Below are 57671 nucleotides of genomic sequence, written 5' to 3' on the forward strand. Positions count from 1 at the left end.
GGTCAAGGTCACTGTCTGAAAGATCCTGTTCTCGCCCTGATTGAGTCACAGAAGACTACTTCGTCCCCAGGTCTCACGAGAGTCTGACAGAGAGGGGATGATCTGGTCGGCAGTCTTGGCCCGAAGGCACCTCACGTGGTGTCCCTGATATTCATGACCGGCTCACCAGAGTGAGCTGGACGGCGCGGTCCATCAGCGACAGGGCTCCGATGGCCGTCAGCAGGCGGTCATCCGCATAGTTCAGGCTGGCCGACCGCAGGTCGCGGAAATGCCGTTCCAGCGGGATGGGGGAGGTCTTCAGGTAGCCGGTCGACATGCCGACAAGCTGGACGAGCCGGTGGACCGCGTTGAAGGTCAACTCCGCCGCCGTCACCTTCAGCGTGTTCAGGTGGATCTGGACGGCGGGCGCGTCGAGGCTCTCGCCCGTCCGTCGCCGCTCCAGCACTTCGGCGCGGACGACATGCAGGTACGCGCTGACCAGTTCAAGGTCGATACGTACCCGCGCGAGCCGTTCCCGGACCAGGTCGGAGCCCAGGTCGAGACTGGACGGGCGCTTGGACGAACTGGCGAGGCGTACGACGTCGCTCAGCCCCGCCCGTGCGGCGCCCAGCCAGCAGGCCGCCCAGCCGAGGTGACCGGCGGGGATGACACTGTCGACGGCCACGCGGCGGAACCCGCCGGGCTCCCCGACGATCTGGTGCGCGGACACGGCGCCGGACAGGTCCAGCGCCACGCTGCTGGTGGCGCGCATGCCGAGTGAGTCCCACCCGCCTTTGGCCTGTCTGGTGAGCTGGTCGCGGCCGGCGTAAACGAGTGTGACCGCCTGCTCGGCGGCCTCCTCAGCGGCGCGCATGGTGATCAGATAGCCGTCGGCATGCTCACCGCCCGTCACCACGGGTGCGGCCCGCCTCAGCTCGATGTGGTCGTCCGAGGCGCGCAACGGAGCGACGGCGGTCAGGAGGTGCCCTCCTTTGGCGGGCTCCGTGGTCACCGACGCGATGTAAACCTCGCCCCGTGCTATGCGGGGCAGCAGGTCCGCCCGCAGTTCCGGAGAGGCATGCCGGACCAGCGCGTCGACCTGCTGGCAGTGCATGGCCCAGATCATCGCTGTGGACAGGCAGCCCGAGGCGAGCGTCATGGCGACGTCCACGAGATCGCCCAGGTCGCCGTTCATGCCGCCGTACTCGGCCGGGACCAGCAGGCCCATGAGGCCGTTTTCGCGCAGCGCCTTCACTCCCGTCTCCGGGAACGTGGCTGTGGCGTCCACCTGAGCGGCCTGCTCGGCCAAGGCCGGCATCGCCTGCGCGGCCACGTCAACGGGGTTCATTGTGCTGTCTCCAGACGGGCCAGCTCGGCCCTGTCGAGTTTTCCTGACACGGTTCGCGGCAACCGATCCACCACGCGGCAGACGCCCGGCACTCTGGCCGGGTCCAGGTGTTCGCCGAGCCGGCGGAGCACCTCGGTCGCGGTGACCGAGGCCACCACGAAGAGAACGGCGTCGTGGCCATCGGCGGGAGGCACGACCGCGGCCTCGCTGACGCCGCTGACCTCGCGGGCCGCGGCCTCGATCTCCACGGCGCTCATCCGTACCCCGTGTCTCTTGAAGATCTGATCGCGGCGGCCGTGGAAGTACAGGTATCCCTCATCGTCCAGATGTCCGAGATCGCCGGTCCGTAGCGCTCGCTCTCCGGTCACCGGGTCCGTGGCGAAGACTTTCGCGCTGAGGGCGGGATCACGCCAGTAGCCCGCCATGACGTGCGGACCGCACACGACGATCTCTCCCGGCTCGCCCGGGGGCACCTCCACGCCTGTTGCGTCGACGACGCGCACACGGGTGCCACGCAGCGGCCGACCGAGAGCGCCGGGACGGTCGAGGTCACCGTCGGCGTCCATGATGGCCACGCGTTTGCATTCGGTGATGCCGAACATGAGCTGTACCTTGGCTCCGGAGAACCGATCCCTGAGCGCTTTGACGGTCATCGGAGGAAGCGTTTCGCCGGTGTTGGTGAACAGCCGGACGCGGGTGGGCGACCGATCTCGCGCGCCGAGCCGCAGGAGCATCGCCGCCAGGTGCGGGACGACGGGAACGACGGTGGCCCCGCGGCGCCGTATCGAGGAGAGCAGAGTCAGGTCCGAGCCCGGGGGCGCGAGCACCAGCTCGGCGCCCGCGTTGACGCAGAGGAAGACCTGGTAGAGGCCATAGTCGAAAGAAAACGGAAGACGACAGAAGACGACGTCGTCGGCCCGGTAGCCCAGCCGCTCTGCGATGGCCAGCATGGCGAAGACCACCTGTGCGTGCGGGCAGACGACCGCCTTCGCCAGGGCGGTGCTGCCCGAGGTGTAGAGGAGCAGGGCCGTGTCGTCAGGCTGAGGAGGGTCTAGGAGCTCGTCATGGTCGTATTCCCATTCCGCCTGGCACGTGTCGAGATCTCGCATGGTAAGGATCAACACCGGCTCGGAGTCCTCGACGTAGTGCGCCCACTGTCGGGACCCGGGAGCACCGCCGACCGGCACGAACACCGCGCCCAGCCGGGAACACGCGAACAGCACGGCGACCACCCGCCGGTCCGGCACCGCCGCGACCAGCACGCGGTCGCCTGCCAGCGCGCCGCGCCGTCGCAGCCACCGAGCGCAGGCGCGGCTGTGAGCCAGCAATTCGGCGTAAGTCCAGGCGCCTTCCTCATCACGTACGGCGACGGCGTCGGGCGTGCGCCGGCCTGTCAGATCCAGCAGCTCGTGGACGAGCCGCGGTCTGGAGTCGTTGATCATGCGTGGCCTCCGACCTCGCATTGTCCGGGTGGCCGCTGGAGGACCACAACCGCCCCGGCTACCCCCAGAATCAAGGACACGGACGCGTCTTGTAGCCGCCCGATCCGGGTCCTAGCTTGAGGGACGGCCGCGAATGCGCTTGCCACGTCCGTCCGGAGATCTAGGGGAATCACCATGCAGGAACAGGCCGGCACCCGAGCAGAGGATGGAGTCCCGAGAGCCTCACCTGAGCGCGTGGAGCTTCTGGTCAGCTCGTTGCTGCCGGCCGACTCGCCACGACTGTCGGGCGAGGACGCGCAGCATGCCAGGTTGCTCGCCGACTCCGGTGCTGAGCTCCCGCCGATCGTGGTTCACCGTGAGACGCTTCGCGTGATCGACGGGATGCACCGCGTCCGCGCGGCACGGCTGCGGGGCGACGTCAAGATCAGCGCGATCCTGTTCGACGGCAGCGAGGAGGCCGCGTTCGTCACCGCGGTCAAGGCCAACACCACGCACGGCCTGCCCTTGTCGTACGACGACCGCGAGGCGGCCACTGCGAGGATCGTCACCGCCTACCCGGACTGGTCCGACCGGGCCATAGCCGAGGTGACCGGCCTTTCGGCGAAGACGGTCGGTAGCATCCGCAGGAGGATGGACGCGGACGGCCTCGGGGCCAACGCCAGCAGGATGGGCAGGGACGGGCGGGTGCGCCCGCTCAACGGAGCAGAGGGACGCAGGCGCGCCAGAGAGCTGTTCGAACTGCGGCCGAGCGCGTCGCTGCGCGAGGTCGCCAGAGAGGCGGGGATCGCGCCCGGGACGGCCGGGGACGTGCGCAACAGGATGCTCAGGGGAGAGGATCCGGTCACCCCGCGTCAGCGCACCGTGGCCCGCCCGCATGAGCCGGCGCACGCCGATGTGCGGCCGGCCAGGGAGCACGCCACCGCACGCGTGTCTCCTCCCAGGGACATAGCCGTGCTGATGCGCAACCTGCGGCGCGATCCGTCCATACGCTTCACGGAGTCGGGACGACGCTTGTTGCACTGGCTCGACTCGCGGGTCATGGGGCCGGAGGGGTGGGAGTCGGTTGCCAGGGACATGCCGCCGCACTGCGCGTACATCGTGTCCGATCTCGCACGTACGATCGCCGAGGAGTGGCTGGAGTTCGCCGAGGACGTACGGAGATACGTGGAGACCACTGCCTGACCACGACGATCAGAAAGGCACCTGTGCTCATCGCTATTGACGGCATCTACTCGGCGGGCAAGTCGACGCTGATCGGCGAACTCGTCGGACGGCTCCAGAAAGTCCTCGACAGACCGGTCGCGATCAGCGACTGGAACTCGTCGGGGCTGGTGGGCGAGCTCATCCCCAAATGGAAGCGGGAAGGCGAACTCGGACCGCACTCGCTGCTCTTCGCGGAGGCACTCGATCTGGCCCACCGCTGGGAGAGCTCGATCCGCCCGAATCTCGACAGTGGCGCTGTCATCGTGGCCGATCGCTACGTGCTGTCAGGTATGGCCCGGTCCGTCATCCGGGGCGTGGCCCCGTCGCTGGCGCAGCGCGCCTTCGATTTCGTGCCCCGCGAGACCCTGACCGTCCTGGTCGAATGCGCAGCGGAGCTCACGCTGAGGCGCAGGCTGGCGTTGGGCAAAGTCATCGGCGGCTACCACAGCGGGCGCGACTACCGGCGGTCGGAGAGCACAGAGGCGGATTTCATCGGCTATCAGGCTGAAATGCGCGAGCTCTACCGATCCATGGCCGCCGCTCGGGGCGGTTTCCTGACGGTGAACACGGAAGAGCGTTCTCCTGAGGAGTGCGTGGACGACATCGTCAGCGCCATCTCTTCGGAGATGCCCCTGCACACCACCTGAACCATGCGGGTTCTGGTCACCGGCGCCAGTGGCTTCATCGGTGCTGCGGTGGTTCGCCGACTGGCTGCCGAGCACGCGGTGACGGCTCTCATCCACACGAACAACGTGCCCTCCATCCCAGGTGTCGCCACGGTCCGGGCCGACCTCAGCGATGTCGCGGCCATTGCCGAAGCGGTCCGCGAGACGGAGGCGATCGTCCACTTGGCCGGTCGTTCCCAGGTGCGGGAGAGCTTCGAGCGCCCGCGGCTGTACTGGGACATCAACGTCCGCGGTACCAAAACCCTGCTGGAGGCGGCGCTTCAGGAGATCCGGCCCGGTGGACGGCGGGTGAGGTGGATCCAGGCGTCCACCGCCGCCGTGTACGGTGTGTCGTCAGGGCAGCCGATCGGCGAGATCGCACCCACCCTGCCGTCGAGCCCGTACGGTGAGAGCAAGCTCGAAGCCGAACGCGCTGTGGAGCGCGCCGTGCGGGCCGGCCTCGGAGCCGTCGTGCTGCGCATGTTCAACGTTTCCGGCGCCGTTGCGAACGTGGGTGACGCGGACCCGACGAGGATCATCCCCCGTGCCCTGGCTGTCGCCGCCGGACACGAGCCCGAGCTTCGGATCAACGGTGACGGGAGCTCGATCCGCGACTTCGTCCACGTCGAGGACGTGGCACGTGCGTACGAGCTTGCGCTGAGGACGTGTCAGCCTGACCGCTGCCTGATCTACAACGTCGGCGGTGTGGCGGCGAGCGTGAACGAGGTCGTCGAGACCGTGAGGCGGGTCTCAGGACGTAGCCTGGCCGTGTCGAACGACCTGTCGCGATCGGAGGTGCCGGTGTCGGTCGCCGACACGCGGCGGCTGCGGCGGCTGGGCTGGACGCCCGAGCGCTCGACCCTCGAAGAGATCGTCGCGGACGCCTGGGAGGCGCTCAAGAGCGGCCGATGTACTCCAGACGGTAGTCCGCCGGCTTGATGAAGACCCCGCCGCGTCGCAGGTAGTCCTGGTTCGCGGCGATGATCGTGTCGGCGTAGTTCCAGGCGAACAGCACGCAGTAGTCCGGCTGGTCGGCCAGCAGATGCCCGGGCGGCACGATGGGGATCCGTGTTCCCGGCAGAACCTTGCCCTGCTTGTAGGGGGTGGAGTCGCAGATGTAGCGGAGGGGGATGCCCGCCGCGCCCGTCATGATCGATGCCTTCGCCGGAGCGCCATATCCGGCCAGGCGGCGCGATCCTTCGGCGATCGAGCGCAACTCCTGTCTGATGGTGGTGAGGAAGCGAGTCATCCGTCTGCCGAACTGCTGGTAGAAGGCGGGAGCTCGCATTCCGGCCGCGTCCTCGGCGGCCAGCATCTCGGGCACGCTGCGGTGTACGCGAGGGGTGCCGGCTCTGGCCACGACGCGCAGGCTGCCGCCGTGGAAACGCACATGCTCGACGTGCACGGTCACCAGTCCGGCGGCCTCGATGAGCCGGTTCAGGGCGGTCAAGGAATAGTAGAAGAGATGCTCGTGGTAGATGGTGTCGAACAGGCCCCGGAGCACGAGGTCCTTGACGTACGGCACTTCGATGACCACGGCGCCGTCGCTCCCGTCGAGCAGCGTGCGCACGCCGGACAGCACGTCCGCGACAGCGGGGATGTGCGCCAGCACGTTGTTGGCGTGCACGACGGAGATCTCGCCGTGGTCACGCCGGATCCGTCCGGCCAGCCGGCTGGTGAAGAAGGCTTCCAAGGTGGGCACCCCTTGGGCGCGGGCGAACTCGGCGACGTTGCGCGCGGGATCAATCCCCAGCACCCGGTGCCCTTCTGACGCGTACTCCTTCAGCAGGTAGCCGTCGTTGGAGCCGATCTCCACGATCAGGCCCTCCCGCGTCGGGCGCAGTTCCTTCTCCACGAACCGGCGAAGCTCTGTGCCATGGGTGAGGACCGGCTGTGAAGCCGAGGAGAAGTACGCGTACTCGGTGAACAGCTGCTCGGGCGGCACGCTGGTGGCGAGCTGGGCCAGGCAGCAGTCGTCGCAGTACAGGACGTGCAGCGGGTACCTGCCCGACGGGGCCAGGTGGCTGGGGAGGAACTCGTTGGCCAGGGGGAGGCGGCCAAGACACAGCACCGACGTCATGCCGCTCCCCCCGCACACTCGGCAACGTGCCACGGCGACGTCGTCGCCGCACGGGCAGGATTCCGGGGTCGGCCGTGCGGGCGTGGTGGCCAGCCGGGTTCGATCCTTCGTCACGTGGTCCAGCCTTTCCTCGGTGTGGTCTGGGCGCAGCGCCGCTCGATGTCGTCGATCGTGTCCGTCGAGGGGGGCATGGCCAGCCAGGACCGTCGCACCTTCGCCAGGCGTTCCGCGGTGTCGGCGTCGTCAAGCAGGGCTGAGACGTGCTCGGCGACGGACTCCGGCGTGACCTCCGAGGGCAGGAGCATGCGGCCAAGGCCGCATTCCTCGATGAGTTCGGCGTTGCGGTACTGCTCGGCGCCCTGTGGGATGACCAGCGTCGGCACGGAGTGCTCTATCGCGGCGCGCATCGTGTTGCTCCCGCCGTGGTGGATCAGCACGGATGTGGCCGGCAGTTCGGCGTTAAGTGGCACGTAGCGCACGACCCGCACGTTGTCCCCCATTGAGGTGGCGGCGGTGCCGCCGGAGGGGGACGACCAGTCGAACCAGCCCTGCGGTCCGAGTGTCATCACCACCCGCATGCCCATGCGCCCGAGCCTGGCCGCGGACTCATGGAGCAGGGAGATCGCCCCGTTGGAGACAGTGCCAAAGGTGATGAGCACCTGCGGGTGGGCGTCTCGGCCGCCGTCTGGCGGCTGGGAGCCGCCCTCGCCGTGATAGGCCCGAATACCGGCGGGCAGGGTGGTGGTGATCGCCTTGCCTTCGGGAGTCTGCAGCGCAGGGGGGCAGACTTCGATGTACGGCTCGACGATGTCGGAGAGCGTGATGCCCGGCCCGGCGTGCTCACGGAAGAGGGGCGCGGCGCGCTGCCACACCTGTGTGATCGAGTCGGCGTAGTACGGCCCGATGCTCAGAAAGAAGTGCGGCAGCCCGCGCAGTCTGGCGACCAGGGGCCCGGCCAGTTCCAGGGACTCGCTGATGATCGCGTCCGGACGGAAATCGTTCACGACCGTGTGGAGTTCCTTCCACCTCAGCCGGAGCGCGACGTCGCCGAACATCCGGGCGCCCACCCGCCAGTCGCGGATGTCCTCAGAGATCTCTGCGGAGTGAGAGCGCAGGATCTCCTTGCGCATGCGCAGGCGGCCGGGGCCTGACGGCAGCAGACGGAAGCCTGCGGCCTCCACACCTGGAGCGATCTCCGGTGCGGAGCTGAAAGCGACCTCGTGTCCGCGTTCCCGCGCCGCGAAGGCGAGGGGGACCACGTTGTAGAAGTGTGAATAGCCAGAAATACAGGTGAAGAGGAAGCGCATCCGTCCGGTCTTCTCCTCTGCGGGCGCTGGTTCAGGTCGCGCCGACGTACAGCGGCTCACCCGTCGTGTTCACGGCGCCCGTCGGCGCCTGCGGGCGCTCGACGATCGCGCCTTCCGCGCACACCCCCTCCACGCTGCCCAGGGTTTTCCAGACCTGGAATCCGAGCAGCGCCTTGATGCTGTCGGGAAGCGTGTCGAGCACATGAGGCGCGACGGACAGGGCGAAGTTCTCTTGCTGCCGCAGGAACGGGCGGCAGAAGTATGTCAGGACAGCCAGGCGGGTCGCGTCGGTCGTGTTGATGCCCGTCCCGTGCATGATGCGGCCATCGAAGATCAGTGCGCTGCCCGCCGGGCCGCAGATCGGAATGCCGCCCTTTCTGATGAGCCGGGCACGGACCATCATGGCGTTGGGGTCGTCGTCCTCCTGCGGAAGATGTGTTCCGGGGACGACAGTCGTGGCGCCGTTCTTCTCGGTGAAATCGTCGAGCATCCAGATGACGCTGGCGGTCAGGGAGTAAGGAGGCCAGGGGCGGGTCACGTACCCCTGGTCGGAGTGGAACGGCAGCGGATCGTCGTGGGGGGAGACGAAGTTCGCCTGGATCGCGGACAGGAGGAAATCCGGCCCGAGCACCTGGCTCACGAGTTGCAGGACGTCGGCCTGCATGAGCGGCTGCTGGAATATCTCGCCCTTGTTCATCAGTGCCCAGACCCGGCGGTTCGCGCGCTCCGCGCGACCGGCACCGCCGAGGTAGACGGCTCCGTCGTCGGTGCCGGCATCGAGTTTCCGTTCTCCGATCGCCTGCTCGGTGATACGGGCACGCATCTCGGCGCGGATGCCGGAGGGCAGCGCGTCCGTCAGGACGCAGAAACCGTGCCGATCAAGGTTGCGAGCCGCCTGCGACGGGTCAGCGGTGGGACAGGGAAGCACCTCGGGCACGATCGGTCCTCGAATTCTGATGGGACGTGGTCGACAGACGCCGTACTCCGCTCGGCCGCGGCAGGAGAATTCCGGGTCTTGTCGGTGATATCAGCCGATTGGCCGTGCCTACCACTGCGGGCGTAATGGACAGGTGTCCAACTGAGGAGGTTCCTCAGTTGGACATCGTCATTCCGTGGCAACGTGCTGCCGCATGTACGGTGCACCAACCGACAGAGGGGGCGAGCCTTGGAGATCCCTGTCCTGGATTTGCAGAAAGCGCAGACCTCATGGGCCGACGTGCTCGATTCCTGGGAGTCCGCAGTCTTGACCACGGGGTGCTTCCAGCTCGTCAACCATGGGATCCCGCCGGAGGTGCTCGAAACATGTCTGGCTGCGGCCAGGGATTTTCACGGGCGCGACTCCGCTTTCAAGCAGCGATACGCGATGTCGCGTTCGTTGAACAACAGGGGATACGTTCCTGCTGATTTCCGGCCCACTGGGACGGAGTCGCGTCGTGTCGTGCGGGACTATGCGTCGCTGGATTTGGGGACCGCCCTCGCGGATGCCGGCGGATCCATCGAGTCGATCCTGCTGGGCCCCAACGTGTGGCCGGACATTTCTGGATTCCGGCAGGCTGTCGAGTCCTATTACCAGGCCGTCCATGCATGTGCGCTGGCCACGTCGCGAATGTTGTCACGCGTGTGCGGACTCGACGCCGACCACTTGGCCAAGCGGTCGGAGCAAGGTATCTCGCTGCTGCGGCTGCTTCATTATCCAAGCCCGGCCTGGGATCCCGCCGACCCGCCGAACGGGCATACCGACTACGAATGGTTCACCCTGATCTGGCAGTCCTCGGCCGGGCTGGAGGTCCTTGGGCGCGACGGGCGCGTCCACCTCGTTCCGGAGGAGCCCGGTGCGCTCGTCGTCATACTCGGCGACCTGCTCGAGGTCCTGACCGGCGGATGGCTGGAATCGACGCTGCACTGGGTGCGGCCCCGGCAGCCGGACCGTCATTCGCTGACGTACTTCTTCGGACCCGACTTCCACGAGGTCGTCGCGCCCGTCGCGCCGCGCCTCGGCCCCCAGCCAGAGCGGTATCCCCTGCTGCCCGCCGGCGAGCACCTCACCGCGTTACGGGTGCGGCACTTCGCCCACCTCCGCGCCGCCGTGCGGGACGGATCGCTCGACCTGCCCTTCGAGCTCCCGGCGGCCAACCCGCTCAAGGCAGTCAAGCAGGACAGACTCGAAGCCGTCGAACGGGGAAGAGCATGACGACGGTCGCCGCCTTCGTGGCCCATCCCGACGACGAGACGCTCGGCTGTGGGGCGACGCTGGCCAAGCTCGCGGCCACGCATGACGTCCACGTGGTCGTCCTCGGGGATGGGATCACAGCACGACACGAAGCCAGGAGTGACAGGAAGGCTGTCGAGGAGCTGTACGAGGACGCGCGTGCGGCTGCCGCCGTGCTGGGGGTCGCTTCCGTGACCTTCGAGCGTCTGCCGGACCTGCGCTTCGACACGCTGCCGCTCCTCGACATCGTCTGGAAGGTGGAGCGCGTGATCCGGGAGCTCAGCCCCGAGGTCATTTACACCCACCATCCCGGTGACCTCAACCGTGACCACCAGTTGACCTGCCGGGCCGTACTCACCGCCACGCGGCCCCAAACGGGCTGCCCGGTGCGCGAGATCTATTCCTTCGAGGTGCCCTCGTCCACCGACTGGACGTTCGGCGCGGTCGCTCCGAGCTTCCGCCCCACCATCTTCGTCGACGTGGCCGACACGATCGCCAAGAAAGTGGCCGCGATGGAGAGCTACCGGTCGGAGCGCAGGGACTTCCCGCATCCGCGATCGGGGGAGGCGCTGCGCGCGCTCGCGAAGCATCGCGGCAGCACAGCAGGGCTCTTGTACGCCGAGGCCTTCGAACTGGTCCGCTCGATCCGGCGGGACCCGCTCGACTGAGCCCCGCCCCCGGATCCGCGTGACCTCGCGGGGCGGCAAGAGATGGAGGAGTGATGTTTGCTCAGGTCGGGCGACTCGCACGATGCGCCGGACTCGATGACGGGGCGCTGCTGCAGACCCTGGACCGGCACGCCATGGCGCTGTCGAATCGGGAGCGGGTGATACTGGAAGCGGTTGTAGAGATAGCCGGATCCGCGGCCAACCGCAGCGGAGACGCGCCCGGCCTGGCCACGGACTTGGTGGAGTTGGCCTGCGCCGTCATCGCCGACCCTGCGGTGGGCGCCCTTCGCGACGGCGGTACGAAGATCGGCACGCCCCTGCGTCGCGTGCTCAGTGCCAAAACCGTGCACACGCTGCGCGAACTCGGGCTCTACGAGGACGCCGAGGGCGTGCAGCCGGTCTGGCCGCACGCCGGCATGCTCATTCTCAACCCGGTGCTCGGCTGCAGTTACGGCTGTGCCTACTGCTTTCGCGCGCAGGAGCAGCACGAGAGCGTGGACTGGTTCCTGGCCGGGCGCCCGACCCAGGTGGTCGATGAAGAGGAGATCATCGAACGGCTGGCGCGGCATCCCGCATTCGTCCCCGGCGGCACGCAGCTCGGGCTGCACACCGCCACGACGGAACCCTTTCTCCCTCAGGTCAGGGAGAGCACGTTCCGGCTGCTCGAATTACTGGAGGAGCGGGCTTGGGGAAACGATGTGATGATCATCACAAAGTATTTCCTGCGCGAACAGGACATCGCTCGGCTTGCCTCGTTCACCGCGTTCCAGATCCTGCTTTTCCTGACCCATAACGCGGCTCCTGCCGAGATGGAGACGATGAGCGCCGCGCCCGGATTCACCGAGAAGAAGAGGCGCTCCGCCGAGCTCCTGGCCGGTCATCCCCGCCTGGCCGCCGCCCATTACTACCGCCCCATCGTGCCCGGCTGGAACGACAGCGACGAGCAGATCGCCGACGCCCTCACCTTCGGTGAGCCCCTCGGCGTGACGGTGATCGGCGGGCTGAAGGAAGTGCCGAACCTGGCGGAGATCAGCCGCAAACGCGGACTCAGCTTGCCGGTCGTCGAGCCGGACAGTGACGACGAGAAACACTTCCCGCCCGAGCTCGTCGACCGCATCGTCGGCATCCACGCACGGCTGGGGCTGACCAGCACGCTCGTGGGCGACCAGTCGTGCGGGCTGACCACCATGCTGACACGGCTGAAAGGCTCGGCGGTGCCCAACGTCGAGGCGACCAGGATGTACGACGCCGCGACCGGCAGACGGCCCAAGTGCATGGGGCTGTGCCCGCCCGAGCAACTGTCGGCATGCGGCCGGCCGCCCGTTCCCGACCGGGAGAGCGTGGAGTCGTCGCTCACCCGGCTGGGGATTTCCGCGCATTTCCGTATCACCGGCGACGGAATATATCTACGCTCCGAAAGCCGCCCCGAGAAATGGCGGACCGAGTCGCTCGCAGCTCAGCTGCGTTTCGCAGTTTTCTGGGAGCCCGGGGAAAAGCGGGCGGCCGAGTCGTCGTGACGCGCTCACGAAATGGGTTCACCACGCTGTGGACGAGACGCCTCCAGTCAGAAAGGGTGTGAGATGGACGGTATCGCGCGCGTGCAACTTGCGGGCGCCGAGAGCGGAGCGGTGAATCCGGACCCCGACCAGGTCGCGTTCGCCGTCGGGTCCCTGCTACGCGACGGGGCCGTGATCGTCGCCGGGGCGGTGGATCCCGAGCGGCTCGACCGGCTCGCCACCACGATGTCGGACGATCTCGAGGTGCTCCTGCGCAGGCCGGAGCGTGCGGAGAACTTCTCGGCCGGGCACCTGCAGCAGGACCCGCCACCGCGTGCGGACCTCTTGTGGCCCGAGGTTCTGACCAACCCGTTCGTCCTGCGTGTCTGCCAGACGGCGATGGGGCAGCCGCTCAAACTGACCGGCTACACGAACAACACCAATCTCCCCGGCTCCGTTGCTCAGGCTGTCCACGTGGACGAAGGACAGCGCTGGCCAGGGCTCTCCGAGGCCCATCCGCCGGCCCGCCTCACCGTCAACATCCCGCTATCGGCGACCGACGAGTCCCGCGGCGCGATCGAGTTGTGGCCGGGTACCCATCTCGACACGAGGTTGTGCCAGTTCTCGGCGACGGCCGACGAAGGAATCTCACGGGCGCTGCAGTACATGCGCGCCGCGCGGCAAGCCGAGGTGAGCCGGAAGGTCAATCGCAGGGTCGGTCTTACCGTTCCCGAGCCGATGGTGCAGGCGCGCATGCGCGAACGTCCGCCGGTGCGTGCGGTGACGGAGCCGGGGAGTGTGATCATCCGGGATCCGCGGCTCTGGCACAGAGGGATGCCGAACACCACGGACCAGTGCCGCTTCATGCTCGCCCTCACCTACGACCCGCGCTGGCGGGCCTCCGACGCGCTCCTGGAATTCCCGCAGGCGGCATCATGGCTGGCTGAGTGCGCGGATCTTGAAGTGCGCGCCCGGTTCGTGGACGGGCCCATCGACCACCTGGCCCGGCACCTTCCGCCGAAGAACAGCCCGCTGCGTCGAGCGCGCCCGGGCCAGTCCAGCGAGAAGGTGAGATGAGCATGCGGCCCGAAGTCGACCTCATCCTGAAAGCGTCCGCTCCTGGCGCGGACTGCCCACCGAAAGGGGGTGACCCGGCAGCCCTCGACTGGGCGCTCTTCCTCGACACCGCCTTCCGGCACCGGGTCGCCGCCGTGGTCGGTGTCGCCATGTCCCAAGCAGGCTGGTTCGAGCAGGAGAGCCGGTGCGAATATGTACTCGACGCGCTCCTCGCCGCCTACGCCGCGAACGAGCGCCGAAACCGTGTCCTCGTCGCCGAGGCCGTGCGCCTGGCCGGCCTGCTCCGCGGCAAGGGCATCGATGTCGCGGTCCGCAAGGGCGCCTACCTCACACCTGCGGTCTACAAAGACGCCGGACTGCGGCCGATGAACGACATCGACCTGTTCGTCACGCGTGCCGCGGCGGAGGAGGTGGCCGAAGCGCTCCAGGACGAGGGATACCAGGCCGGGCGCCTCGACTCACGCGCCGAGGTCCAGCCGTTCTCCCGGCGTCAGTCCCTCTTCTGGAACGTCCACGTCAACAACCTGCCGCCCTATCACCGGCCGTACGGGGACAGGTGCCTCCCGGCGATCACGGTGGACGTCTGTTTCGATCTCTTTCTCCCCGCGAGCGGCTGTGACCTGCCCGCCGAATCGCTGCTGGCCGCGGCCTCGCTCGTCGAGGTGGAGGGTGGATCCGTGCCGGTCCTCCGTGCCGAGCACTTCCTCATCGACGTCGCCGCGCACCTGTACAAGGAGTCCACCACGCTGCGCTACATCGAGCGGGGCAAGCACCAGAGACTTCTGCAGTACGTCGACATCGCGGCGGTGGTGCGGGCTCACGAGGGCCTCGACTGGGATCTGCTGGTCGCGACGGCGGAGCGGGCGGGCGCGGCCAAGCATGTCTACTTCGCCCTGGCGAACGCCGAACGCCTGTACCCCTCGACCGCTCCCGCGAGCGTCCTCGCCGACCTGGCCCACGCGGGCGACGTCGACGAGCGCTTTCTCATCGAGTACGGCGCGATCGACCGCGCGCAGGCACTGAGCTGGTCCGCGACGGACATCGTCGAGCGGCTCTTCTCCGACGAGAAGCCGGGCGCAGCCTCCCGTTCGCCGATCTGACCATGACCACGGCCATCCACTACCGGAAGCGAGCAGGGCGTGAACAGTGCCCCCTATGACTTGTATGGCAAGTCCATTTTGGTGACCGGTGGCACCGGATCGTTCGGTGAGTCGTTCGTCCGGCGCGTCATCCAGGAGTTCGCGCCACGGCGCCTGAGCATCCTCGCGCGCGACGAGTACAAGCAGTTCCACATGGCGGAGAAGGTCCACGGACCGACCGTGCGCTACGTCGTCGGTGACGTCCGCGACCCCGGCCGCCTGCAACGCGTGTTCGCCGATGTGGACGTCGTCGTGCACGCGGCCGCCATGAAGCACGTCCCGATCGCCGAGTTCAACCCGATCGAGTGCATCAGGACCAACGTGCTCGGCGCGGAGAACGTCATCAACGCCGCGATCGACAGCGGGGTCGATCGGGTGGTCGCGCTGTCGACCGACAAGGCCACGAACCCCATCAATCTCTATGGCGCGACGAAACTCTGCTCCGACAAGCTGTTCGTCGCTGCGAACAGCCTCGTGGGAGAGGGCGGCACCCGCTTCTCGGTCGTCCGCTACGGGAACGTGGTCGGCTCCCGCGGCAGTGTCATCCCGTTCTTCAAGGAGCGCCGCAAGACCGGTAGGCTCCCGATCACCGACGCCCGGATGACCAGGTTCTGGATCACCATGGACAAGGGGGTCGACTTCGTGCTCCGCGTGCTCACCATGATGGATCGCGGCGAGGTGTTCATCCCCAAGCAGCCGAGCATGCGGATGGTCGACCTGGCCACTGCCGTGGCGCCCGAGTGCGAGCAGGAGATCACCGGCATCCGGCCGGGGGAGAAGATCCACGAGGTCCTCATACCGGCCGACGAATCCGGTCAGACCCTGGAGTTCGACAACTTTTTCGTGATCCAGCCCGCGTTCCACGAATCGTGGGGCCTCAAACTGTCCGACGTTTACGCGGGCCAGCGGGGAAGACCGGTCGCTCCCGGCTTCGAGTACAGGAGCGACAACAATCCGGAATGGATGACGGCCGAAGCCTTGCACCTGCTGACCAGGGACTGAGGCCAAGCCCGCGCAAATCGAAGGAGTTGGCTATGCCACAGGCGGACATCGAGCTCTCCGATGCGGATCTACGCGCGTTCGACGAGGGTTACCTCGTAGTGCCGATCCTCGATGCGGACGAGATAGCGGCCTTGAAGGAGGACATCGACACTCTGGCGGCAGGGGAGAACGGGGGCAAGCCGCTCGGACAGAATCTGACCCCCCGTGCCCGGGAGCGGGTGAGCCGCCTGGTGCGCTCCCCGCTGCTCCATCAGCTCCCCGGCAGACAACGCGCGCACGAGCTGCCCAGCATCGCGCGGCTCACCTGGCACCCCCGTGTCCTGCGGGTCCTCGATCAGATCATGGCCTCGTGGCGGCCCAGGGCGGAGTGGACGCTCGCGGGAGGTCCCCCTCCGGTGCTGGACCTTCCCGACGACCCCGCCCGATCGCGGTACGTGTTCCACCACATCAACGCCGCCCGCCACGACGCCGGCACCCGTGGCCTGCCCTGGCACCACGACTACGACCAGTACCCGCAGACCAACCGATCCCACCTGATGGTGCACGTCCTGACCTACCTGAACGGTCTCAACGGGAGCGTCGGAGACCTCATGCTCGCACCGGGCACCCACCGCTCGGTCGCCAGCAAGCGCGCGTTGTGGCACATGGGGTGGGAGAAGCTGCCGGGCGCCGTCGTGATCGATGACCTGCCGCCGGGCTCTGCGGTGTTCATGAACTCGGCGATGTTCCACGCCCGCATCCCCAAGCCAGGGGGAGAGGACGAACCGCGTTACTTCATCGACTGCTCCTACTGCCAGGGCGGCATCCAATGGCCCAGCGCCTATGGCGGCTCGCATCGGCAGTTGCGCGAGCGCCACCTCGCCGAGGGTGGCGACCGGCCGTGGCTGTTCGACGAGAGGCAGTTCTTCGACTCCGTCCATGCCCACAACGCCACGGAGAACGCGCAGGGGAGCCTGCTGGCCGACCCCCGGTACGCCTGATGGGTCCGATCGTCACCTGCCAGCAACCCACGTATCTGCCCTGGCCGGGGCTGTTTCACAAGCTGGCCCTGGCTGATGTCTTCGTCGTGATGGACACCGTGGCGTTCTCCCGCAAGGGTTGGATCAACCGGAACCGCGTCAAAGGGGCGAACGGGCCGTTCTGGATCACCGTCCCCCTGGCTTGGTCGCGATCCGCGTCGCGCCGGCTGTGCGACCTGGTGATCGACTCGGACGTGGAGGACTGGCAGCATCGACACTGGGAGAGCCTGCGCCACTGCTACGCCGGCACCCCGTTCTGGCCGCGGTACGCGCCGGTGTTCGAGGACCTCTACCTGGGGCGGCGCTGGACCGGAGTGGTCCAGCTCAACCTGGCGATCATCGAGCGCCTGATGCGGATCTTCGGCATCGACGTCGAGATCGTGCTGGCCAGTGAGCTCGGGCAGTCGGGCCGCGGATCCAGGCTCGTGCTCGACCACTGCCTGCGCACCGCCGCCGGGGTGTACGTGTCAGGCGTCAACGGTCACGACTATCTGATCGAAGAGGAGTTCCTCGCCAAAGAGATCTCCGTCTTCTACCAGCGCTATCGCGTGCCCGACTACCCGCAGCGGCACGGGGCCTTCGTACCCGGCCTCTCAGCTGTGGACCTGCTGTTCAACATGGGCTCCGCGGCCGCTGCGACGTTGCTCGCCGGCAACGTAAGGCGTCGAGACCTCATCCAGGCCGTCCGAACGAGCGCGCCGGCCATCGTGGAGAGCACGCCGTCCGGGACGGTCGTCGTCCGGGAGCCGTATCTGTCCGGAGGCGCGTCACGATGAGAGATCCGCAACTGACCGTCGTCATCCCCGTCAAGCTCGGTGGTGCGCTCGGGCGCGAGATGCGCGGGGCGCTCCTGCGGCTGTGCCTCGTCGCCCTCGACTGCCAGACGGCGCCGCGCAGCGCCTTCGAGGTCGTCGTCGTCGACGATGGCAGCGACCTCGACCTGGACGCGCTCGTCGGTGAGTTCGCGCGGCGGCATCTGTCGATACGCCCGCGCACGATACGCAACACGGGTCCGTCGCACGGTCAGACGGCGGCCTACAATGCGGGGATCGACGCGGCCCGAGGCCGGCATGTCCTGCTCACGACCGACGACTCGATGCTCGCGCCGGACTGCGTCGCCGCTCACCTCACCGCACAGGCCGGCCGCATGGCCGGCGCCTATGTCTGCGGTGTCGAGCGCCAGTATGTCTACGGCGTGCTGTTCAGGAACATCAGCTCAGGAAGCCTGCACCCGCGTGGCGACCTGGCAGTGCGGCTCTTCGGCACCCTTCTCGGCTTCGCCGACATCCGGGAGGCCGCCGAGCAGCTCGGCTTCACCGACTGGACGATCACACCCGCGGACGTGCGCACCCGCTTCGCCGAGCTCTACCGCTTGTCGGCGCTCACCCCCAGTTTCGCGGACATGTACGAGGAACTACGCAGCGATCGTACGGACCTGCGGTGGTTGAGCGTCCGCATGGGCAACCACTCCATCGCACGCGACGCCCTCCTGCGCATCGGGGGCCTGGACGAGACGGTGCCGGGCGGCAACTCGGATCAGGACCTCGGGCTCAAGCTGATCGACGCGGGCGTGCGGATCGAGCTGGACCCGCGGGCCACCAGCATCCTGATCGAACACCGGCGTGACCCCCGCGCGTTCGCCGACGGGAGCGGCCTGGCTCGCCTGGCCGAACGTTGGCCTCGGCCGGACGTCCTCAACCTGCACGCGTTCTTCTCACGCGGGTACGGCAGGACGATCGCCTCCTACCGGCAGATTCTGGAGCGGGCCTGACGTCATCACCGGTACGCGCGGGACTGCAGCTGGTACAGCTCGGCGTACAGACCGCCCTTGGCGACGAGCTGCTCATGGGTCCCCTGCTCAGCGATCCGCCCCCGGTCGAGCACCACGATCAGATCGGCCATCCGCACGGTGGAGAACCGATGGGAGACGAGCATGGTGACCCGTCCGTCGGCCCGCCCGGCCCGGGCATCCGCCGCCATCTGTTCGAAGAGGGCGTGTTCGGTCTGTGGGTCGAGCGAGGCGGTGGGCTCGTCCAGGATCACGAGGAGCGGTGACGGCCGCAGCATCGATCTGGCCAGGGCGAGCTTCTGCCACTGCCCGCCGGACAGGTCCACGCCTTCCTGCCATGTCTGGCCGAGCTGCGTCTCCAGTCCGTGGGGCAGCCGCTCGGCGAAGGAGGCGGCGCCTGCCCGAGCCAGCGCGGTCCGCACGGCCGCGTCGTCGCCCATGAGAGGTGGATGGCCGACGCCCACACTCTCCTTGAGCGGGAACTCGAACCGGACGAAGTCCTGGAAGGCTGCGGTAACCCGTTCCCGGTAGGCCGTGAGGTCGATGGCGGCCAGATCGGCGCCGTCGATCGTCACCTGCCCCTCATCCGGCTGGTACATCCCGCAGAGCAGCTTGACCAGGGTGCTCTTCCCCGCGCCGTTCTCACCGACGACGGCGACGATGGAGCCGGCAGGCAGCCGCAGTGAGAAGCCGGAGAGCGACGGGCGCGCGGCGCCGGCGTAGGAAAAGGTGACGTCGTGGAGTTCGACGCCCCGCGTCAGACGTTCGGGAGTCGGCAGGAGCCGATCGCGGGGGGTCCGCGGCACCTGCTCCTCCATCCAGTGGTAGTGATCGGACACCGTCCGCACGCGCATGACCGACATGGCCATGTCCGACAGGCGTCCCGAGGCCGACACCACGGCGCCCGCCAGTCCGAGAGCCATCGCCACGTCGCCGGGCGTGCTCCGCCCGGCCACGGCCTGCGACAACACCAGGACCACCGCGCCCACATAGACGACCGCGAACAGCAGCCATCCCCCGGCGCCGACGGCGGTGGACCGGAGCAGGGCCGCCTCCGTGCGACGGTGCACCTCGCGCGCCGCCTGACGGTGCCGGCTGAGCAGCTCTTGGCGCAGCCCGTACAGCCGCACCTCCATACCGGCGGCCGCCGTCGTGGCCAGGGTGAACAAGTCCTGCGTGGTACGGCGTTCCGCCGCGGTCCGGAGCTCGGCGTTCCGGTTGATCGCCTCGGCGCGCCGATTCAGCAGGGCGGCCGGTATCGCGACGACTGGCACGGCGAAGAGCAGCGGGTGCAACCCGCCCAGCAACACGGTGGTGGCGGTGAGTTGGATCAGCACGATGGGCCCCACCACGACCAGCGACAGACCGTTGGCCAGGGTCTCGGCGCCGTGTTTGAGCAGCTGCAAGCGGTCCCAGTATTCGGGACGCTCGAAGTGCTCCAACCGCGGCGCCCTGACAGAGAGGGCGAGCAGTCGCCGCTGAACGACCATGGTGGATCGCTCACGCATCCGGATGGTCGCCCAGCGGTATCCGGTGGGCGCCAGCATATCCAGCAGGAGTGCCAGTCCGGTCAACACGGCGCCGGTGACCGCCTGGGACGCGTCGTTCGCGGCCGCGCCGTCCACCAGGGGACGCAGGCCCACAGCGAGGAGCAGGGGCGACAGGAACGAGCACGCGCCGACCAGAGCGTGCAGCAGGCACAGGGCCAGACCGATCTCGCGGCTGATGCCGAGCGTCAGCCGCCCCGTGCGCAGCCAACCTGTCATCCCGACCTCACCTCAGGCGCTCCGGCGTCGGCGAACCTGGCCGACTGCAGCAGGAACATTCGCGCGTACGCGCCGTCGAGTGCCATCAACTCGTCATGGGAACCCTGCTCGACGACGCGTCCCTCATCGAGCACGGCGATGGAGGAGGCACGGCGGACGGTGGAGAAGCGGTGGGAGATGATGACGGTGGTCAGCCCTTCGGTCAGCGCCAGGAATTCGTCATGGAGGCGGGCCTCTGAACGGGCGTCCAGGTGGGCGGCCGGCTCGTCGAGGATCAGCACGCCGGCTCCGTGGTGGACGGCGAACAGGGCACGGGCCAGGGCGATCTTCTGCCACTGCCCGCCGGACATGTCGCTGCCGCCGGCATATTCCGACGAGAGGGGCGTGTCCCACCCATGGGGAAGGCCGGCCACGTCGTCGGCGATGCCGGCGGAGACGGCGGCGGCCTCGATGCCGGCCTGGTCGCTTGCCAGGTGAGGCCGCCCGAAGGCGATGTTGGCGCGCGCGGTCAGCGGGAAGCGCATGGAATCCTGGAAGACCGCGGCCAGGCGGCGGCGCCAGGCGGCGGGGTCGAACGAGGCCAGGTCCATGCCGTCCACGAGGATGCGACCGTCGGACGGTCGGTACATCCGGCACAGCAGTTTGATCAGCGTGGTCTTGCCCGCTCCGTTGGCTCCGACGACGGCCAGCGATCGCCCCGCGGGCACCGTCAGATCGAGGTGGCGCAGCGCTTCGCCGCCGCCAGGGTAGGAGAACGACACTCCCTCGAACCGGATCGCCTCACGAGGCAGGTCATCCGGGCCCGTCCTGGCCGGAAGGCGGCCATCGCTGCGTGCGGCAGGCCGGGCCGCCGCTGCCGCTTCCGCCGCACGTTCGTAGCGCCGCAGCGTGGCTGTGGCCAGCTCCGTCTGCAGTCCCGTCCAGGAGGACAGCCGCATGCCCGCGAGGCACACCATCAGCGCCTGCGCTTGGACCGCGGCGGCCTCCGGCGAGAGCCGGCCGGCGACCGCCGCAGAGACGATCCAGGCCAGGCCGCCGATGACCACGGTGGCCAGAGCGGTGGTCGCGAGCAGCGGGCGGACGGGCAGGGAAGTGAGCACGCCGTCCATGGAGCGGCGCCACGTCGAGGTGAAGCGGTCAAGGAGGAGTCCCGACAGCCCGAAGACGCGTACCTCCTTGGACGCGGGCGGTGTGGAGCCAAGCTCGTGCAGGTAATCCATGCGCCGGCTCAGCTCGGTGCTGCCGTAGTGGTGCGCCGCCTCCTGCCGCGAGGCGACCTTTTCCTCGCGGGCGGTCCACAGTGCGGCCGCCAGCAGCGCCACGGCCAAGGGCATCTGGAATCGGGCGAGGATCAGTGACGCGCCGATCATCATCGCTCGCCCCGCCACCATGCCGCTGAGGGTGGCGGCCAGCTGCCCGGGACGCCCCCACGAACTGCGGAAGGTCTCACGGCCGACGCTGATCAGATCGATCGTGGCCGGGTCTTCGAGGTGCTCTATGCCGTCGGACGTCATGACCGCTTTCATCAGGCCACGCTGGAGCATGGTGTCGACCCGCTCGCCCAGAGCGGCGGCCGCGACGCGGAGCAGCGACGCTGCCAGCCACTGCAGGAGGAGACAGGCGCCGATCGCCGCCGCCCACCACAGAGCGGTGGAGCCGGGCGTGGCGGCGCTCGCCTGCCACGCGGAGACCTCCCCGATCAAGGCACCCGTGACCATGGGCGTCGCCAGCGGCGTGGTGGCGGCCAGCAGCGTGGCCAGCAGCGTCGCGGCGAACCATGTCCGGCTGGCGCGCAGCGCCAGCCGGGCGAACCGGACGTGGCTTGACCTCGGCAGTGATCGCCAGGCGTTCCGCAGACTCGCGAGCCGCGAGCGAGGCCGGGCCAGGGTCATCGGGCTGCGGTCCAATTCCACCCTTCCAGAGCACTACGACGGCGGTGGGCCCGCGCCGCTCACCGCGGGGGCGTGCTGGGCAGAGTAGTACGAGGGGATGTCGCTGGTCTTGTGTGCAAGGTTCCCCATCCCGTTCCCTTGTCGTGGATGTGATCATCACTACTGGGATGTGAATGATGGACTGGCTGGTGACGGGTGGCGGTGGCCTGCTCGGCCGTGAAGTGCTGAGCCGGCTGGCCGCCGACGGGGTGCCCGCGCGGGGACTGTCGCGTGCCGAGCTCGATATCACCGACCGGGGCGCGGTGCTCGACGCGGTCGCCTCCGCCCGCCCGCGTGTCGTCGTCAACTGCGCCGCCTACACCGGAGTCGACGCCGCCGAGGCGGACGAGGCATGGGCGACACGCGTGAACGGGGACGGCGCCGCGTATCTGGCCGAGGCGTGCTCGGCCGTGGGCGCGAGGCTGCTGCACGTCTCGACCGACTATGTCTTCCCGGGCGATGCCCGCGTCCCGTACGCAGAGGATGCGGCTCCCCGGCCGCTGAACGCCTATGGGCGCAGCAAGCTCGCCGGCGAACGGGCCGTCATGGAACTGCTGGGGCCGCGGGCTTCGGTGGTCAGGACGGCATGGTTGTACGGTCGGCGGGGGGCGAGCTTCGTCGAGACCATGCTGCGCCTGCAACGCGAACAGGAGATCGTGGAGGTGGTCGACGACCTGTACGGCCAGCCGACCTGGTCGGCCGAGGTGGCCGCGCGTCTGATCTTGCTGGGGCGGCTCGGCCTGCGTGACCGGCGGGCAGGTGGCGTGTGGCATGCCGCGGGCTCCGGTCACGCGAGCTGGTTCGAGCTGGCCCAGGAGGTGTTCCGGCTGGTGGGCGCGGATCCGCGCAGGGTGCGTGCCATCGGCGTCGCGGCCTCCCCTGGGCCGGCGCCGCGCCCTCCGTACACGGTGCTCGGGCAGGGTCGCTGGAGAGAAGCCGGGCTCGGTCCGTTGCCCCACTGGCGTACCTCGCTGGCGGAAGCGCTCGCGGCACGTCAGTCGTAGGTCCGGGAAATGGTCAGGTGGGACACCGAGACGATTTCGGTGCCGCGAAGCACCAATTCGGCCGGGGCGGCGCGGCCGAGGAAGGCCACGAGACTGGCGGTGAGGCCGTACGCGCCGACGTTGGGAAACACCACGAAGTCACCCGGAGACAGCGGCCCTGCCGGAGCGCGCCGGGACAGGACGTCGGCGGTCGTGCACAACGGTCCCGCGAATGTGACGAGCCCGCCGGAGGTGCCCCCGTCGGCGAGAGGCACGGCGCCGGGCAGCATGCGCCCGATGCCCGACAGGCCGCCGAGATGGTTGACGCCGCTGTCGAGCAGGACGAACGTGTGCTCGCCCCGCGTCTTGACGTCGGCGACCGTGCAGATGAGCCGCCCGCACCCGCCCACCAGATGCCGGCCCGACTCGAAGGCGATGACAGGGCGGCCCGTGCGCCAGCCGGGCAGCCGGGCGTCGAGCTCCGCGCTCAGGCGACGCCGCAACCCGGGATGGCGCGGCCGTTCGCCCGGCCTGGCATAGGGAGCGGAGAAGCCACCTCCCAGGTTCACCTGGTCGAGGCGAAGGCCGCTCTCCCGGAGCGAGGCAGCCAGGGCGATGGCCGCGGTGAATGCGGACATCAGCCCGTCCTCGTCGGGGACATTGCTGGCGGGGAAGAAATGCAGGCCCACCACGCGGGCGCCGTCCGTGTCCGCGAAGCGGCCGGGCTCGGCGAGCAGGCCGGCGGCCTCCATGCCGAACTGCGAGGGAGCTCCCGCCAGCCGCAGTCCCGCGGGGCCCGTGGGCGAGGTGGCCAGGCGTAGCAGACAGCGTGCCGTCACCCCTGAGTCCGAGGCGGCCTGGGCGACGCGGGCGAAGTCCGTGGCGGACTCGACCGAGAAGAGCTCGACTCCGGCGTCGAGGGCGGCGGTGATCTCCTGGGAGGTCTTGGCCGGGCCGGTGTAGAGGCACCCGCGGCCGTCGAATCCGGCCAGCCGCGCCGCGGCCAGTTCACCTGGAGAGCTGATCTCGGCGTGGCAGCCTCGCGCGCGCAGGTGAGCGACGAGGTCCGGATGCGGATTCGCCTTCAGCGAGTAGTACAGGAGCGAGCCGTCCGGGAGCTCGTCCCGCAGGCAGGACACCGCGGCCTCGACGTCATCGAGCCGGTACACGTACAGCGGGCTCCCGAATCGCCGCGCCAGCTCTCCATCCACATCCATCGTGGTCTCGATCATGTCGGCTTGGTGCTGCGGCGATCAGTCGCGTTTACAGGGGACAGGTCCCGGCCCGGAGATGTCGCCACCATGGCGCTGCACGCCGTCACACAGGAGGCAGGTAGGGCGATGGCTGATCGGGAGCTCCTGGAGCGGGTCCACGCGCTGTTCGCCGAACGCCGGCCGATCGATCTCGATGTCAACTTCTTCGAGGCCGGATTCTCCTCCCTCATGCTGGCCCAGGTGCTCCCCGGCCTGCGTGCCCTCGGCCTGGCCGTGTCGCTCACCGACCTTTACCGCTACCCCACGGTGCGCTTACTCGCCGAGTCGGGACGCTCGGTAGTCGCCCGCCTGCCCTGGGACCGAAACGCCTGAAAACGGTCTGCGATGGCAGATGGCCTGACCAGGCGATCAAGGTTCTCTCAACAATCACTCCATTTGTTCCGGACAGCCTGAACCCCGGCAGCGCTCGTTGCCGTTCCGAGACGGAACCTTTGGGGGCTTTGTGATCCGTGTTGAGATCCTGGACGCATCACCGATCTTCATCGTGGGCCTGACGCACGTTCTGTCGAATGCCGGGATGAAGGTGCTCGACGTGCGTAGTTCTCTGACCGACCGTATTCCGTGGCGGGCCGACGCACTCCTCGTCGATCCGGCCGTGCTGCCGGCCGAGGACTCCCTCGGCTATGTCTCGCGCCTCGCGTCGTACACCTCGGTGATCGTCCTTCGTACGCACCGGTCGTTCGGCGACGTCGCCTTCATCAAGGCCGGCGCTTCGCTCGTCCTCAGCAAGACGGCGCCGGAAGACGTCCTCGTCAACGGAATCCGCGAGGTCACGACAGGGGCGCCGGCCAGGAACGACGGGCCGGTCGAGCCCGACGACGCGGCCGCGGGCGACTCGTCGGCCCTCTCGGAGCGGGAGAAGCAGGTGCTGCGGCGGATCTCCCAGGGGCTCACCCACGGCCAGATCGCCACCCGGCTGGGCATCAGCAGGCACACCGTCGACACGTACGTCAAACGGATCCGCGCCAAGCTCGGGGCCGGCAACAAAGCCGAGCTCACGCGCGCGGCACTGCTGGGGCAGGTCACCGAGGCAGGCTGATCGGGCCGTCGCAGGTTTGCGGGACGTGAAAAGCCGTCAACGGGCGAGCCACAATCGCCCTGGCGTGGCGGCATCGACAGCGGAGGTAGCGCATGGCCCAGGCAGAACCGATCGCTATCGTCGGTATGGCGGGGCGCTTCCCAGGTGCGGACAACATCGAGGAATTCTGGGGAAACCTGGTCGCCGGGCGTGACTGCCTCACCGAGCTGAGCGACGAGGAGTTGCTGCGCTACCACGAGGATCCGGAGCTGATCGGCCGCCCTGACTACGTGCGCCGACGGCCGATCATCCCTGACGCCGACGCGATCGACGCGGACCTCTTCGAGCTGACGCCCAGAGAGGCGGAACTGCGCGATCCCCAGTACCGGCTGATGCTGGAGACGGCGCACAGCGTGCTGGAGCACGCCGGCTATGACCCGGCCGACTACCAGGGACGCATCGGGTTGTTCGCGGCGACCAACATCAACCGTTACCGCTACGACTACATCGAGCGCGACGAGGATCTCGTCGAGAGCGTCGGCTACACGGCGATCGACGTCGCCACCTCGCCCGACTATCTCTCCACGTTCATCTCCTACAAGCTCAACCTGCGCGGGCCGAGCGCGACCGTACTCACCGCCTGCTCCAGCTCCCTGACGGCGGTCCACATGGCGTGCACGGCGATACGGGCCGGAGACTGCGAGATGGTGATCGCGGGCGGCGTGGACATCGAGTTCCCCTATCACCGCGGGTACATGCCGATGGCCGGCGGACTGGCCGCCCACGACGGCATCGTCCGATCGTTCGACGTGGACGCCACCGGCACCAACTTCGGCGACGGCGTCGGCGCCGTCCTGCTCAAACCGCTCTCGGCCGCCTTGCGGGACGACGACACCGTCTATGCGGTGATCCTCGGCTCGGCCATCAACAACGACGGATCGCGCAAGGTCGGCTTCACCGCTCCGAGCATCGCGGGCCAGAGCGAGTGCGTCCGTGACGCGCTGGCGGCCAGCGGCATCACCCCGGGCGACATCGGCTACGTGGAGGCGCACGGCACCGCCACCAAGGTCGGTGACCCGATCGAGCTGACCGCGCTCATCGAGGCATACCAGACGGCGGCCCCCGAGCCGCTGCCCACGCAATACTGCGGTCTGGGCTCGGTCAAGTCCAACATCGGGCATCTCGGGCAGGCGGCCGGGATCGCCGGGCTCATCAAGGCCTCACTCGTCCTGAGCCGGCGCCTCATCCCGCCGAGCATCAACGTCTCCACCCCCACCCCCGAGACCGACTGGGAAGACTCGCCCTTCTACCTCAACACCCGGCTGCGGGAATGGCCGGACGACGGCCGGCCGCGCCGGGCCGGGGTCAGCTCCTTCGGCATCGGCGGCACCAACGCGCATATCGTCCTGCAGGAGGCACCCCCCGCAGAGCCGGAGCCGGAGACGGACAAGGGGACGGAGCGCGTACAGCCTCGGGAGATCCTGACCTGGTCGGCCCGCACGGATACGGCGGAAACGGCGCTGCGCGAGCGCCTGGCCGGCCACTTCGAGCGGCTGGACGCCGGCCGTTTCGCCGACACCGCCCACACGCTACGGGTGGGCCGCACCCGCCTGCCGGTACGCGGCGCCCTGCTCGCCGCCGGCCCCGCCGACGCCGCCGCGGGGCTGCGCGATCCCGCGAGGGTCCGCACCTGGGACGGGGTCATCAGGGACACGGTCTTCGCCTTCCCCGGGCAGGGCGCGCAGCGGCCGGGTATGTTCCGGCACCTGTACGAGACCGAGCCGATGTTCCGCCAGGGTTGTGACGCGGCTTTCGAGGTGCTGGAGCCGCTGCTGGAGCGTGACCTGCGCGCGCTGTGGCTGTCCGCGGACGATCCTGCCGAGCTGGCCGAGACCGAGGTGGCCCAGCCACTCCTGTACGTGGGCGAGTACACGCTGGCGCACTGCCTCATGCAGTGGGGCGTCACCCCCGTCACTCTGGTGGGGCACAGTCTCGGAGAGCTGGTGGCGGCGGCGGTCGCCGGCGTGTTCGACTTCGAGACAGGGCTGCGGGCGGTCGCCGCGCGGGCCCGGTGCATCCAGCGCATGCCGCGTGGCTCCATGCTCGCGGTGTCCGCGGACACGGAGGCCGTCGCCGGACTGCTGCCGCACGACGTGACGCTCGCCGCGGTCAACGCGCCCGCGCAGATCGTGCTGGCCGGCCCCGATGACGTCATCGCCGATCTCGCTCAGAAGCTGGCCGCACAGGAGATCGGTACCAGGATCTTGAACACCTCGCACGCCTTCCACTCCTCGGCGATGGCGGAGGCGGCGGAGGAGTTCGAGGCCGTCCTGAGCACCATGACATTGCGCGAACCCACAACGCGGGTGATCTCGGCGGACACGGGCACCGAGCTTGGCACGGGTGAAGCCACCTCCGCCGCTTTCTGGGCCCGGCAACTGGTCCGGCCGGTGGACTTCGACGCCGCCGCGCGGGCTGTGTTCGCGGAGGGGCCGGCCAACATGGTCGAGATCGGACCGGGCGCCACCCTGGCCGCCGTCCTGCGCGGGCGCTCCGACTTCCGGTCGTCGGTGAGCCGGCTGCTGCCGGTCACCGGGCGCGGGGACGACGAGGGCGTGCTGGAGCAGACGCTGGCCCAGCTGTGGGTCGACGGCGTCCCGGTGACGTACTGGCGGCAGGACGCGCGCAGACATCGGCGGGTCGCCGCGCCCGGCTACCCCTACCAGCGTCGCCGCGCCTGGATCGACCGCAAGCCCGTCACGGAGGGAGTTCAAGGGGAAGCCAGTCCCATGGCCCCGCGGCAGACCCCTGCGGACGATCCCGCGCAGGTTCCCTCCGACCCGGCCGTGCAGGCTGGACAGGCCCGCCGCTGGCGCTTCGCCGAGCTGCACTGGGTACGGCAGGTTCCGCCGCAGCCGGCGAGCTGGGTGACCGACCGCGGTGTCGCCGTCCTGCTCGCTCCCGGCGACGAATCGGCGGCCCGCGCCGCTCAGGCAGCTCTGCAGCTCGGCGGCTATCGCACCCGGCGCGTCACGGACCGCCGCGATCCCGGCGCCTCGGGTTCGACCATGATCGACCCCACGGTCGCGGAGGACTGGCTGTCCGCCCTGGACCGGCCCGAGGGGGAGGTCGTTCTGGCCCATGCCGCCATGCTCGGCCCGGTGGACCAGCTGGACACCGACGATCTCGAGCATCAGGTCGCCCGGGTTCTCGACGCGGTGCGAGGGATGCTCAAGGCCGCGGCAGCCTTCCAACGCCGCCACCGGGTGCCGACGCGGGTCCTGGTGCTTGCCCGCGGCATGGTGGACGTCACGGGCGGCGAGCCGGTGAACCCGGTCAGGGCCGCCGTCATCGGCCTGATCCGCAGTGCCGCCCAGGAACTGCCGGCCATCCGCTGCCAGCTCGTCGACGTGTCGGCCAAGGCGTCCGAACGGACGCTCGGAGAGGTCATCGTGGGCGGCGAGCCGCCGCTGGCGGCCGTCCGCGGCGCCGCCTGCTGGGTACCCCGGCTGGTGAGCGGCTCGCCCGCGCGAACCGAATCGAGGCTGCGCCGACGAGGCACGTACGTCATCACCGGCGGGCTCGGCGGCCTCGGTCTGGTCGTCGCGCGCGCCATGGCCGAGACGGGACTGCGCCCCAACCTCGTCCTTCTGGGACGTACGCCGCCCAGCAGGCTCCAGAACCGCGACGACGTGGCGGCCGCGCTGGCGGCGATCACCGACTCCGGCGCCGAGGTCCAGGTCCATGAGTGCGACGTCGCGGACGTGGCGGCGCTCGGCGCCGTCGTGGACGCGGCGCAAAAGCGGTTCGGGCGGATCGACGGGGTGGTGCACGCGGCGGGCACGCCCGGTGGGGGTCTCGTCGAGCGGCGCTCCGGGGCGGAGCTGCGCGAGGTACTGCGCCCCAAGGCCGGGGGAGTGCTGGCGATCGAGGAGGTGTTCGCCGATCGTGCTCCGCTGGACTTCCTGGTGTCCTTCTCCAGCGTCGCCGGGCTGACGGGCATGTACGGCAGCGCGGACTACGCGGCGGCCAACGCCTTCCTGGACGCGCACAGCACCGGCCGCCACTCCGACGAGCGCTTCACGGTGTCCGTGCAGTGGCCGGGATGGGCCGAGGTGGGCATGCTGGCCCGCTCTCCGGAAGGGCGCGCGGTGCACGGCGGCTTGCTGACGAACCCCGCCGACGGCCCGGCCCCGGTTCTGGAGGTGGTCCGGCGGCCTGGGCATGACTGGGAGTTCGACGATCACCTCTTTCAAGGGGCGCCCGTGCTGCCGGGGACCAGCCTGCTGCAGTTGGCCGTTCTCGGGGCCCAGTCGGTGAACGAGCGGGCGTGGCCGGTGGAGATCCGCGATCTGGCCTTCCTGGCGCCGCTGGTGGGCGATGGGCCCCGGCGTGTCGAAGTGCATCTCCGGCCGTCGCCGGGCGGTCATCGCGTCGTCGTGCGTTCGCGGCCGGAACAGGGCCAGGGGCCGTGGACCGAGCACGCCACTGGCCTGGTCGTCGGCGTGCAGCCGGTCGAGGCCGAAGGGCTGGACCGCATCCGCGGCCGCCTGACGGAACCCGTCGACATCCGGCTCGCCAAGTGGATCACGTTCGGACCGCGCTGGCCCTCCTTGTCCGAGGGGAGAGCGGCCGAGGGGGAGCGGCTGGCCCGCCTGGTCCTGCCGGAGCGCTTCCACGACGACCTTGCCGCGCATCCCGTGCACCCGGCGCTGGTCGACGCGGCGGGTGGGGTGCTGCACACGCTTCCGCCCGGCCGCGCCTACGCCCCCTTCCTCTATCGCAGGGTGGTCGTGCTCGGGCCGCTGACCGGAGACGTCCACGTGCATGGCCGGGCCGCGGCGGGCGCTCAGGCGGCGGGCGCGTTCGACTTCCACATCTACGACTCCCGCACAGGCGCCCTGCTCTTCTATGCCGAGTCGTTCACGATTCGCGAGGTGAAGGATGGGGCGTTCGCCGCGCCCGGGCGAGGTGAGGAGGCCGCCGATCCGCCGACCGCTCTGCTCACGCCGCAGGAGGCCGCCGACCCGCCGACCGGCCTGCTCACGCCGCAGGAGGGAGCCACCGCCTTTCTGGAGCTCCTGAGGCAGGATCGTTCGCCTGTCGTGCTGGTCGACCTGGTGGACGCCCCGGTCGAGGCGCCCGGACTGCCCCCGGCCGGCGGGCCCATGGCGGTGCCGCGCGCGGGCGCCGCACCGGTCGGAGACCAGCGGCACCCGGACGCCTCGCGACCGCAGGCCCCTGAGGCGGAACGCCCTGACGAGGAGCGGGCCGATCAGCGCGAGGAGCCGATCGAACGCGTGCTGCGCGGCCTCTGGGCGGCCGCGCTCGGGCTGGAGAAGATCGGCGGCCAGGAGGATTTCTTCGAGCTCGGCGGCAACTCGCTCACCGCCGTCCAGCTGATCGCCCGTATCAACGCCCGCTTCGGCACGCAACTGGGCGCGGGGGCGCTGTTCGAGTTCTCCACGCTGGACGCGCTCGCCTTGGAGCTCGCCCAACTGGTGGAACCGGAGGGGCGCGACGGTGCTTGAGATCTTCCAGCCGAACGCGCTCAAAGGCGAGGTAGCGGTCATCACGGGCGGCGGATCCGGGCTGGGATACGGCATGGCCCGGGCCTTCGCCCAGGTCGGCGCCACTGTGGTGATCACGTCACGGTCGGCCGAACGGCTCGCCGCCGCCACGGCGAGGATCGGCGAGGAGACCGGCCGTCACTGTGGCAGCATGCCGTGCGACGTCCGCGACGAAGCCGGCGTCCAGCGCCTGCGCGACTACGTGGAGGAGCGGTACGGCCCGGCCACCATCGTCGTCAACAACGCGGCGGCGAACTTCCCCATGCGCGCCGAGCGCCTGACCTCCCGGGCTCTGGCCGCGGTGGTGGACACCGACCTGTACGGCACGTTCCACCTCACCCGGGGCTTCGTGCCCGCCATGCTGGAGGCCCGCCACGGCGCGGTGCTCAACATCACGTTGCCCGTGCCCGAGCGTGGTTTTCCCGGTTTCGCCGCGTGCGGCGCGGCCAAGGCGGCGATCGTCTCGCTGACCGCCACGTGGGCCTACGAATGGGGCCCCCGCGGCGTCCGGGTCAACGCCATCGCCCCGGGGCCCGTGCCCACCGAGGGCGTGGCCGCCAACATGTTGTCGACGACCACGCCGGCGGCATTCGCCGGCGCAGGCGGAGACACCCCTTTGGGCAGGCTCGGAGCCCCGGACGACATCGCGGCGGCGGCGGTGTTCCTGTGCTCACCCGCCGCGAGCTGGATCACGGGTCAGAACCTGGTCGTGGACGGCGGGATCTACCTCAACCGCGCGCCCGCACCGCAGGTTCTCGCTCCGCGCCCATGACGTCGGGGGCGCTCTGACGTCCCCTGATCCTGGGACCTGCCGTGAGCGGCCGCCGATGCCATCGTCAGAACACCGGAGGGAGAGGAACGTGCTGTCGGAGACGGAGGTGTTCCGCGGTCCGTGGTTGCGACGCTGCGGGGGTGCCCCGCGCCCCACGTTACGGCTGATCTGCCTGCCCTACGCCGGGGCCGGAGCGTCCATGTTCGGCGAGTGGCGGCTGCCGGGCGACCTGGAAGCCGAGATCTGGGCGGTGCAGCCACCGGGGCGCGAGCAGCGGTGGAGCGAGCCGCCGATCCGCCGGGCGGACCTGCTGGCCGAGCACATCGCGCAGGCCGTTCGGCCGCTGCTGGACGTTCCCTGCGCCGTGTTCGGGCACAGCATGGGCGCCCTGCTGGCGTTCGAGGTGTGCCGGCGGTTGCGCCGGTCGGGCGGCCCGCAGCCGGTGCGGCTGATCGTCTCCGGGCACCGGGCGCCGCACCTGCCGCCCTGGCGCCCCGAGGCCAGCACGCTGACCGATGAGGGGCTCCTGGCCAGGCTCGACGAGATGGCCGGCCCTTCTGTCACCGTGCTGCGCGACAGGGCGCTCCTGCTGGCGATGGCGCCGCTGATCAGGGCCGACCTGGAGGTGTGCGAGCGTTACGTCTACCTCGACGAACCCCCGTTGGACCTGCCCCTGACCTGCCTGGCCGCCACGGACGACCCGGAGGTGCGGCTCGACGAGATGGTGGCCTGGCGCCACCACACCACCCGGGAGTGCGGCGTGCGCCCCTTCACCGGCGGCCATCTCTTCCTGCGAGACCGTATCGGCGCGGTGCTCGAGCACGTGGCCGAGGACCTCGCCGCATGACGGGTGTCCAGCCATCGTACGCACAGGCGCGGCGAATACGCGCCGTCTGCGGAGCCGGGGACCGGCTCGCCGGCCTGGCCAAGACCATCCCGCTGGTGTGCCGCCTGCCGGCGGAGGCGGATGTCGCCGCCATGACCCGGGCCGTGACCGCCTTCGCGGCCCGTCACGAGGCACTGCGGTACCGCTTCGCGCACAGGGACGGCATCGTGTCCGCCAGGAGCGTGCCCGTCGCCGAGGTGCCGTGCGTGGCCACGGTTGTCCCGGGCGGGGACGAGCAGGCGATGAGTCACGTGCGAGCCGAGGTGGACCGGCCGTTCGACGTGCTCGGCTGGCCGCTGTTGCGGGCCGGGCTGGTGCGGTCGCAGCGGCCGCTGCTGTACCTGTCGATGGACCACCTGGTCGCCGACGCCTGGTCCGTCTCCGTCGCCATGCGCGACCTGCGGGAGCTGTACGACGCGGCCGTGACCGGGCGCCCGCCGGACCTGCCGGATCCGGGCGGTTACCTGGCCTACAGCGCCGCGCAACACCGCCGCTTCGCGGACGGGCCCGCCCTCGACGCGCAGGTCGCCGACCTCCAGCGACTGCTGGCGGGCCGTCCGCTCCACCCGCCGTTCCCGGTCGGCGTCGGCCGCTGGGATCTCGCCCGCGGCCGTTACGCGCGGCTGAAGCTCCTGAACCCGGCGCAGGCCGACGCTTTCGTCCGGCGTTGCCGCGAGGAGAGATCCACCGTTTTCATGGGGGTTCTCACCGCCCTCGGCCTCGCGCTGAAGGAGGTGAGCGGCCGGCACGAGGCCGGTGTGCTGGTCGCCACCCACAACAGGGACGATCTGGAGACACCTGACGCCCTCGGCTGGTACGCCAACATGCTTCCCCTCTACTTCCCGGTCGCGGACGGCTTCGCCGCGACCCTGCCGAGCGTCCGGGCGAACCTGCTGGCCATGTTCGAACACCACGAGCTGCCGCTGGCCCGGATCCTGCAGCGCCTGCCCGACGATCGGGAGCACGGCGTCAGCTGCTTCGTCTCCTTCACCGACGACCGGGACACCGGCCCTGCCCGTACGCGGGACTGGCGCCGCGTGCCCATGGCTCCGGCGTACCGGGAGGGGTACGGCCTGTGGGTCTCGCTCAACGACGGCGGGCTCACGGCCGAGGTGGCCTCACCGGGTGCCCCGGTGGGCGGGTCCCGGCTGACCGAACTGGAGTCGGCGCTGGCCGAGGCGCTGAGAGAGGCGGCGAGATGAGCGGCAGGGTGGCCGTGGTGAGCGGCGGCAACCGGGGACTCGGCCTGGAGATCGTCCGAAAGCTGGCGGCGGCCGGCCTGCGGGTGGTGCTCGCCAGCCGGTCGGCCGAGCGCGGCGAGGTGGCGGCGGCGCGGCTGGAGGAGCACCGCGACAGCGTCACCGTCGCCCCGCTGGACATCTCCGACGCGGCGAGCGTCGCCGAGTTCGCCACCTGGCTGCGCCTCACCTTCGGCCGCTGCGACGTACTGGTCAACAACGCGGCGGTGGCCGTCGACGACGGCCAGGACGCGGAGACGATCGACATGGACGTCGTACGGCGGACGATGGAGACCAACCTGCTCGGCACCTGGCAGCTCAGCCAGGCCGTCATCCCCGCCATGCGGGCGCGACGGCATGGTCGCATCGTCAACATCTCCAGCGGCGTGGGACGGCTGAGCAGCATGGGCGCCGGCATCCCCGCCTACCGGGTCTCCAAGTGCGCGGTGAACGCGCTGACCCGGATCATGGCCGACGAGCTTCGCGACGACGGGATCCTCGTCAACGCCTGCTGCCCCGGCTGGACGCGGACAGAGATGGGCGGGCCGTCCGCCACGGTCAGCCCCGAGGACGCCGCGGTGACCCCGGTGTGGCTGGCCACCCTGCCGCCGGACGGGCCGACCGGGCAGTTCTACCGCGACGGCCGGCCGCTCGACTGGTGACCAAGCGAAAGGAGAATGCCATGCCCGCATCCGACAAGACACTCGACGACGTGGCCGAGCAGTTGGTCGCGATCTGGAAGAGCGTGCTGAAGACGTCGGACATCGACCTCGACAGCAACCTCCACGATCTCGGCGCGACCTCGCTGACCGCGGTCCGGATCCGCTCCAGGGTGCGGGCCCAGCTGGGCAAGGAGATCGATGTCGTGGCCCTGCTCGAATATCCCACCCCGCGCGAACTCGCCGTGCTGGTGGTGGACGCTCCCGCGTGGAGCGGTCCGCAGGCGTGGCACCAGATCGAGTGGACGCCAGGAGCCTGACGTGGACGACGCGGCCCCGACCGGAGAGATCACCGTCGCCTTCCGCGCCCCCACAGCCCGGTCTGGGCTGCTGACCTGGGCTCAGCGCGAAATGTGGCATCAGTTCTCACGCACCCGTCCGCACCACTACTACTTCAACAGCACCCGGTTGTTCCGTGTGCCGGAGAAATGCCGGATCGGGGACGTGACGGAGGCGGTACGGCGCCTGGTCGAATGCTACGAGGCGTTCCGCACCACGATCGGCGTTACCTCCGGTGGGGTGCCGCGCCAGCACGTGGCAGGTGAGGGGGTGTACCGCCTGGCCCTGCACGAGGCGGGCGAGGACGAGGGAGGGCTGGCGGAGCGGCTGAGCTACGAGTACCGGGGACGCGGCTTCGACGACGACGAGTGGCCGTTGCGCGTGGCCGTGATCACCCGGGCCGGTGAACCGGCGCTTGTGCTGTTCACCGTCTCGCACCTGGCCGCCGACAGGGTCGGCCTCGACGTCGCCAGCGAGGCGTTCGTCAGGTTGCTCGCCGGTGAGAGGGACGCGCTGCCCGCCACCGTCATGCAGCCGCTCGACCAGGTGGCCGTGGAAGACTCGCCGGTCGGCGAGCGGGCGGCGGCGCGGGCCGTCGCGTACTGGGAGCGTACGGTGGCCACGATTCCGCACACCATGTTCCCTGACCGCTCGCCGGCTGTGCCCGGCAACTGGTCGCCCGTCGGCGTGTTGCGCTCTCCGGCGGCGGGGTTGGCCGCCGCGGTGCTGGGCGCCGAGCTGGGCGTCTCGCCGGGTGGCGCCGTGCTGGCCGCCGCCGCCGCGCTGCTGTCCACACGGACCGGTAACACCACGGTGGCGCTGGGACTGTTCGCGGCCAACAGGTCAGTGCCGGGAGCGCGTGACATGGTGAGCACCTGTGTACAGCCGGCGCTGTTCTCCGTCGATGTGCCCGCCGCGTCATTCCGCGAGCTGATCAGGAGTACGTGGACCTCGTCGCTCCTGGCCTATCGGCATGCGTGGTACCCGCCAGACCTGATCGGCGACGTCGTCGAGCGGGCGAGCCGGCGGCGGGGGCAGCCCATCGAGCTGGACTGTCAGGTCCAGGACTACAGCGGCTACTCCAGAGCCAGGCCCATAGCGCCGTCGCCACAGGAGGTGCACACAGCCCTGCCGCGCTCCAGGTTCAGCCGCAGTGCCCTGTGGACCCGCGACCAGCTTCTTCTGCTCACGATCGCCGGGCACCCGGGCTCCGAACTCCGGTTCTCGGTGGCGTCCGACCCTGCGGTCCTGCCCGTCCCGGAGCTGGAGCGTTTCGTGCGCGGCATCGAACTGCTGCTGGTGCGGGCCGTGGTGGCGGACTTCGAGCTGGGCGAGGTGCCGGAGCTCACCGGCCTGTTCAGGTGAGAGCGGAGAGCCGCTTCAACGTCTGGTAGACCGTCTCAGGCTCGACGCCGAAGTCGACGAGGCAGGCAACCTCGTCCACGCCCGCGAGGGCGAACTGCCGCAACCGCCGTGCGACCTCGTCGACGTCTCCGACGAGTCCGCGGCCGGAGGCGTACTTGCGGGCGGCGTAGCGGGCGAGCTCGTGCTTCTCCTCGTCGGTGAGCTCGTCCTCCTCCGCCTGCACGTCGCGGTCGCGCAGATCGAGGAACTGCCGCTGGTATGTGAGCAGCGGCTCCTCGACCGCGGCCAGCGCCTGCTCCGTCGTGTCGCCCACGCATGTGTGCAGCATCAGCGTGACGTGCGGGGTACCGTCCGGCAGGTGCGCGGCGAATGCGGCACGGTAGATGCTTATGTGCTGTTCCAGCTGCTCGCCGTCCTGCTGGAGGAAGCCGGTCAGCACGTTGCAGCCGCGCCGGCCCGCCTCCGAGAAGGTCTCCGGCCCCGAGGTCGCGGTCAGCCACAGCGGGATGCGCCGCCGGGTGGGCGCCGGGTACGTCCGCACCGGCGCCCCGTCGGGGTGGAAGCGAACCTCCTCGCCCTGCCACAGCGCCCGCAAGGTGTCCACGGCGGCGAAGGTGTGCTCGCGGCGGTTCTCGTACGGCACGTCGCTCAGGACGAAGTCGCCCCTGCTCCACCCGGTGGCCAGGGACACGCCGGCCCGGCCGCCGGACAGCGCGTCCACCATCGCCCATTCCTCCGCCACCCGGGCGGCATGGTGCAGCGGCATGACCACGCTGCCCGCGCGGACCGCGATCCTGCTGGTCCGGGCCGCCAGGGCCGCCGCCAGCACCGCGGGATTGGGGAACAGCCCGCCGAACGGATGGAAGTGCCGCTCGGGCACCCACACGGCCTCGAAGCCCAGCTCCTCCGCCAGGGCGGTGGTCTCCAGGATGAACGCGTAGCGGTCTGGAACCGGTCCCGTGTCGGCGCTGGAGAAGAAGAACACACTCAGACGGGGCGTGCTCCTGGTCGCCGGCACTCAGCTCGCCGCCTGCCCGGTGGGCACGTCACGGACGGTGGAGATGGCCGTCCACAGCGTGCTGGGCGTGCGGAAGGTCTCCCCGGTGAGCAGCGCGTCGGGAAATTCGATCTCGTACGCGGTCTCGATGGCTATGAGCACCTCGATCAGTGTGAGCGAGTCCAGTCCCGCCTCACGCAGGTCGAGATCGGCCGCCATGGGCAGACCCGGTTCCAGGAGCATGAGATGCGGCCGGAGTACCGTTTCGAAAGAGTCGTCCCAGGGTTCCACGATGCCTCCGCTGTCAGTCGTTGATGAGATGGTCGATCTGCGCGAGCTCGGTGGCGCCGAGCCGCAGGTCCGCCGCGCGGACCGCCTGCTCGATGTGTCCGGCCTGCCGGGTGCCGACGATCGCGCAGTCCACCGCGCCGTTCGCCAGCGTCCATGCCACGGCCAGCTGCGGCAGGGTCACGTTCAGCTCGCCGGCTGCGAACGTCGCCAGCCTGCTCGCCGTCTTGAGGGTCTTCTCGTATCGTTCGCCCCGGAAATTGCCGGAGAAGGCCCGCCAGTCGCCCGCGAACGTCTCTTCCCCGGTCAAGGCACCCGACAGCAGGCCGTTGGCGAGTGGGGCGTAGGTCAGCACACCGATGCCCTTCTCGCGGGCGAAGGGCAGGACCGTGTCCTGGGATTCTCGCCACAGCAGGTTGTAAGGGGCTTGTAGCACCTCGACCGGTCGTCCTGCCGCGAAGGCGGTCATCTGCTCGGTGTCGTAATTGGAGACGCCGACGTGGCGGATGACCCCGGCCTCGACGAACTCCTGGAGGAATCCGGCGACCTCGTCGTACGGGAAGTCGGGATCGGGCACATGCACCAGGTAGACGTCGATGTGGTCCACGCCGAGCGAGGTCAGGCTGTTCTCGATGCCGGCACGGAGCATGGCCCGGCCGGAGTCGGGGAAGGGACGGCCGTCGTCGTCGATTCCCATGCCGCCCTTCGTCACGATCACGACCTCGTCCCTACGGCGCTTCAGGTCGTCGCGCAGGGCGCGGCCGAGCACCCGCTCGGCCGCGCCCCAGCCGTAGGCGTGAGCGGTGTCGAAGACGTTCACGCCCAGGTTCCTGGAGTGCCGGATGGCGTTGATCGCCTCGTCCTCGTCGAATGTTCCCCAATGACCGCTCAGCTCCCAGGTGCCGTAGGCGATTCTCGACACCTCGAGACCGGTCTTGCCCAGGGTCGTGTTCATGCCGCCCTCCCGATGGTGTGGGCCAGAGTCGTCAGGTCGCCGTTGAGCAGCCAGTGATCACCCGGCACCCGGACGGACGCGAACTCTTTCGCGGTGTGCCCGCCCCAGCCGTCGATGTCTTCCGCGTGCAGAACCGGGTCGGACAGGCCGGAGATCATCGTGATGGGCACGTCGAGCGGCTCCTCTTCCGTGTGCTGGTAGGCGGACAGCAGGGCATAGTCGGCGCGCAGCGCCGGCTCGAAGAGTTCGCGGAAGTCGGGCTCCGCGGCGACCCGCGCCGGCACGCCGCCGTGCGAGAGGATTTCCTGCCAGAACGCCTCGCTGTCCAGGGCGTGCAGGTCGGTGGGCGGCCGTGCCCGATCCGGCGCCGGATATGAGGCGGCGATGAGCGCCGGGGGCGAGAGCGACCAGTCCTTGCGCAGCCGCCGGGCCACGAGAAAGGCGAGGCAGGCGCCTGAGCAGTAGCCGAACAGCACTGGCCGGTCGCGCCCCGCCAGATCGGAGGCGAGCGCGCCGACCAGCGCGTCCAGGTCCGTGCACGGCGGCTCCAGAAATCGGGCCTGCCTGCCGGGCAGGTTCAGTCCCCAGAGCGCGATGTCGCGAGGCAGCCGGTCCGCCAGCTCGGCGAAGGTGGAGCAACCACCTCCGGCCTGCGGGAAGGCGTAAACGTGGCGGGTCGCTCCCGTGGCCGAGCGGGACAGGGGGACGAACCAGTCGGTCACCGGGCGACACCGCCCCCTTGCGCCCGCCGCACGCGGGCGGTGGTTCGGCGCGGTCTCTTTGATGGACGCATGGGGAAATCCTTGGTGAGGATGTGGTGCGGCGGCACGTCCCCTAATCCGGGCTCACCGGTGCTCCCAAGCCAGGCTGCGCAGGCGGCGGAGCGAGGCACCGCGCCTGAGCTTCGACTCCAGAGTGCCCGTGCCGACTATCAGCCGCCGCCCGCCTGCCTGGCCGGCCCGGATGATCGGCTCGTAGAACATCAGGTTGGCGTACAACGCCGCGTCCCTGACCGCCGGATGCGCGTAGTCACACCCCCAGCAGCGGACCCGCCACACGGATCCAACCTGCCAGAGCAGGGTGAAGGCGACCGGACGGCCGCAGTCGTGGACGACCAGGGCCGTGCCGCATTCGGCCATCGCCAGGGCCGTGGAGGACAGGAACAGCGCCTCCCATTCGGCGCTGGCGTTCGCGTCGTACTTGCGCTCCACCTGCGTGAGCAGCGGCTCCAGCTCGACCGCGTCCATGGCGGGCACGGCGCTGAGCTCGAGTCCGCTGTCCAGGAACCGCCTGCGTTCGCGGCGGGCCTGGCTCCTGCCGTTCCGGGACAGCGTGGCGACATATGCCTCGAATGAGGCGAACGGCAGCTCGAAATAGGCTTCCTGGCGCTCTCCCAGGTAGGCGGCCTCGGGCAGGAACGGGCGTACCAGCTCGAACTGCGCGTCGTCGGCGTGCATCAGGCAGGCGATGCCTGGCCCCTGCCCGCTGTCCAGCGTGAGGGCCCTGGCGATCAGCTCGCCCGCCGTCTCTGGCCGCGCCGTCAGGAGAGAGGGGATCGAGCCGTCGCTCCCGAGCAAGAGCGCGCTGGACCAGTGCGGCAGGTCCGCGAAGAGGCCCGTGACCATGCGAGGTGGCGCGAACGCCCGGGAGACCGGGTAGACGGGCAGGAACCCAATGATGTCGTCGGCCTCTCGCGCGATCACGTAGAAGGTCCGCAGGCCGTGGTGCCGGCGGAAGAGCTCGATGCGATGCAGCTCGCGAGCCTCCTGCGAGGAGATCGGGCCAGGCCGGTCCCCCGTGATCGCACCGTCGCCGAAGATCGCGGTCACTACCTCGACCTCTGTGCCCTTCCTCATAAGGGTCTCATGGTGCCCGCCCGCGGACGGGTGGACAGGTCCCGCAAAGGTGCGACAGGTGCGGGCCCGGTGTCGGGAGTTACGGTGCGGCGGTGAGCCCAGGGGTCCGAGCAGAAGGGGCGCGATGGCGTCTGACATCCAGGAGCGGCGTGCCGATCTCGTGGCGATCGCCGGAGGGTGGGGGCTGTGGCGACTGGCCGCGCTCCGCTCCGCCGGACTGCCGTTCGGGCTGCTGGATCCGCTCGCTCCCGCGCAAGTGAGCCTGCCGCCCGGGGCGGCTCGCGACGAGGCCGTCAACAGCGCCACCGCTGCGGCGATCGACTCACTCCTGGCCGACCCCGTCGTACGCACCGCCATGACGTGGCAGAACCCCCGCGCGGTGGACAACTGGATCGGCCGGCACGTCGCGTCGCCGGGCCGGACCGGGCCCGTTCGCCACAGGAAGAGGGAGGCACTGGTCGCCCGCTATATACAGCGGTACTGCGCCAAGAACGACACCATCGGCTTCTTCGGCCCCGTGGCGTGGGCGAGGCTGGGGGAGTCCGAGACGCGGACCAGCGGGGACGCGGCCATCCGGTCCTCGCGTGTGTGTTTCGAGGTGTGGGCGGTCGAGGCCGTCGTGCGGTCGTGGAACCGGGATTCGGCGCTGCGTGCGTACCTGCCCGTGCGGCTCGATCCCGCGTGCACGCTCAGTGACGGGGCGATCCTGCGCCCACGCCGGCCGCCGCTGGCGTGCGTGGAGCCGATGGGCCGCATCATTCGGGCGCTGACTCCGGAGGTCTCCCTCGGGGATCTGGTACGGCGTTGCGGTCCGGAATCCGAACAGGCGGTGGCGGAACTGGAGCGGCAGGGAGTCCTGAAGGTCGGCTTTCGCGTGCCCCTGGACAGTGCCCCGGAGCAGCACGTGAGAGGCCAGGTGGCGATCGTCGCGGATCCTGACGTGCGGCGTCGGCTCGACGAGGTGCTCGACGGGCTGGAGCGGGCCCGGGATGAGGTGGCCGCGGCCGGGCACGATCCCGAGCGCCTGCGTGCCGCGCTGGCCGAGGTGGACCACCGCCTCGCGGAAGCCGCGGACGGGCCACTCGGGCAGGAACGCGTGGCGGGGCGGCGTACCCCCTTGTACCTGGACTGCCGCCGGAATCTGGACGCGACGATCGCCTCCTCCTCGCTCGACACGTTGAGCGGGCCGCTCTCGGTGTTGCTGGACAGCGCCCGCTGGCTGGCCGGTCAGGTGGGCGAGGTCGTCGAGCAGGAGCTGCGGCGCTGCTATCGGGAGTTGAGGACACGGCGGGCGGATGTCACGATCGCCGACCTCCAGTTCGCCGCCGGTGAGCTCCTCAGCACAGGGGCGAAGGAGATCCCGGACGTGCTGGCCGATTTCCAGCTCAGATGGGCGGAGATCCTCCCGTCCGGTGACACGGACCTGATCGTGTCGGAAGATCACGCGCGTGAGCTCGCCGACCGGCTCTTTCCCGCTCCCGGCCAGTTGTGGGCGGCGGCGAGGGTGCACAGCCCCGATCTGCTGCTCTGGCGGACGGCCGAACGAGACCGCTGGGTGCTCGGCGAGCTCCATGTCGCGCTGAACACCTTGGAGAGCCGCGTCTTCCGCACCCAGGCCGACGACCCTGGCGAGCTCCTGCGCTCGGTGGCCGCCGACCATCCGGGAGGCAGGGTCGTGCCTGTCTACCCGAACGATTCCCCCGCTGTCAGCTCACGCACCTATCCGCCGCTCGCCCTCGACCCGCCCGGCCACTACCGCTACTGGTCGTACGGGTCGGACGACGGGCATCCGTCCGGCGCACCCAGCACCCCGGCCACAGGCCTGCTCGTCATGGAGCGGGACGGCGAGCTGGTGGCTGTGGCCGAGGCAGACCGTTGGGCGGCGCCCGTCCTGGAGGTGTTCGGAGAATTTCTCAGCGCCCTGGTGGTCAACCTGTTCAAGATCAGGGCGCCCGGACTCCACTCCTTCCGGGCGGCCATCGGTGACCTGACCGTCTGCCGCCGGTCGTGGCGCGTCCAGGCGGCGCAGGCCCCGCTGCGGACGAGGACCGCGGACCCCGGCCACGACCGGATGCGCGCCTACCTTTCAGGGCTCGGAGTGCCCAGGCACGTGTTCGCCCGCACGCCCGATCAGGCCAAACCTTTCTACGCGGACCTCCGCTCGCCGGTGCTGATGGACAACCTCGTACGCGCGCTCAGGAACGCCGACCACATGGACCTCGTCGAAATGCTCCCAGGGCCGGGCGAACTGTGGCTCACCGATCCCGCGGGCCGGGCCTACACCTCCGAGCTGCGCGTCGTGGCCGTCGATCCCACGCCGGCGCCGGTCGTCTCCTGGCCCGCTCCGCGGACGGGTTCGGCATGACGCGCGAAAGCATGTTGCCGCACGGCTGCGCGATCGAAGTGCTCGACACCATCGAGCAGGTCGACCTGCTCAATGACGGGACACGGCTCGTGCCCGAGCAGGTGCTTCGAGAGCTGGACCGCAGGCAGCTCATCCGTGAGTTGAACGGCCTGCTGACCCTTTACGTGGTGGCCGTCGACGGAGCCGGGCTGGCGGGTCTGGTTCCGATCTATCCGACACCTGGCGGGTTCTTCGAGAGCGAGCAGGCGGCCATCCTGTTCGGCGAGACGGACCGGTTCACCTGGAGCTCCGTATCCTTGATCGGGTCGGACGGCGTGACGCCGAACGTGATGACGGCCCGCATCCCCCTGCCGGCCCTGCTCCGCGCCGCCTGGGCGGTGGCGGGCCGGTATCGTCCCGAGCTCATCTGCGCACCTCTCCTCGACGAGGAGCAGCACGCGGCGGTCCGGTCGGCGATGCCCCCGGGCCCGGCCAGGCTCGCCTGCCGCGACGAGGCGTATTTCGACCTCCCGTACACCTCGTTCGCCGAGTACGTGGCGGCGCTGCCGAAGCAGCGCCGCCGTAAGGTGCGGTCGCAACGCCGTGCGTTGCTGGAATCCGGCCTGACCGTGCGCCCGGTCCCGCCGCTGGAGGCCGTGGAGGCGGTGCTGCCCCTCCTGGCTCAGGTGGAGCGAAAGTACGGCACCACCGCGACGGAGGAGGAGATGCGCCAGTACCTCACCTCGACCTCGACCGCGATGGGAGCGCACTGCTCCATGCTCGTGGCGTTCGACGGAGCGGTCCCCGTGGCGTTCGTGACCCTGTGGGATGTGGGTCCGCACTGGCGGACCCGGGCATGGGGGTGCGACTACTGCCATCCGGCGGTGCGGGAACGGGCACTGTACTTCAACCTCACCTTCTTCGAGCCGATCGAGCGGGCCATCGCCGCCGGAGTGCGCCGGGTCTATGTCGGGACCGAGGCGATGGAGGCCAAGCGCCGACGCGGCGCTCTGGTGCGGCGGCTGCGCAGCCTCGGCTGGGAGGGGGACGTCGTTGCGCAACGATGACCGGCTTGAGCTGGTACATCACCTGTTCGCCAAGGTAGCGGCGGTGCGGGCCGATCAGACGGCGCTCGTCGCGGGCTCTGTCACATTGACGTACGGGGAACTGTCGGCGAGGGCCTTCCGGCTGGCCCATCGGTTGCGCGCAGCCGGAGCGGGCCCGGACGCCCCTGTCGCGGTGGTGGCGGACAAGGGCGGGGCAGACTGGATCGTCGCGGTTCTGGGCGTGTGGGCGTCCGGCGCGGCGTACCTGCCCATCGATCCGGACACGCCGGCGGCGCGGATGGAGCGCATGATCCGAGGTGCGGCGCCGGTCGCCGTCGTCGGTCCGCCCGGGCCGTGGGACGGCCTGGCACCGCATCGGCTCCCGGCTTCGACGGGTGACGAACGTGCCCTCCCGGGCTCGCCGAACGCCCTGGCGTCATCGATGCCCGCTGTCGAGATGGGCGCCGATCGGCTCGCCTACATCATCCACACCTCGGGGTCGACGGGCGAGCCCAAGCCGGTGTCCGTGCCGCACAGGGCACTCGCCTGCGTTTACCGGGCCTGGGAGGAATGCTACGAACTCACGCCGGAGCCGCGTACCCTGCTGCAGGGGGCCGGCGCGGCGTTCGATGTGCACGTCGGCGACATCGCCAGGGCCCTGCTGTCCGGCGGCCGGCTGGTGCTGTGCCCCACGCATGTGCTCCTCGACCCGCCCGCCCTGCACGCGCTGATCGAACGTGAGTCGATCGACCTGATGGAGCTGACGCCGTCAGTGTGGCGGCTGCTCGTGTCCTGGCTGGAGAAGACCGGGCAGAGCCTGCCATCCGTGCGCCTGGCCGTCTCCGGCGGCGAGCAGTGGACGGCAGCGGAATACCGCCGCCTGCGAAGCGTGATCGGTCCGCTCGCCCGTATCGTCAATTCGTACGGGGTGGCCGAGGCCGCCGTCGACAGCACCTGGCACGAGGTCAGCGACGACACGCTCGACGGCGACCTCGTCCCCATCGGCAAGCCCTTTCCCGACACCACGGCACTCGTGCTCGGCGAGGACCTGGCACCGGTGCCCCCCGGGGTTCCCGGCGAGCTGTTCCTGGCGGGAGACGGGCTCGCGCGCGGCTACCTCGGCCGCCCCGCGGCCACCGCCGAACGCTTCGTCCCGCTGACCGGAGGAGCGGCTGGGCAGCGCATGTACCGCACCGGCGACCTGGTGCGCCTGCGGCCCGATGGCGTCCTGGTCCATCTGGGCCGCCTCGACGACGAGGTCAAGGTCCGCGGCGTCCGATTCCAGCTCGGGTCGGTGGAGGCGGTGCTGGCTCGCCACCCCCAGGTGCGAGCCGTCGCCGTCGCCCGAGCCTCACGCAGCGACCGCCACATGCTCATCGCCCATGTGGTTCCGACATCACCGGCCGCCGGACTGGCCGAACGGCTCCGGCGGTTCGCGGCCCGGGAACTGCCCGGCGCCATGGTCCCGGCCGAGGTCGTGATCACCTCGTCGTTGTGGCTGACCCCGGCGGGCAAGCTGGACCGCCGCGCCCTGCTGCCGACGCCGGCCCAGGAGGCGCCGGACGGGGGCCACGGGGCCGACGCGCGGCCCGGCACGGCCCCGGCCGGGCGGACGGCCACCGAGGAGGCGGTGATCAGGGCCTGGACGGAGGTGCTGGGCAGCCCGCCGACCGGCCTTGAGGAGGACTTCTTCCAGGCGGGCGGCGACTCCCTGGCCGCCGCCTGGCTGGCGCTGGCCCTGCGGAACGCATGCGGGGCCGACGCCTCCGCCGCCGCCGTGTACGGCGCTCCCACCGTCGTCGAGCTGGCGCGCCACCTCGACGGCCTGCCCCCGGCGGACCCCGTCACGCCGGCGAGCGGTCATCGGCTGTCACCTCATCAGCGGCGGCTGTGGACGGTGCACCGGCTGAACCCGGGCGACCCGTCCTACAACCTGCCCACCCTCCTGCGCCTGCGTGGCCGCCTGCGCGAAGATGTGCTCCGCCAGGCCCTGGACCTGCTCGTGGCCCGGCACGACGCGCTGCGCACCAGATTCGCCGACGGCGCGGAGGAGCTTGAAACCCACCTCGAAACCGAGGTGACGGTACCGCTGCACGTCATCGAGGCGCCCGAAGGCGGGCCCGATCCGGTGGAAGCCGCCGTTCTGCGCCCGTTCGACCTGAGTGCGGCCCCGCTGTGCCGTGCGACTCTGGTACGCCGCGCCCCCGACGAGCACGATCTTGTGTTCGTGGCGCACCACGTGGCCTTCGACGGCTGGTCGGAACGGATTCTCGTGCGCGAGCTGGGCGAGATCTACTCGGCGCTGGCCACTGGCGCGCGTACGGTACCCGAGCCCGTTCGCAGGAGCTACGCCGACTTCGCGGCCTGGCAGAACAGGCGCCTGCACGACGGCCACGGCCAGGCCGCACGCGACTACTGGCGCTCCACGCTCGCCTCACCCCCCGCGCTCCTCGACCTGCCCGCGCCACCTCAGCAGTCGCGAGCCGGGCTCGCCGGAAGGACGACACGCGACCTTGGGGCGGACCTGTCCGACCAGGTGCGCGCCGTCGCCCGGGCGCATGGCGCCACCCCGTACGCCGCACTGCTGGCCGCACTGGCCACCCTCTTGAGCCGCTGGTCGGGACAGGACGACCTGGTGATCGGCGGCCCGTTCGGCGACCGCGACCGCCCGGAGAACGCCGACCTGGTGGGCTTCTGCGTCAGCACGCTGCCCCTTCGCCTGGCCGTACCCGGCGAGGCCGCCTTCAGCGAAGTGCTGCGCGCGGCCCGGCGTACGGTGGCGGAGGCCATCGCCCATGCCGATGCGCCGTTCGACCAGATCGTCGCCGATCTCGGGCTGGCGGGAGGCGGCGGGCGCAACCCGCTGTTCAGGGTCTGGCTCAACCTGCTGGGCCGGCCTGTCGAGCCCCCCTCCATGGCGGGGCTGGAAGTGGAGGTCGCCGCGCCGCCGCTGCCCGGAGCGCTGTTCGACCTGGGGATCTACGTCACCGACCGGGCCGAGGGCTATCGACTGGAGGCGGTGTACGACCGGGGGAGGCTGGACTCCGCGCACGTGGCGGAGTTGCTGGAGCAACTCTCGCTCCTGTTGGCCGCGGCCTGCGCGAGCCCCGAGGCGCCCTTGGCCGCGCACGACCTGCGTACCGGACCGGCCGCCGAGATCCTGCCCAAGGGTGTGGCGGACCTGCGGGACGACGTGCCGGAGCTCCTCCCGGCATTGTGGCGGCGCGGCGGGGAACAGCCGTCCGCACCTGCCGTACGGGATCGCGACGGTGTGCTGACCTTCGCCGATCTGTACGCCGCCGCGGCGGCGTGGACACGGACGCTCACGGCGGCCGGTACGGGACAGGACCAGGTCGTCGCCGTCCACGGCGCCCGCGTTTCCGGCCTGGTGCCCGCCCTGCTCGGGACCCTGGCCACCGGGGCACGCTTCACCGTGCTGGACTCGGACCACCCGCGATCCCGCCTGACCGAGCAACTGGCCGCGGCGGGCGTCCGTCTCGGGGCCGAGCTGACCGGCACCCCCGCGACCGCACTGCCCGGCCCGGACGTGCGGTGGATCGCCGCCCCCGACTCGGCCGCGCGGAAGATCACGGATCCTGGGCCGGACGGACCGGGAACCCCGCTGCCGGACACCGCATCCTACGTGGCCTTCACATCGGGCACGACAGGCGTGCCCCGGGGAATCAGCGCCGGCACGCGACCGCTGGCGCACTTCCTCGATTGGTACGTTCGGCGATACCGTCTCGGCCGTCACGACCGCTTCGCGCTCGTGTCGGGGATCGCTCACGACCCGCTGCTGCGCGACATCCTCGCACCCCTCTGGGCGGGAGCCACGCTTTGCGTGCCGCCCGCCGAGCTGATGCGGGATCCGGCCGCGCTCAGAGGATGGTTGCGCGACGAGGGCGTGACGGTGCTCCACGTCACCCCGGCGCTGTGCCGGATGCTGGCGCTGCCTGAGAGGGCGCCGGTTCCGGAACGGATCCGGCTGGTCTGCTGCGCGGGCGACTCGCTGAGCGGGCGTGACCTGCTCGACATCGCCTCGTGGGCTCCGTCGGCGCAGATCGTCAACGGCTACGGCGCCACCGAGACGCCGCAACTCGCCGGCGCGTACGACGTGCGCCCGGGAGACGCTGCCCTGGAGCGCGTGCCCGTGGGCTCGGGCATCCCCGGCTTCGAACTGCTCGTGCTCCGGCCCGGCGGCCGGCCCGCGGGAATAGGCGAGCGCGGCGAGATCGTCGTGCGCAGTCCGTACCTCGCCCTGGGCTACCTGCGGGACGAGGGCGGCTTCCACGCGGACCCCATACCCGGGCACCGGCGCTTCGCCACGGGCGATCTGGGCCGCTACGGTCCCGACGGCTTGGTCACGGTCCTGGGGCGGTCCGACGATCAGGTCAAGGTCCGCGGCCACCGCGTCGAGCTCGGCGAGGTGGACGCCCGGCTGCGGGAGTGCCCAGGAGTGAAGGACGCGGCCGGCGCCGTGCGCGTGGGCGCCGACGGCGAAACCCGGATCGTCGCCTACGTGGTCCCCGCCGCCGCCTCCCAGCCGGTGTCCGACGTGCGGGAGCGGCTGCGCCGCACGCTGCCCGATCACATGCTGCCCTCGTCCGTGGTGGCCGTGGAGCGGATCCCGCTCACCCTCAACGGCAAGGTCGACCGGGCCGCGCTGGCGGTCATGGCCCCTCTCCCGCAGCCGGCCCGCCCTCGGGAGGCCACCACGGGGCTGGAGCGGCTGGTCGTGTCGATCTGGCAGGACGTCCTGGGCGCGGAGCACGTACCCCTGCGTCAGAACTTCTTCGACCTGGGAGCCGACTCGATGTCGATGATCCGCGTCCACGTGGCACTGGAGCGAGAGCTGGATCGCCGGATTCCCCCGACTGCGCTGTTCGCCCACCCGACCGTCCACGACCTCGCGGCCTTCCTGGCGTCCGGCGAGGTCACCCCCGATGACGTCACCCCGTCTCGCGCGGAGCTGGGCGAGCTGCGTGCCAGGCGCCTCGCGGCCCGCGACGCCGTGGTGCCCAAGAAAGGACGAGCATGAGATCGAACCCGGACGACTGCGTCGCCGTCATCGGACTCGCGGGCCGCTTCCCGGGGGCGCTCGACGTGGAGCAGTTCTGGCAGAACCTCGATGAGGGGCGCGAGGCGCTCACCTTTCCCTCCGATGAGGAACTGCTGGCCGCGGGCGTGTCCCCGCGCCTGCTGGCGGATCCGCGCTATGTCAGAGCCGCAGCGCAGGCGCCCGGCCTCGACATGTTCGACGCCGGCTTCTTCGGGTTCACGCCGCGGGACGCGACCGTGCTCGATCCACAGATCCGCCTCTTCCTCGAGGTCGCGCACTCGGCCATCGAGCACGCCGGGTACGACCCGTACCGGATCGGCGGCGAAGTCGGCGTCTTCGGCACGGCGGGCGACAGCCGTTACCGCGAAGCCCTCCCACGCCAGGAACTGGACGCCGTTGCGGGAGGGATGGCGGCCAGCGCGCTGACACAGGGTGACTACCTCTCGACCCACCTGTCGTACCGTTTCGGCTTCCGCGGGCCCTCGCTGACCGTGAGTACCGCCTGCTCCAGCTCGGCCGTCGCCGTCCACCTGGCCTGCCAGGCGCTGCGCACGGGCGAATGCGACGTGGCCGTGGCCGGCGGCGCGGCGGTCGAGGCGCCACTCCACCACGGCTACCGCTGGGATACCGATGGACCGCTGTCCAGGGACGGGCACGTCCGCCCGTTCGACGCGCGGGCCAACGGCACCGTGTTCGGCATGGGCGGCGGCGCCGTGGTGCTCAAGCGGCTGAGCGACGCGCTCGCGGACCGCGATCACATCTGGGCTGTCGTCCGCGCCTCCGCCATGAACAACGACGGTGCGGCGAAGGCCGGTTTCTCGGCTCCCAGCGTCGCAGGCCAGGTCGCGGTCATCCGCGAGGCCATGACACTCGCCGAGGTCACTTCGTCCGACGTGTCCTACGTCGAGGCCCACGCCACGGGCACGCTGCTCGGCGATCCGATCGAAGTGGCCGCCCTGAGCCGGGCCTACCGGTCGATGAACGGGCGGGGCCATGCGGGCGGCGTGGTCCTGTCATCCGTCAAGGGCAACGTGGGCCACCTCGGGCATGCGGCGGGCGTGACGTCGCTGATCAAGCTGGCGCTCTGCCTGGAGCACGGCCGCCGGGCCGCGACCGTGAACTTCGCGGACGCGAATCCCCGGCTGGAGCTGGACGAGACGCCGTTCACGGTCAGCGGGACGACGCTGCCATGGGACAGGCGGGCCGAGCGTCCCCGCGTAGCGGCCATGAGCTCACTCGGCATCGGCGGCACCAACGTGCACCTGATCGTCCAGGAAGGCCCGGACACGGTGCGCACGGCGGCGCCGGAGCGGCCGCGCGTGGTGATCTGGTCGGCGCGTGACGACGCGGCCCTGCACGCCTACGAGCAGCGGCTGGCGGCGCGCCTGCGCCGGCACGGTGAGCGGGACTTCGCCGACATGGCCGGAACCCTGCAGGACGGCCGGACGCCGCACTCGGTCCGCGCCGCCCTGGTGGCGCGCAGCGCGCAGGAGAGCGCCGAGGCCCTGCACGCGGGCAGGGTCGTGCGCGGCCGTGCCGGCGCTTCGCCGCGGCCTGTGGCATTCCTGTTTCCCGGGCAAGGGACTCGGCACACGCGCATCGCGGCGGGGCTGTACGGCGTGGACGAAACCTTCAGCGCCACCATGGACACCTGCCTCGACCTGTTCGCCGGGCACGGCCTGCATCTGCGTGACGCCTGGCTCTCCGACGACGAGCCGGCGCAGCCGCTGTTGCTGGCGGTGGAGTATGCGCTGGCCGCCATGTGGGCGGCATGGGGGATCGAGCCCGCCGTGGTGGTCGGGCACAGCCTGGGCGAGCTCACCGCGGCGACCGTGGCCGGCGTCTTCGACCTGCCCTCCGCGGTACGGCTCGTCGCGGCCAGAGCCGAGGCGATGGCCGCGATGCCGCGAGGACGGATGCTGGCCGTGGCCGCTCCCGTCGAACGGATCGAGGGCGGACTCCCGGACGGCGTGAGCGTGGCGGTCGTGAACGGCCTGCGGCAGACAGTGCTCGCCGGTGCCGCCGACCGGATAGAGGACGCGCGCCGGAAGCTGCGCTCGGAGGGGATCGCCTGTACACCGCTGGCCACTGCGTACGCCTTTCACAGCCCCCTCATGACGCCTGCCGTGCAACGCTTCGCCGCGGCCTTCGACGGAGTGACCCTCCGAGAGCCGATCGTGCCCTTGATCTCGGCCACCACCGGCGAGCGGGTGACATCGCAGGCCCGCGACCCCATGTTCTGGGCCGAGCAGATCGTGCGACCCGTCCGGTTCGACCTGGCGATGACGCGACTGCTGGCCGACGAGGACCGGGTGCTGCTGGAGGTCGGGCCCGGCAGGACGCTCACCTCTCTGGTACGGGCGCACCCGTCCGCGCCCCTCGCCGTGCCGACGCTCGCACAGGGGCCCGATCACGAGTCCGCGCTGGCAGCCGCGGCGACGCTCTGGGCGGAAGGGCACGAGCTGGACTGGCCGGTGGTACGGCAGCGGGAGCCGGTCCATCGCACAGCGGTACCCGGCTACCCCTACCGGCGCGCCCGCCACTGGCCGGAGGCCCGCTCCGAACCGCCCGCGCATGAGCCCTCGGCCCTGACCGTTCCCACCTGGGTCGAGCGGCCTTGCCCGCCCGCGCCCGCGGGGGACGGCACCGCCCTGGTGCTCCTGCCCCACGACACGGACATCTCCCTCCTCAGCGTGGCGGCCCTGCGACGAGCCGGCCATCAGGTTGCGATCGTACGCCCGGGCCCGGGATTCGCCGAGGCCGGCGAGGAGTTCAGGATGCGTCCGGGCCATGACGGGGACCTGGACAGGGTGCTCTCCGCCCTGGCCGCCCGGGGGGCCGAGCCGGGGCTGCTGGTGCACGCACTGGCGCTGGCCCCTTGGGAGCCGCCCTCGACCGCCACCGTGGACGACCAGCTCGTCGAGACGTACCACAGCCTGACCTCCATGGCACAACGCGCAGTCAGGCGGCCGGTGCCGCCGCGCCTGCTGGTGCTGGCGGGGCGATCGGCTGATGTGACGGGAGGCGAACCGCTCGACCCGGCCAAGGCCACCCTGCACGGTGCCGTGCGCACGCTGTCGCTGGAGGCTCCCGAGCTCGGCCCCCGGCTCATCGACGTGGCCCATCCGGCTTCCGCGGACGAGCTGGCCGACGCGATCACCGGGTCCCCCGAACCCGTGATCGCCGTACGGGGCAGCAGGACCTGGGTGCGCACCGAACGCGCGTACCGGCCACGACCCGGCGGATGGGCCGTCCGCCGCGATGGAGTGTATGTGCTCACCGGCGGGCTCGGTGGCCTCGGCCTGGTCGTCGCCCGCGGGCTGGCCCGCACCGGAGCGCGGCCGACGCTCGTCCTCGCAGGCCGGAGCGAGCCGGCCGGCGAGCGGCAGCGGCGGGAGATCGCCGCGCTGGAGAGCATGGGCGCCAGGGTCAGCGTCGAGAAGTGCGACGTGACCGACCGGCGTGCGGTCCGCCGCCTGTTCGATCTGGTTCGCGCCCGGCACGGCGAGGTGAACGGCGTCGTGCACCTGGCCGGCGTGCCAGGTGACGGCATGCTCTTGGTACGCCCGCAGGGTGCGGCGGAGGCCGTGCTGCGTCCCAAGGTGCACGGCACCCTGGCCCTGGTGGAGGCGCTCGACGGCCGGCCGATGCCGGACTTCGTGGTGTTCTTCTCCAGCCGGGCCGCGCTGGGCGGACTCGTGGGCGGCGCCGACTACGCCGCGGCCAACGCCTTCATGGACGCACAGGCCGCCGAGCTGACCAGGAGGGGAATACCGGCGCTGAGCCTGAACTGGCCGTCCTGGCACACGGTCGGGATGGCCGCGGGAGGCCAGGTCTGGAAGACCGTGCTCGACCCGGCCACCTGCCCGATCCTGGCCGAGCACCGCATCGGGGGCGTGCCCACCCTGCCGGGGACCGGTCACCTCGACCTCGCCATCCGCGCCTTCAGGGAGACCGTCGGCCCGCCCGGCACACCCGTGCGCCTGGACGAGGTGGTGTTCCGGCAGATGTTGAGCACTGAGGGGGCTCGCGAGCTGGAGGTGTCCTTCCGGCCGCAGACCGAGGCGTGGGCGTTCGAGATCCGGTCGAGACCGCCCGGCGACGGCGGGCCCACTCTGCACGTGACCGGCTCCATCCGGCCCTGCGACACCTTGCCGTCCCGCCTCGACCCCGCCGAATGGGCCGCGCTGCTGAAGCCGCTGAAAAGTTCGGGCGAGGGGATCGCGGACGTCGGACCACGCTGGGACAACCAGACGGCCTCAGGCCGCGGGGCGTCCGGTGAGCTCTTCGTCGAGCTGGACTTGCCACCCGCGTTCCACGAGGAGCTGACGCGCCACGCCGCCCATCCGGCGCTGTTGGACAACGCGCTCTCCGCTGCCCGCGTGCCCGGTGTGGACGAGCCGCACCTGCCGTTCCGGTGCGGGTCCCTGGAGCTGTACGGGGATCTGCCCGCTCGCGTGATCAGCCGCATCCGGCGCAGGCGGGCGGGCGGCGGTCTGATCGTGGCCGACGTGGACGTGTATGGCGGGGACGGCCGGCCGGTGGCCGGCGTCACCGGCTACACCATGCGCGAGGTGGATCTCTCGCGCCTGCCGCGGACTCCGGACCCGGCCGGCTTCACGGGGCTGGACCCGGACAAGGGCGAACGGCTGTTCATGGCGCTGCTGGAGGGGCGGCACCCGTACCAGGTGGCCATCGCGCCGCACCAGGACGGCCGGCCGGTGCGGCCGGCCGATGCCCGGCCCGCCCCGCTGGACCTGCCCACCGGGCCCGTACCCCGCCGGCCGGCCGACGGCGTGCCTGAGGTCCCCCCGAACGGCTCTGCCCCGCGGGACGAAGCCGCGTCCGTACGGGAGCGGCTGGCGGCGCTGTGGACCGAGGTGCTCGGCCACCAGGGAATCGATGCCGACAGCGACTTCTTCGAGCTCGGCGGCAACTCGTTGACCGCGGTCGAGCTCATGTCCCGCATACGCGACGAGTTCGGTGTGCAGATGAGCATCGTGGCGATGTTCGACCATCCCACGGTCGGCGCGCTGGCCGAGTCCCTCACGGAGAAAGAAGAGGTGTGAGATGGGCGTGCCGGAGATCGCCACCGAGTTCCCCGTCAACCGCAAAGAGCAGGCGATGTGGACGCTGCACCAGCTCGTGCGCGGGCGGGGCATCTGCAACATCGGCTTCGCCCTGCGGGTGGACGAGCGGCTGCGCTGGTGGCCGTTGCAGGAGGCGCTCGACCACCTGGTACGGCGGCACGCCGCGCTGCGGACCGTCGTGCGGGCAGAGGGCACCCGGCTGCGCAAGCGGATCCTGCCGGCCGACGAAGTGAGCGTGCCCCTGGAGACGCTGGCGGCCACGGAGGAGGACTGCGAGGAGCAGGTCGCCACGGTGAAGGCGGCTCCCTTCGAGGACACCGGCGAGCTGATGATACGGGCCCACCTGCTCCTGCTCCCCGAGCGCAGCGTCATCTGCGTCGTGCTGCACCACCTGGTGAGCGACGCGACGTCGATCATGGTGCTCATGCGCGAGCTGGCCGAGCTCTATGACGCGTACGCGGCCGGCGACGACCCGGCGGCGGAACTGGCGGGCCAGGGAGCCCTGCGGATCGAGCGCGATCCCGAGCCGGAAGAGACCGCCTACTGGGTGGAGCACCTGGAGAGCATCGACGCGGGCCGGCTCGCGATGGCCGCGGCGCGCCCGATGCCCGCCCGGCCCACCTTCGCGGGGGACCGGCTGGACCGGCCGCTGTCGGAGCAGGCGGTCGCCGCCGTCGCGCGCCTGCGCCAGGTGACGCGGACCACGGACAACATCGTCCTCCTCGCGGCCTACCTGCTGCTGCTCGCCAAGCATGGCGCCGGCCCAGACCTGGTCGTGGGCGTCCCGGTCAGCGGACGCGGCAGCGAGGAGCGTGACCTGGTCGGATTCCACGCCAAGACACTCCCGATCCGCGTGGTGGTCGACATGGAGCGCGACTTCGCGGCCCTCGCGCGGGCCACCCGCGACGCGTTCCTCCACGGCATGGAGCACCGAGGCGCCTCGTTCGAGTCGATCCAGCACGACCTGGATCTCCGCTCGGCCGACTGGCGCGTCCCCCTGTTCAGGCACATGTTCAACTTCCGGCCGATGAGTGACAGCGCCACCGTGACGATCGGCGGCCGGCCGGCTGAAGTGATCTCGAACCATGACGGCACGAGCCAGCTGGACCTGGAGATCATCGCTTGGCACCGGCCGACGGCGTTGAGTCTCACCGCCATCTACAGCATGGAGGTGCACACCCGTGAGGAGATCGCGGACTTCCTGGCCCGGTTCGACGCGTTGCTGGTCGAGCTGGACGCGGGGCTCGACCGGCCGGTCGGCGACGCGCCCGCGTTGACCGCGGACGAACGCCGGCAGGCGGAGGCGGTGAACGCGACCGCCCGGGTGTGGCCTGGTGGGGTCCTCCAGGCGATCGCGAAGCGTGCACGCGAGTCTCCGGACGCGATGGCGATCGGCGACTGGACCTACCGCGACCTGCTCGCCGCCGCCGCGTCGGTCAGGGACGAACTGCTCAGCAGGGGGATCGGCGCCGGCGACACGGTCGCGCTCCACGCCGGCCGAGGGCGCCGGCTTGCGGCGGCGGTCCTGGGCGTCTGGGGGGCGGGCGCAGCCTACCTGCCGCTCGATCCGGCCCATCCCCCGGAGCGGACGGCGTTCGAGCTGGCGGACGCGGGCGTCAGAGTGGTGCTGGCCGGACGCGACCTCCCGCAGCCCCTGGCTGCGGGCATAGAGGTTCTGGCGCTGGACAGCCTGACCGACAAGGGCGGCGACGCCGGCGGGGGATGGCGGGACGGAGACGTCGCCTACCTCATCTACACCTCCGGATCCACGGGCCGTCCGAAGGGAGTCCGCGTGTCCCACGCCGGGCTCGCCAACGTCGTGCACCACTTCGCCGAGGCGGCCGAGGTCACCCGCGGCGACAGGATGCTCTGGTCGACGACGTTCTCCTTCGACGTCTCGGCGCTGGAACTGCTGGTCCCGCTGGTCGCGGGCGGCGGCGTGGCGGTCGCCTCCGACGAGTCCAGGCTCGCCCCCGACGCCTTCCTCGACCTGGTCCGGCGAGAGGATGTCACCGTCGTCCAGGGAACCCCCACCTTGTGGCGGCATCTCGCCCCCCACCTCGGCGACCGGCTGCGGGGGGTGCGGGTCCTGTGCGGAGGCGAGGCCCTGACCGTCGCGCTCGCGGAGCAGCTGCTCGGCGCCGGCTGCCGGCTCTTCAACGTGTACGGCCCGACCGAGACGACGATCTGGTCCACCGCGGTGGAACTGCGCCTGCCGTTGACCGATCGCATGCCGATCGGTTCACCGATCTCCAACACCACGGTCCATGTGCTGGACACCGGTGGATTCCCGGTCCCGCCGGGAGTCCCGGGCGAGTTGTGCATCGGTGGCACCGGGGTCGCACTGGGATACCACGACGACCCCGGCAAGACGGCCGACCGCTTCCGCACCCACCCCGAACGGGGGCGTTACTACCGCACGGGCGACCAGGTCCGGCAGCGCGGTGACGGTCTGCTGGAGTTCATCGGCCGCAGCGACCGGCAGGTGAAAGTGCGCGGCCACCGGGTCGAACCGGCCGAGGTCGAAGCCGTCATCGAGGAACACGACGCGGTCGTGGACGTCGCCGTGATACCGGAAACGGACCCGGCGGGCCATGTCCGGCTGGTGGCGGCGGTGCGCCTGGCTCAGAACGGACCCGGTGCGGCGGCGCGGGACACGGCAGTGGACTCGGTGCGTGCGTACGCCGAGCGGAAACTCCCCGCCGCCACCCTGCCCGCCCGGTTCGTGGTCATCGACGACCTGCCCCTGACGGGCAACGGCAAGATCGATTACACCGCCGTCGCGACCGCCGTCGCCGGCCCGGACCGGTCCGCCGCTCCGCGGCTGCCCGACGACGCGGACCTGCGGACACTGGTCCTGGCCTGGCGCGGCGTGCTCGGTGACGAGCGCCTGACGGCCGATTCCAACTTCTTCGTCGCCGGCGGTCACTCGCTCCTGGCGGGCAAGCTGGCCGTGGAGATCGGCGCGGTCCTGGGCAGGGACGTGGACTTCACGGCGGTCTTCGAGGCTCCGACCCCCGCCGCGATGCTGGCCAGGCTCTCCGCCGGAGAGGCGGCCGTATGAGCGCCGACTGGTTCGTGCCGCTCGGTGCCGCCGGGCGGACCCGCCTGTTCTCCATTCCGCACGCGGGAGCGGGATGTGCCCAGCTCGCCGGTCTGGCCAAGGCGATGGAGCCACATCGTGTCCAGGTGCTGTCGGCCAACCTGCCGGGCCGGCAGGCCAGGCTGGCCGAGCCGCCGGTGACCGATTACGCGACGCTGGTGGAGGAGCTGGCTGACGGCATGGTCGCGCATGCGGACGGCCCGCCGTACGCGCTGTTCGGCTACTGCGGCGGCGCGTTGCTCGCCTACGGGGTGGCCCGGGCGCTGATGTCGCGCTCCACGCAGCCGCCCACGCGCCTCATCGTGGCCTCTTACGAGGCGCCCGACATCGCCCTTCTGCCACGCCGAGTCGCGGACCTGCCTGCCGACCGGCTATGGACCTACCTCCTCGACAGCGGGGGAGTGCCGGACAGCCTGGGGGCGGATCCGCAACTCCGCAAGCTGGTCGAACCCGCGATCCGGGCTGACTTCACGGCCCTGGCCGGCTACCGCCATCGGCCGGGGCCGCCAATGCCGCTGCCCATCACCGTGTTCTTCGGCGAACGAGATCCCGGCACCCCTCGTGGCGCGCTCCTGGGATGGCGCAGGCAGAGCGAGCGGCCCGTCGAACTGCGTCCGCTGCGCTGCGGTCACTGGCTGATGGACGAGGCGGTCTCCGACCTGGCCGCCGGCATCGCATCTGTGCTCGAAGGGACGGGGACGTGAGGCTC

General features: G+C 70.5%; 42 protein-coding genes (1 of these 42 running past the window's edge). 29 read left to right on the plus strand and 13 right to left on the minus strand.

The features are described 5' to 3' along the window. Window positions 1–151: 151 nt before the first annotated feature. Together ACFOY2_RS50855 and ACFOY2_RS50860 are read right to left on the minus strand one after the other, a co-directional pair. Entirely contained in the window at window positions 152–1327 is a 1176-nt protein-coding gene (locus ACFOY2_RS50855) for an acyl-CoA dehydrogenase family protein (RefSeq protein ID WP_379535401.1), read from the minus strand. Beyond that, window positions 1324–2769, minus strand: a complete 1446-nt coding sequence (locus ACFOY2_RS50860; protein WP_379535402.1) for a class I adenylate-forming enzyme family protein — start codon at window positions 2767–2769, stop codon at window positions 1324–1326. Before ACFOY2_RS50860 ends, ACFOY2_RS50855 begins: the two co-directional genes overlap by 4 nt. A 234-nt stretch (window positions 2770–3003) precedes the next feature. Between ACFOY2_RS50860 and ACFOY2_RS50865 the strand changes: the two genes are divergently transcribed. Genes ACFOY2_RS50865 through ACFOY2_RS50875 form a run of 3 tightly spaced genes read left to right on the plus strand, consistent with a single transcriptional unit; the run spans window position 3004 to window position 5576 of the window. Next, window positions 3004–3951 carry a ParB/RepB/Spo0J family partition protein gene (locus ACFOY2_RS50865; RefSeq protein WP_379535403.1) on the plus strand — a complete coding sequence of 316 codons (948 nt, stop codon included), beginning with the start codon at window positions 3004–3006 and terminating at the stop codon, window positions 3949–3951. 23 nt (window positions 3952–3974) lie between these two features. After that, on the plus strand, window positions 3975–4619 hold the full coding sequence (locus ACFOY2_RS50870; protein WP_379535404.1) for a dTMP kinase: 645 nt from the start codon (window positions 3975–3977) through the stop codon (window positions 4617–4619). 3 nt (window positions 4620–4622) lie between these two features. Then, window positions 4623–5576, plus strand: coding sequence for an NAD-dependent epimerase/dehydratase family protein (locus tag ACFOY2_RS50875; RefSeq protein ID WP_379535405.1), 954 nt, complete (start codon window positions 4623–4625; stop codon window positions 5574–5576). Here ACFOY2_RS50875 and ACFOY2_RS50880 read toward each other — a convergent pair. Genes ACFOY2_RS50880 through ACFOY2_RS50890 form a run of 3 tightly spaced genes read right to left on the minus strand, consistent with a single transcriptional unit; the run spans window position 5533 to window position 8961 of the window. Next, the gene (locus ACFOY2_RS50880) at window positions 5533–6831 is read right to left on the minus strand and encodes a class I SAM-dependent methyltransferase (RefSeq protein ID WP_379535406.1); all 1299 of its coding nucleotides are present in this window, start codon (window positions 6829–6831) and stop codon (window positions 5533–5535) included. The genes ACFOY2_RS50875 and ACFOY2_RS50880 overlap by 44 nt on opposite strands. Beyond that, complete coding sequence (locus ACFOY2_RS50885; RefSeq protein ID WP_379535407.1) at window positions 6828–8024, minus strand: glycosyltransferase; 1197 nt, start codon at window positions 8022–8024, stop codon at window positions 6828–6830. The genes ACFOY2_RS50880 and ACFOY2_RS50885 overlap by 4 nt, the downstream gene beginning before the upstream one ends. 31 nt (window positions 8025–8055) lie before the next feature. Continuing rightward, the gene (locus ACFOY2_RS50890; protein WP_379535408.1) at window positions 8056–8961 is read right to left on the minus strand and encodes a phytanoyl-CoA dioxygenase family protein; all 906 of its coding nucleotides are present in this window, start codon (window positions 8959–8961) and stop codon (window positions 8056–8058) included. Between the two features lie 183 nt (window positions 8962–9144). Here ACFOY2_RS50890 and ACFOY2_RS50895 point away from each other — a divergent pair, with 183 nt between their 5' ends. The 9 genes from ACFOY2_RS50895 (at window position 9145) to ACFOY2_RS50935 (ending at window position 18405) form a co-directional block, all read left to right on the plus strand. Beyond that, the gene (locus ACFOY2_RS50895) at window positions 9145–10215 is read left to right on the plus strand and encodes a 2-oxoglutarate and iron-dependent oxygenase domain-containing protein (protein ID WP_379535409.1); all 1071 of its coding nucleotides are present in this window, start codon (window positions 9145–9147) and stop codon (window positions 10213–10215) included. After that, window positions 10212–10901 carry a PIG-L deacetylase family protein gene (locus ACFOY2_RS50900; RefSeq protein ID WP_379535410.1) on the plus strand — a complete coding sequence of 230 codons (690 nt, stop codon included), beginning with the start codon at window positions 10212–10214 and terminating at the stop codon, window positions 10899–10901. The genes ACFOY2_RS50895 and ACFOY2_RS50900 overlap by 4 nt, the downstream gene beginning before the upstream one ends. A 53-nt stretch (window positions 10902–10954) precedes the next feature. After that, window positions 10955–12418 (plus strand): hypothetical protein, encoded by a 1464-nt coding sequence (locus ACFOY2_RS50905; RefSeq protein ID WP_379535411.1) that lies wholly within the window; start codon window positions 10955–10957, stop codon window positions 12416–12418. 63 nt (window positions 12419–12481) lie between these two features. Further along, entirely contained in the window at window positions 12482–13474 is a 993-nt protein-coding gene (locus ACFOY2_RS50910) for a phytanoyl-CoA dioxygenase family protein (RefSeq protein ID WP_379535412.1), read from the plus strand. 2 nt (window positions 13475–13476) lie between these two features. Further along, complete coding sequence (locus ACFOY2_RS50915) at window positions 13477–14574, plus strand: nucleotidyltransferase domain-containing protein (RefSeq protein WP_379535413.1); 1098 nt, start codon at window positions 13477–13479, stop codon at window positions 14572–14574. A gap of 39 nt (window positions 14575–14613) precedes the next feature. Next, window positions 14614–15615 (plus strand): UDP-N-acetylglucosamine 4,6-dehydratase (inverting), encoded by a 1002-nt coding sequence (gene pseB, locus ACFOY2_RS50920; RefSeq protein WP_379535414.1) that lies wholly within the window; start codon window positions 14614–14616, stop codon window positions 15613–15615. A gap of 32 nt (window positions 15616–15647) precedes the next feature. Beyond that, a complete protein-coding gene (locus ACFOY2_RS50925; protein ID WP_379535415.1) occupies window positions 15648–16595 on the plus strand; it encodes a phytanoyl-CoA dioxygenase family protein in 948 nt (315 codons plus the stop codon). Beyond that, a complete protein-coding gene (locus ACFOY2_RS50930; protein WP_379535416.1) occupies window positions 16595–17410 on the plus strand; it encodes a WbqC family protein in 816 nt (271 codons plus the stop codon). Before ACFOY2_RS50925 ends, ACFOY2_RS50930 begins: the two co-directional genes overlap by 1 nt. Beyond that, on the plus strand, window positions 17407–18405 hold the full coding sequence (locus ACFOY2_RS50935; protein ID WP_379535417.1) for a glycosyltransferase family 2 protein: 999 nt from the start codon (window positions 17407–17409) through the stop codon (window positions 18403–18405). The genes ACFOY2_RS50930 and ACFOY2_RS50935 overlap by 4 nt, the downstream gene beginning before the upstream one ends. A 5-nt stretch (window positions 18406–18410) precedes the next feature. On the opposite strand, the gene ACFOY2_RS50940 is transcribed toward ACFOY2_RS50935, so the two are convergent. Both ACFOY2_RS50940 and ACFOY2_RS50945 read right to left on the minus strand, forming a co-directional pair. After that, window positions 18411–20189 (minus strand): ABC transporter ATP-binding protein, encoded by a 1779-nt coding sequence (locus ACFOY2_RS50940; RefSeq protein WP_379535418.1) that lies wholly within the window; start codon window positions 20187–20189, stop codon window positions 18411–18413. Then, window positions 20186–22102 (minus strand): ABC transporter ATP-binding protein, encoded by a 1917-nt coding sequence (locus tag ACFOY2_RS50945; RefSeq protein ID WP_379535419.1) that lies wholly within the window; start codon window positions 22100–22102, stop codon window positions 20186–20188. The genes ACFOY2_RS50940 and ACFOY2_RS50945 overlap by 4 nt, the downstream gene beginning before the upstream one ends. Before the next feature lie 152 nt (window positions 22103–22254). Between ACFOY2_RS50945 and rfbD the strand changes: the two genes are divergently transcribed. Further along, the gene (gene rfbD, locus ACFOY2_RS50950; RefSeq protein WP_379535420.1) at window positions 22255–23124 is read left to right on the plus strand and encodes a dTDP-4-dehydrorhamnose reductase; all 870 of its coding nucleotides are present in this window, start codon (window positions 22255–22257) and stop codon (window positions 23122–23124) included. On the opposite strand, the gene ACFOY2_RS50955 is transcribed toward rfbD, so the two are convergent. Next, window positions 23115–24335, minus strand: a complete 1221-nt coding sequence (locus ACFOY2_RS50955) for a type III PLP-dependent enzyme (RefSeq protein WP_379535421.1) — start codon at window positions 24333–24335, stop codon at window positions 23115–23117. The two genes, rfbD and ACFOY2_RS50955, sit on opposite strands and share 10 nt — an antisense overlap. A 108-nt stretch (window positions 24336–24443) precedes the next feature. On the opposite strand from ACFOY2_RS50955, the gene ACFOY2_RS50960 reads away from it, so the two are divergent. The 9 genes from ACFOY2_RS50960 (at window position 24444) to ACFOY2_RS51000 (ending at window position 36224) form a co-directional block, all read left to right on the plus strand. Continuing rightward, on the plus strand, window positions 24444–24689 hold the full coding sequence (locus ACFOY2_RS50960; protein ID WP_379535422.1) for an acyl carrier protein: 246 nt from the start codon (window positions 24444–24446) through the stop codon (window positions 24687–24689). Window positions 24690–24909: 220 nt separating this feature from the next. After that, a complete protein-coding gene (locus tag ACFOY2_RS50965) occupies window positions 24910–25416 on the plus strand; it encodes a helix-turn-helix transcriptional regulator (protein ID WP_379535423.1) in 507 nt (168 codons plus the stop codon). A gap of 92 nt (window positions 25417–25508) precedes the next feature. Beyond that, a complete protein-coding gene (locus ACFOY2_RS50970; protein WP_379535424.1) occupies window positions 25509–30926 on the plus strand; it encodes a type I polyketide synthase in 5418 nt (1805 codons plus the stop codon). Beyond that, window positions 30919–31737, plus strand: coding sequence for an SDR family oxidoreductase (locus ACFOY2_RS50975; protein WP_379535425.1), 819 nt, complete (start codon window positions 30919–30921; stop codon window positions 31735–31737). The genes ACFOY2_RS50970 and ACFOY2_RS50975 overlap by 8 nt, the downstream gene beginning before the upstream one ends. Before the next feature lie 88 nt (window positions 31738–31825). Then, on the plus strand, window positions 31826–32584 hold the full coding sequence (locus tag ACFOY2_RS50980; protein ID WP_379535426.1) for a thioesterase II family protein: 759 nt from the start codon (window positions 31826–31828) through the stop codon (window positions 32582–32584). Beyond that, window positions 32581–33825, plus strand: coding sequence for a condensation domain-containing protein (locus ACFOY2_RS50985; RefSeq protein WP_379535427.1), 1245 nt, complete (start codon window positions 32581–32583; stop codon window positions 33823–33825). Before ACFOY2_RS50980 ends, ACFOY2_RS50985 begins: the two co-directional genes overlap by 4 nt. Next, a complete protein-coding gene (locus ACFOY2_RS50990) occupies window positions 33822–34523 on the plus strand; it encodes an SDR family oxidoreductase (RefSeq protein ID WP_379535428.1) in 702 nt (233 codons plus the stop codon). The genes ACFOY2_RS50985 and ACFOY2_RS50990 overlap by 4 nt, the downstream gene beginning before the upstream one ends. A 20-nt stretch (window positions 34524–34543) precedes the next feature. Beyond that, a complete protein-coding gene (locus tag ACFOY2_RS50995; protein ID WP_379535429.1) occupies window positions 34544–34840 on the plus strand; it encodes an acyl carrier protein in 297 nt (98 codons plus the stop codon). 1 nt (window position 34841) lies between these two features. Further along, the gene (locus ACFOY2_RS51000; RefSeq protein WP_379535430.1) at window positions 34842–36224 is read left to right on the plus strand and encodes a condensation domain-containing protein; all 1383 of its coding nucleotides are present in this window, start codon (window positions 34842–34844) and stop codon (window positions 36222–36224) included. Here ACFOY2_RS51000 and ACFOY2_RS51005 read toward each other — a convergent pair. The 5 genes from ACFOY2_RS51005 to ACFOY2_RS51025 all read right to left on the minus strand — a co-directional run bounded on the left by ACFOY2_RS51005 (window position 36217) and on the right by ACFOY2_RS51025 (window position 40320). Next, the gene (locus ACFOY2_RS51005) at window positions 36217–37242 is read right to left on the minus strand and encodes a MupA/Atu3671 family FMN-dependent luciferase-like monooxygenase (RefSeq protein ID WP_379535431.1); all 1026 of its coding nucleotides are present in this window, start codon (window positions 37240–37242) and stop codon (window positions 36217–36219) included. The genes ACFOY2_RS51000 and ACFOY2_RS51005 overlap by 8 nt on opposite strands. Continuing rightward, on the minus strand, window positions 37243–37512 hold the full coding sequence (locus ACFOY2_RS51010) for a phosphopantetheine-binding protein (protein ID WP_379535432.1): 270 nt from the start codon (window positions 37510–37512) through the stop codon (window positions 37243–37245). It abuts the gene before it with no gap. A gap of 13 nt (window positions 37513–37525) precedes the next feature. After that, window positions 37526–38464, minus strand: a complete 939-nt coding sequence (locus ACFOY2_RS51015; RefSeq protein ID WP_379535433.1) for an aldo/keto reductase — start codon at window positions 38462–38464, stop codon at window positions 37526–37528. Continuing rightward, entirely contained in the window at window positions 38461–39186 is a 726-nt protein-coding gene (locus tag ACFOY2_RS51020) for a thioesterase II family protein (protein WP_379535434.1), read from the minus strand. Before ACFOY2_RS51020 ends, ACFOY2_RS51015 begins: the two co-directional genes overlap by 4 nt. 123 nt (window positions 39187–39309) lie before the next feature. After that, window positions 39310–40320 carry a peptidogalycan biosysnthesis protein gene (locus ACFOY2_RS51025; protein ID WP_379535435.1) on the minus strand — a complete coding sequence of 337 codons (1011 nt, stop codon included), beginning with the start codon at window positions 40318–40320 and terminating at the stop codon, window positions 39310–39312. 124 nt (window positions 40321–40444) lie between these two features. Between ACFOY2_RS51025 and ACFOY2_RS51030 the strand changes: the two genes are divergently transcribed. The 7 genes in view from ACFOY2_RS51030 to ACFOY2_RS51060 are tightly spaced (at most 1 nt apart) and all read left to right on the plus strand, a layout consistent with a single transcriptional unit that may run on beyond the window. Further along, entirely contained in the window at window positions 40445–42685 is a 2241-nt protein-coding gene (locus ACFOY2_RS51030; RefSeq protein ID WP_379535436.1) for a lantibiotic dehydratase, read from the plus strand. Then, window positions 42682–43731, plus strand: a complete 1050-nt coding sequence (locus tag ACFOY2_RS51035; RefSeq protein ID WP_379535437.1) for a GNAT family N-acetyltransferase — start codon at window positions 42682–42684, stop codon at window positions 43729–43731. Before ACFOY2_RS51030 ends, ACFOY2_RS51035 begins: the two co-directional genes overlap by 4 nt. Beyond that, window positions 43718–48748 (plus strand): amino acid adenylation domain-containing protein, encoded by a 5031-nt coding sequence (locus tag ACFOY2_RS51040; RefSeq protein ID WP_379535438.1) that lies wholly within the window; start codon window positions 43718–43720, stop codon window positions 48746–48748. The genes ACFOY2_RS51035 and ACFOY2_RS51040 overlap by 14 nt, the downstream gene beginning before the upstream one ends. After that, entirely contained in the window at window positions 48745–53838 is a 5094-nt protein-coding gene (locus ACFOY2_RS51045; protein ID WP_379535439.1) for a type I polyketide synthase, read from the plus strand. The genes ACFOY2_RS51040 and ACFOY2_RS51045 overlap by 4 nt, the downstream gene beginning before the upstream one ends. A gap of 1 nt (window position 53839) precedes the next feature. After that, window positions 53840–56923, plus strand: coding sequence for a non-ribosomal peptide synthetase (locus ACFOY2_RS51050; RefSeq protein ID WP_379535440.1), 3084 nt, complete (start codon window positions 53840–53842; stop codon window positions 56921–56923). Next, window positions 56920–57666 (plus strand): thioesterase II family protein, encoded by a 747-nt coding sequence (locus ACFOY2_RS51055; RefSeq protein WP_379535441.1) that lies wholly within the window; start codon window positions 56920–56922, stop codon window positions 57664–57666. The genes ACFOY2_RS51050 and ACFOY2_RS51055 overlap by 4 nt, the downstream gene beginning before the upstream one ends. Continuing rightward, window positions 57663–57671: the beginning of a non-ribosomal peptide synthetase gene (locus ACFOY2_RS51060; RefSeq protein WP_379535442.1), read on the plus strand. It continues 3054 nt past the right edge of the window; only the first 9 of its 3063 coding nucleotides appear in the window; its start codon is at window positions 57663–57665; its stop codon lies off the right edge, out of view. Before ACFOY2_RS51055 ends, ACFOY2_RS51060 begins: the two co-directional genes overlap by 4 nt.

Source organism: Nonomuraea purpurea (genome assembly GCF_042650645.1).
Lineage (GTDB): Bacteria > Actinomycetota > Actinomycetes > Streptosporangiales > Streptosporangiaceae > Nonomuraea > Nonomuraea purpurea.

What these genes read in the sequence shown, in the direction of transcription:
- ACFOY2_RS50855 (WP_379535401.1), bottom strand. Translation starts at nt 1,327, where the DNA reads ATGAACCCCGTTGACGTGGCCGCGCAGGCGATGCCGGCCTTGGCCGAG.
- ACFOY2_RS50860 (WP_379535402.1), bottom strand. Translation starts at nt 2,769, where the DNA reads ATGATCAACGACTCCAGACCGCGGCTCGTCCACGAGCTGCTGGATCTG.
- ACFOY2_RS50875 (WP_379535405.1), top strand. Translation starts at nt 4,623, where the DNA reads ATGCGGGTTCTGGTCACCGGCGCCAGTGGCTTCATCGGTGCTGCGGTG.
- ACFOY2_RS50885 (WP_379535407.1), bottom strand. Translation starts at nt 8,024, where the DNA reads ATGCGCTTCCTCTTCACCTGTATTTCTGGCTATTCACACTTCTACAAC.
- ACFOY2_RS50900 (WP_379535410.1), top strand. Translation starts at nt 10,212, where the DNA reads ATGACGACGGTCGCCGCCTTCGTGGCCCATCCCGACGACGAGACGCTC.
- ACFOY2_RS50905 (WP_379535411.1), top strand. Translation starts at nt 10,955, where the DNA reads ATGTTTGCTCAGGTCGGGCGACTCGCACGATGCGCCGGACTCGATGAC.
- ACFOY2_RS50910 (WP_379535412.1), top strand. Translation starts at nt 12,482, where the DNA reads ATGGACGGTATCGCGCGCGTGCAACTTGCGGGCGCCGAGAGCGGAGCG.
- ACFOY2_RS50915 (WP_379535413.1), top strand. Translation starts at nt 13,477, where the DNA reads ATGCGGCCCGAAGTCGACCTCATCCTGAAAGCGTCCGCTCCTGGCGCG.
- ACFOY2_RS50925 (WP_379535415.1), top strand. Translation starts at nt 15,648, where the DNA reads ATGCCACAGGCGGACATCGAGCTCTCCGATGCGGATCTACGCGCGTTC.
- ACFOY2_RS50930 (WP_379535416.1), top strand. Translation starts at nt 16,595, where the DNA reads ATGGGTCCGATCGTCACCTGCCAGCAACCCACGTATCTGCCCTGGCCG.
- ACFOY2_RS50935 (WP_379535417.1), top strand. Translation starts at nt 17,407, where the DNA reads ATGAGAGATCCGCAACTGACCGTCGTCATCCCCGTCAAGCTCGGTGGT.
- ACFOY2_RS50940 (WP_379535418.1), bottom strand. Translation starts at nt 20,189, where the DNA reads ATGACAGGTTGGCTGCGCACGGGGCGGCTGACGCTCGGCATCAGCCGC.
- rfbD (WP_379535420.1), top strand. Translation starts at nt 22,255, where the DNA reads ATGATGGACTGGCTGGTGACGGGTGGCGGTGGCCTGCTCGGCCGTGAA.
- ACFOY2_RS50955 (WP_379535421.1), bottom strand. Translation starts at nt 24,335, where the DNA reads ATGATCGAGACCACGATGGATGTGGATGGAGAGCTGGCGCGGCGATTC.
- ACFOY2_RS50960 (WP_379535422.1), top strand. Translation starts at nt 24,444, where the DNA reads ATGGCTGATCGGGAGCTCCTGGAGCGGGTCCACGCGCTGTTCGCCGAA.
- ACFOY2_RS50970 (WP_379535424.1), top strand. Translation starts at nt 25,509, where the DNA reads ATGGCCCAGGCAGAACCGATCGCTATCGTCGGTATGGCGGGGCGCTTC.
- ACFOY2_RS50985 (WP_379535427.1), top strand. Translation starts at nt 32,581, where the DNA reads ATGACGGGTGTCCAGCCATCGTACGCACAGGCGCGGCGAATACGCGCC.
- ACFOY2_RS50990 (WP_379535428.1), top strand. Translation starts at nt 33,822, where the DNA reads ATGAGCGGCAGGGTGGCCGTGGTGAGCGGCGGCAACCGGGGACTCGGC.
- ACFOY2_RS50995 (WP_379535429.1), top strand. Translation starts at nt 34,544, where the DNA reads ATGCCCGCATCCGACAAGACACTCGACGACGTGGCCGAGCAGTTGGTC.
- ACFOY2_RS51015 (WP_379535433.1), bottom strand. Translation starts at nt 38,464, where the DNA reads ATGAACACGACCCTGGGCAAGACCGGTCTCGAGGTGTCGAGAATCGCC.
- ACFOY2_RS51025 (WP_379535435.1), bottom strand. Translation starts at nt 40,320, where the DNA reads ATGAGGAAGGGCACAGAGGTCGAGGTAGTGACCGCGATCTTCGGCGAC.
- ACFOY2_RS51030 (WP_379535436.1), top strand. Translation starts at nt 40,445, where the DNA reads ATGGCGTCTGACATCCAGGAGCGGCGTGCCGATCTCGTGGCGATCGCC.
- ACFOY2_RS51035 (WP_379535437.1), top strand. Translation starts at nt 42,682, where the DNA reads ATGACGCGCGAAAGCATGTTGCCGCACGGCTGCGCGATCGAAGTGCTC.
- ACFOY2_RS51045 (WP_379535439.1), top strand. Translation starts at nt 48,745, where the DNA reads ATGAGATCGAACCCGGACGACTGCGTCGCCGTCATCGGACTCGCGGGC.
- ACFOY2_RS51050 (WP_379535440.1), top strand. Translation starts at nt 53,840, where the DNA reads ATGGGCGTGCCGGAGATCGCCACCGAGTTCCCCGTCAACCGCAAAGAG.
- ACFOY2_RS51055 (WP_379535441.1), top strand. Translation starts at nt 56,920, where the DNA reads ATGAGCGCCGACTGGTTCGTGCCGCTCGGTGCCGCCGGGCGGACCCGC.